We start from the raw sequence: 45519 nt of genomic DNA, 5'->3' as shown, positions 1-45519 counted from the left end.
ACGCCGGCGTGCGGTTTTTTTTCGGGCCCCCACTTGCTTCAATACCCCGTCCGGGCGCCCCCGCCCACCGGGGCGGGGGCCGAATCTCCTACAATACGCGGATAGCTTCCCCGCGGGATCGACTCCCGTCGGGAACACAGGGCCCCGGCCCGGTATCTTAGGATTGGGCTTTCCCAGCACACCCATCACGAATAACAGGGACTCATCACTCCATGGCCTGGATCAAGCGCACCTTTATCGCCCTGCTCGTCATCTTCCTGCTGCTCGCCGGCGCCGTCGCCTGGCTACTGGCCGGACTCGATGTCAATCAGTACAAGCCGCAGCTGGAACAGCTGGCCGCCAAGCAGGGCATAGCCCTGAAACTGGATGGCGATATCGGCTGGCAGCTGTGGCCGAATATCGCCCTGGAACTGCAGGGCGTACAGCTGGCGCCGCTGCCACAGCCGGAGCAGCCGCTGGTGCGCGCCGACAGGATCGCCGTCGGTGTGGCACTGATGCCGCTGCTGAAGAAGCGTATAGAGGCGCAGGAAATCCTGCTGATGGCCCCACAGATAGACCTGAGCGTCGACGAACAGGGCCGCGGCAACTGGGAGCTGCTCACCGATGCCATGGAGGCACAAAAGAAAGTGGAGGCCGAGCAGCCGCCGAAGCTGGAGGTGCCCGCTGACAAGGCCGGCCAGGATCTCGGTCTGGCCCTGGAAAAACTGCGCATCGAAGACGGCCGCCTGAACTACCGCGACGCCAGCAACGATACCGAGTACACGGTGGAGCAGCTGCGCGTGGCCGCCGACAACCTGGTGCCCGGCGGCGAGCCCGGCCAGGTGGAGGCCAGCGCCCGGATCAGCGGCAGCGCCCTCAAGCAACCTGTACAGCTGGCCCTGAACAGCACCCTGGCCCTGGACGAAGGGCTGAACGGCCTGCGCCTGCAGCCGCTGCAACTGGAACTCTCCAGCGGCGAGGCCGCGGCGAATATCCACCTGCGCGGCCACGTGCGCCGCAGCGCCGCCGAGCAGCCGTGGCAGATACAGATGAACGTCAACGCCGATGTCGAGCCGCTGCGCCCCTGGCTCGCCGTCACCGGTACTGAACTGGTCACCCAGAGCGGCGATGTGCTGCAGAAGCTGAGCCTGGAGACCAGCGTCGAGGGCACCGACAAGAAGCTCGACCTGACCCCGCTGCAGCTGCAGCTGGACGACACCGTCTTCGCCGGCAGCGCCCAGCTGCGCAACGCCGAAATGCCCGGCCTGGACCTGACCCTGCGTGGCGGCGCCCTGGTACTGGACGACTATCTGCCGCCCCCGGCACCCGAGGCAGAGCAAACAGCAGCGGAAGCCCCGGCCACACCGGCCGAGCCCGCGCCCCTGCCGCTGACCGCCATGCGCGGCTTCAACGCCAACCTGGACCTGTCCCTCGAGCAGGTTAAAGCCGTCGACCTGCAGGTGGACAGGCCACAGCTGCAGCTGACCGTCGACAACGGCCTCTACCAACTGCAGAAACTGACCGCCGACCTCTACGGCGGCGAACTCAGCAGCAACGGCCAGTTCAACGCCCGCGGCCAGTCCGCCGTGGCCGAACTGAGCGGCGGGCTCGCCAATGTGGAGATCTCCAAGGTGCAGCAGGCGCTCTTCCCCGGCGATAACCAGGGCAACAAAGTGCAGCTGTCCGGCAAGACCAGTATCAACTGGACCGCGCAGACCCGCGGCGCCGACACACTGCAGCTCCAGGAAAACCTGCGCGCCGCGGTGCAACTGTCCAGCGACCAGCTGGCCCTGGCGCCCTTCAACCTGGAAAAGGGCATGTGCCAACTGGTCAGCTACGCCGAGAAGACCGCGCTGCCTGAGCGGGACTGGCCCGCCAGCACCCGCCTGCAGGACCTGCGCGCCAATATTGCCGTCGAGGGCAACAAGGCAACCATCCAGGAAATCCTGGCCGGTATCGAGAACATCGCCATGACCGGCGACGGCGAGATAGACCTGGAGAAACAGGAATTCGACTTCGCCCTCGGCCTGGCCCTGGTCGGCAGCCGCACCTCCGCCGACGGCTGCACCGTCAAGAACGACCGCTGGCGCAACCGCCCGCTGCCGCTGCGCTGCAAGGACAGCTTCGCCGACGCCGGCGCCGGCAGCTGCAAACCCGACAGCCGCCGCCTCGACGACCTGCTGCGCGACGAACTCAAGCACAAGGCCGAGAAGAAATACGGCGGCAAGGTCAAAGAGAAGGTCGACGAGTTAAAGGACAAATTCACAGGCCTGTTCAAACGCGACTGCCCCGGGGAGCGCGGAGCTCTTTAACAACAGCTGAAGGCCCAAGCCCCGCAGGCGGCCGAAGGCCGCCCCTCCCCGGGAACGCCGAGTTCTTTAGCGAGCAGCTGAAGGTCCAGCTCGGCAGGGCGGCCAAAGGCCGCCATTCCACCAATCCAGCAGTAACACCATGACCCCAGAACAATTCCAACAAGCCGTCCTGAACTGGTTCGACCGACACGGCCGCAAGGACCTGCCCTGGCAACAGGACATCAATCCCTACCGCGTCTGGGTCTCGGAAATCATGCTGCAGCAGACCCAGGTCGCTGCGGTGATACCCTACTTCGAGCGCTTTATGGCCAGCTTCCCGGCCCTGGAGCACTTGGCAGCAGCGCCGCTGGACGACGTGCTCGCCCACTGGAGTGGCCTCGGTTACTACGCTCGCGCCCGTAACCTGCACAAGTGCGCACAGAAAGTAGTGAGTGATCACTGCGGCGAATTCCCCCGCGATATCGAGGCCCTGGCCGGGCTGCCCGGTATCGGCCGCTCCACCGCCGGCGCCATCGCCAGTATCAGCATGGGCCTCAAGGGGCCCATCCTGGACGGCAACGTCAAGCGGGTGCTGGCCCGCCTCCACGCCGTGGACGGCTGGCCCGGGCAGGCCGCCGTAGCGAAAAAACTCTGGCAACTGGCCGAGACCTACACCCCCCAAAGTTGCGATAAAAACGGGCGCGGCAACCACTACACCCAGGCGATGATGGACCTGGGCGCCACCCTCTGCACCAGGACCAGGCCGCGCTGCGACGAATGCCCCCTGGCAGACAGCTGCATTGCGCGCACCCAGGGCAACCCCCAGGATTACCCGGGCAGGAAACCGCGCAAAGAAAAGCCTGTGCGCACCACCACCATGCTGCTGCTCGAACACGACGGCGAAATCTTCCTGCAACAGCGCCCGCCCAGCGGCATCTGGGGCGGCCTCTGGTGCCCGCCGCAACTGGAAGAGGACGACGGCGGTGAAGCCAGCGCGCAGGAGTGGCTGGCCGTGCGTGACCTGTCTGCGCAACAGGTACAGGGGCTGCCACAACTGCGCCACACCTTCACCCACTTCCATTTGGATATTGCGCCGGTGTGGGTGCAGCTTGCAAAAATCCCGGCCCAGGTGGCAGAGAGCGGCGGCGGCTGGTATAAACTGCGCCAACTCAACCGCCCCCGCGCGGCACAGGAACTGGGACTGCCGGCACCCATCGCCAAGCTGGCCAAACAGTTGCTGGCGCTACAGGCGCCGCTGTTGGCCGAGTCCCCGGCGCCCTAGAGACGCTCCCCCGGGGCCGCGGAGCTCCAGCTCCGCATTTGCGGCCAACGGCCGCCCTACAGAGGATGTCGTCATTCCGGTGCAGGCCATCCAGGTGCCACCGAGCTGGATACCGCTACCGGATCAAGCCCTGCGCCGGCATGACGAACGAATTAACGATTGATTCGGAACAGAGCATCTACAGCAAGAATTGCCCGACTCGAAAACGGAGACCCCCATGTCCAGAACCGTATTCTGCCGCAAGTACCAACAGGAAATGGAAGGCCTGGATGCACCGCCCTTCCCCGGCCCCAAGGGCCAGGACATCTTCGACAATGTATCCAAGAAAGCCTGGCAGGAGTGGATGGCCCACCAGACGATGCTGATCAACGAAAAGCGCCTCAACATGATGGAACCCTCCAGCCGCGCCTACCTGGGCGAGCAGATGCAGAAATTCCTCAGCGGCGAGGCCTACGACGAGGCCGAGGGCTTCGTGCCCCAAGGCGACAGCAGCGAGGGTAAAGACGCCTAAAAAGTAAGCGCTCACTCACACGAAAACTATTTAGCAATCAAAGGCTTGACTCAGCCCCGGGGAGCGGGTTTAATACGCGCCTCGCGACGCCGGGAAGCCCGGAAACATCGCAAAGCCCAGATAGCTCAGTCGGTAGAGCAGGGGATTGAAAATCCCCGTGTCGGTGGTTCGATTCCGCCTCTGGGCACCATCTTCAAACCCGCGTCAGCACTAGCTTTCGCGGGTTTTTCGCTTTTGGGTATTATTCTTATTTGACGCAAAAATTAACTCGACCGTCCACAATCCGTCCACCTAATATTTTTTAACTGAACTTTCCTCACAACCCCGTCTCTCCTAGCGCTGAGCATTTTTCCGCGGTGATCCCTTCGTTTAGACCTCTTCTGGGTCTTTCAATTTGCTTGGTTGGATGCCGCAGCCTTAATGCACATCCGCGTGAGTTCCACCAAGTTAATCATTCGATGTCGACCAATCTTGATGGTTGGTAAGTACCCCCTATTTACCTGATTGCGAACAGCACTCAAAGTTAGACCCACATCTTTGGCGAACTCTTTCTGGGTCGACACCGGGACTTTTAGCAGTGTTATATCGATGTGCTGATCCATATTGCTTGGCCTCCATAGTTGTTACAAACGTGCTTCCTGAAAAGCCCGTCTTTACTCACTTTGACCAGTCTTAGCACCTGAAAGTTTTGTTCATTCTGCTTCACAGCCTTTCAATCTGTGAAAAGTGATAGGCTGTGAAACCCCGCGCGGCCCGGGCGACGGGGAGCAATTGCAATTTCACTGATCAATAAAGCGCCTAAAACCGGCAGGCGTGGGGAGGAGTGACCGCGGTCCCTTCACGCGTACAAAAAGTAATCAGAGAAGCGCCAAGCTAGTAGATCCTGGTAGTATTCACGCTGCAAACCAGCTTTGACTCTTCCTGGCAGGATGTGAACAGAGTTGAAAGGAAATCAGAAAGACCCAGGCCCCCACTATGGATGAGTATTTAGAGGAAATCAGGGATAAGCCCCATTTCAGGGATGCAGTTCTCCGAAGCGCGAAGCCAGAGGATGTTGAATTTGTGATGGCCTTGTTGATGAGGGGCGCAGCTCTAGGGCATTTCACTTCGGGCTTGTTATTCGGGCCTTACGAGCAGGGCCAGAGGGAGGCATTTCTCAATTTAACGCAGGGAATTGGGACTCCTGTTCAAACTGACAGAGGAGTAGAGCGAAAACAAACAGCTCTTTGGATCTATGGCAGTCCGCACCTCGGAAATATTGGATTTATAGAGATAGCCGAAAAACATGAGGGAAGCGGGAACCAGGAGTGGGAGATTCTGACCGCGGGGATATCTGAAGAGTATAGAGGCCGCGGTCATGGCCGGAATATGCTGAAGCTATTTATGTTCAACTTCCCTCCGGAACTCACATTGTATGCTCGATGCTATCCCGCCTCGAAGTCCATGTTTCGGCTATTGAAGAGCCTAGGTTTCAAGCTGCTAGGTATTATAGATTCTGGCATCCGAGAACTTGAGAAGCGCCCCGCAAAAAATAGGGCTCCGCAATCAAAATCCAAAAAAAGTAAGCCTGCGTTGGGTAAGCACACCACCACCACGCAGGATTCCGAAAAAATGCTGGATACGCCACCCGATAGCCAGCCAAAACAAACCAACGAGACAAGGCCGAGTAGTCTCTTAGGTAAGCTCAAGCGGTGGTGTAAAGGTCAGATCATTTAGGTCAACGGGCCGTTCCGCGTCCACTGCATCAAGACCGAGCAATAGCCCCGCATACTGAAATAGTCAGGCTGCAAAAAATTATACGGTCCACCATAGCTTCTTCTCCTCTGGCTTATTCAGTCATGTTGTCAAGCTTGCTTTTCAGTGACTCCACATCACCGCTAGCACCGGTATAGGTGCTGGCGGATTCCGGGGCCTGTGTTTTGCCGCTGCCGGGAGTGACGCCCAAGTGTTTGTGGGTGGCCAAGTCGTCGGCGATGGCTTTCACCGCACCCATCAGGTCGCTGAGCAGCTGCAGCACATTGTCCGAGTCATTGCCCAGCCACACGGTACCGCCGGCCTCCACCTTCACCACCTGTTTCAGCTTGGCAATGCGCTCGGCGATATTGCCCACCTGCTCGCGCAGATCATTGCCCACGCAGGTCTTCTGATCGCGCGCGGCCGTGCTGTTGATATCCGCCGCGGTGGTGAGGTTGAGATTATCCAGGGCTGACAGGTTGGCGCTGCCGCCGCTCAGCAGGCGCAGGGCGCCCAGGGCCTCGATGATCTTTACCCCGGCGATTTCCTCCACCGAGTGTTCGCCCACCTGGATGTGCTCGCTGCCGTACTCCGCCAGCAGCTCCGCCGCGGCCAGCACCCGGCGCCGGGAGCTTTCGCAGATATCGCCGTGGGTTTCACGCTGCCAGTGACCACCGGCATCCACCTTTTGCCGCACCGCCTCGCTCTGCTGCCACAGCGATTCCTCGCGATCGAGCGCCGGCACGCTGGCGCCGCGGGCCAGTACCGTGCGGATAAACGGCTGGTCCGGCAGCCCGTAGGCAAAGGCCAGCTCCACCACCGTGCCCGGTTCTGGAAATGCGAAGGTGCCGCGCTCGGCGCCGGCGTAGTGCAGTGGCAGCGGCACGCTGCGAAAAACCGGCAGGCCCTCGTCCACCTCGCCCCGCTCGGTCAGCAGCTGCACATCCGCGGCGTAACGCGGGCGGAAGTCCTCCGACAGCTCCGGCTTCCGCGGCGGGTCGCTGATGGCCACCACCCGCGCCAACAGCGGCAGGTGCAGGCGACTGGCCAGCTCCGGCCGCTTGCGGTCGATCAGGCGCGCGACAGCTTGGTCCATGGGTCCGCACTCCAGGTCAGTTCCATAAAGTTGCCACTGAGCCCCACCTTGGTCAGGTAGTTGCCATTCAGCAACACACCGGGCCTCAGGCGCGGAATGCAGGGAATCTTCGCGCGGCCGGCCACGCCGTGCTCCTTCTGCCAGCCCGCCGGCAGATCCAGCGGCCGGCCGCTCCAGAAGCTTTCCGTCCAGCTGCCCACGTAAACGCTGCCGTCTCCCTGTTGCTGCCAGATAAACTGCGGCACCTGGTAAACAGTGCCCAGGCTATCCAGCGCCCAGTAGCCGGTACCGGCACTGTAAAAAGCCGGGGCCTTGGCGGCGGTGTAGGCTTCACGGCCGGTGATAAAGGTCAACCCGGTCAGCGACGCCACCGCCTGCAGCACTTCCGGCAGGGTCACATAGCGCAACGCCAGCGGCAGGCGCCTGGCCAGGGCTGCAGTGAACTCGCGCGCGAAAATTTTGTAGCGGCCGGGGCCGGCAAGCTCGCAGCGCACCACATAGCCCAGGAAGAAGCGCTGCAGCGCGTCGAGCTGATAGCCCAGGTCCAGCTGCACCAGGCCGGTGACCGACACCGCGCTCTGCACGGTAAAGGCCGCGCGCCCGGGCGCGAAGAGGTCCAGGCGCACATCTTCATCCACCAATGGCAATGGCGTGCCGGCGACGCTCAAACGCTTATGCAGTCGCACCGGATTCCTCCGCGCTCGGCGCCAGGGCATCGTCGGCCCATTTCAGTACCTTTTCCACGCCGGTGTATTCCTGTGATTGGCTCTGCTCTTCGCCACTGTCGGCGTCCACCACCTGCTGGCCGTCCGCGCTTTGGGTTTCGGATTCCTGGGCCTGCGCGCGCTGCTCGATTTTTTCCGGTACCGACAAATATTCCTGCAGGGTGAAATTGATCCGCCAGGCACTCTGCCCCGGCATCTGGCGCACATTGAAATCGTCGGAGAACTGCACCTGGCGCACGCCCATAGCCTGGGCGGTATCGTCCAGGATGTCGTACACCACCAGCTTGCCATTGCCGTCCACCGCCTCCACCACGCGCACCAATTCGCGCAGGTGCTCGGCGGCATCGAACTTGATTACCAGGGAGACAACCAGCGCCTTGGGCTTGATGCCGTTGTTGGCGCGATCGCTGGCACTGGTGTTACCCCCCAGGCTTTCCGTCTCGATGCGCAGGCGGCCGTGCACCACCCGCTCGCTACCGCGCAAAATAAAATCGTTGAGTCTCATAGCCCGAACATCTCCTGCAGCGCGGTCAGCTCCCCCGGCGCGCCGACAAACAGCAGCGCGGTGGCAAACACATGGTCATGGCCATAGGGACCGGCCGCCTTGATCTGCTCGGCGACTTCCCGGGCACTGCCACTGGCAGACAGGCACCAGGTAGGCCCGCTGGCCGCGAACTGCGCCACCAGGTTCTCCGTCGCCGCGCGCACCGCATCCAGGTGGGTCTGTTTCTTTGCCGCCAGGTTCTGCAGCTCCGCCAGTGGATCGGTATTTTCCACTTCATAGCCGTAGGCACAGGCGATCTCCGCCCCGATACTGCCCGCCGACGCCCGCGCCGGCAGCAGCTGCTGCAGGTGCCGCGGCCGCCAGTGACCGCCCAGGGGCGCGCCCGGCAGTACCGACTTTTCCGCTTCCAGGCGCAGCAGGTGATCCGTGCGGCGCTCCGCCATGCGCAGCTCCGGTACCGGGAAGGCCTGGCCGATCGCCGCCAGGCGGGCCGCAAAGGCCTCCAGCGTCTGCTCTGCAAACAGCACCGCCACTGCCTCCAGAGTGCCGGCCGGCGTGTGGGTGTCCCAGGCATCGCCCAGCTTTTCCGCCAGTGCCAGCTGCGCATTGGGCGCGGACAGGTGGCGGCTGTAGCCGGTGCCCTGGCCGACGCCCTCCTGGTAGGGGTGCACCACCAGCAGGCGCAGGTCCACGCCGAACAACGCAACCAGGTTATTCTGCGCGGCGGCGCTGCCCTGGGCGGTGGCCGCCGTGGGGTTTTTCACAAACTGCGGGCTGACGTCGCCAAGGCGCGACAGCGCCGTGTCGATTTCACCGCGGCCCTGGGCCAGGGTGCTGTCGACACTATCGCTCAGCGCCTTGGCGCTGGGCGGAAACTGGATCGCCGCGCTCTGCCAGGCCATCGGTCGCTGTTACTCCTCGGCCGGGGGCTGTGGGTAGACCCCGACTGTCCCTGCGTCCGGCTCTGACAGCTCCTCGATCACCGCGGTCAGGTACTGTTGGGCCACCGGCACAAAAGCTGCGCGGGCGGAAGCCGGCAGGGTATTGCTGTAGTCAATCAGCGCCTGTTCAATAAATTCCATATTCTGTTGGCACTTCATAGTTGGTTGTTTTTGCATTTTTTTCTCCGTTGATTATCAGCCTACATTTTCGTAGCTGGCAGTCATGGTTACGTCATGGGTGATGGACAGCGAGGTGTCGTTTACATTGCGCAATGTGAATCTAACGGTAATTGAGACATCAGTCGTCGAGCCCGAGCTGTCCGTGATCCATATCTGTCGCAGACTGCCCAAGTTGTAATAGGAGTTTTCATTCAGCCCATTAACAACAGAGGATGAATCCCCGCTAACCCGGACCCACTTGACCTCATAATCCGCATTGCTCTCTCCGCTCGGCAACCATGTTCCGTCGGTGCCGCTCTCAAACAAGTCGATGCTCCCGGAGGTGTTGAACTTCACACCAGTGGTTGCCGCGGACGAAGGCTTATCTGTTCTCGCCCAATCACCAGCCGTCCAGATTGGCGCCTTGTGATAGCTAACCGATCCCTTGGCCGCAAATAGCTGCCCGATATCCGTGGAGCCGGCATAGATACCGGTGTTAGCCGCCGCGCTGCCATGGCTCACCGGCGCATACAGGTTGGAAATATCCGTGCTGCCGTTGTAGATACCCACATCGGCGCGCTTGGCAAAGCTGCCGCGCGGCTCGAAGATATTGTCCAGGTCGGTTGACCCCGCAAACAGATTACTCACTGGCAGCCTCCAACTGTTTAGCCAGCTGGTACACCGCCGCGTAGAGATCCGGTATCAGGTTGTCATAGTCCATCGAGGACGGGCGCCCGCGGCCGTCAAAAAGAATCACCTCGGGCGACACCTCGGCCACATCCTCCGCGATCAGCCAACGGCTGTTGGTATGCTTCTGGTCCGACTTGTAGTGGCCGACAGAAACCCCCTTCCTGCCGATCGCCAGCACCCGGCGCAGCGCTTCGGCCGGCGCGTCCACCCGTTCGATATGCTTGGCGCGGCGAGAGGAGCGCGCATAGAAGCGGGTTGCATTCAGGTAGCCGTCGTAGTTCAGGCGAGTACTGGACGACGGGTTTGTCGATCCGCCGTAGAGGCGCCCAGCGGAGCGGGTGGTGCCGTTGTAGTAGAGCGCGCCCTTAGTAGAGCTGCCTGCAGCAATATTGGTCAGCGAGAGTGTCCGGTTGGACGCCAGCGAGCCGCCACCGGAAAGCCCGGTGCTGGCGGAGATGGTGCGATCGACGGGCGGTGCGCCCACGTCCTCTGCGGAAAGGCTGTTCAGCGTGGCGAGGATTCCCAAGCCGAGATTGCTGCGCGCATCGGCCGCCGTGGCCGCACCGGTGCCGCCGCGGGTCAGCGGCAGAATGCCGGTAGCGATCTTGCTGGCGTCGAGATCCGGAATCCGGCCCTCGCCCAGAATTCCGGACGTGATCTTGCCGGCGCTCAGGTTGGGGATCAGCGTGGTGGACACCTGACCGGCATTCAGGTTGCTGGCGTTGCGGTAGAAGGCGCTGTCCTGGCCGCCGAGCGTGCCGGCGTTGTCGGCCTGTTTGACCTTGGATTCCCATACATAGGTGCCGGCGTTGCTATGCACCCGCTTGCCCCACTGGTAGCCATCAACGTCAACTGACAGAGCAATTTGTCTAGATGAACTATGCGAACCAATAATTGCTGCAGTAAGCGTAGGATTGCCGCTCGCACCTTGTGTCGTGCCCAATTCCGCTACGTACAGACCTTGAGCCAAATGACTAGGTCCAGTTGCATCCGGGTCGTGGGTACCCTTGATCAGGATAGGTGTATCAACGACTTGACCGCCGCCTGAGTGCAGCAGATCCACAGTTGCCGAGCCGTTCGAAAACTGAACTGGGACACTGCTTTGGATCGTGGTCGGGTCAGTCGTAGATCCGAATACAGCCTTGTCGGCACTGGAAACATGCGACAGCAGCAATGAACTGCCATTCTGCCGCTTGCCATAAAGTCGACTGGTATTGTTTTTACCTAACTCAATATCCCCGTCGGACACGATTGAACCGACGGCACTGATGGACCCGTCCAGCCAAAGTGTCTTATTCCAGATGTCCAGATTAAACACTTCCTGGGCGGATTTCTTGCCAACCAGGTTGGTAATGTTGTTGCCGTTGCGGTACATCTCAAAGAGACCACCACCTCCGCCGCCCGCATCATTGATCGCCTGGAAAACAAATCGCTCACTGCCAGCTTTTAAGTTCCATCTTTTGTTATTTTCGCTCGCGTCGGTTTCTTCAAATACAAGAATTGGCCCTGCATGTTCTATCTTCAAAAAATCGTAGAGTGTCTGCCCGCCCTTGCTGGTAATGACTTCATGCCAGCTGCCAAATTCCCCACCGGCCAGACCTCTAAGATACCAGGTGGGATTTTTATTATTGGAGCTGACCATATCCCAGCCATATCCACCGTAGCGGTGCTCTACATGCAACCCCCAGTGCCAACTGGAGCCATCATCCGGGCCATTGGGTCTGGAAGATCCTGCATCATAGAAGCCGGACTTACTCAGTGAATTCCACCCGTTTTCACTATCGATAATCGTTGTCGTGCCTGTGCCATTGACCCCGGACACAATCCGCTCGGACTCAATACCACCGACTTTCTCCGAATCCTTCGCCGTGGCGTCCTTACCCAGATACTGAGCATCGTGATTGTGCGCAGTCCCCGACTTAATCAGATCCAGCAGATATTTCGCCAGTCCGTTCGGCGCCTCAAACACCAGGCGTTGATCGATCACCACGCCGCCACTGTCGATATCGGCCACCTGCACCACGAAATGCTCCGCGCCGCTGCCATCGGTATAGTCCGCCGGTGTGCCGCGTACCGGCGTCACCTCCGCCACCACCTGGTCGCCGCTTTTCTGCAGGGACACGTCCAGGGAGATCGCCGTGGGCAGTGCGCCCGCCTCCACTTCCACGGGCGCCGTGCACACGATGCGCACCCCGCCCACATAGCCGATACCCGGCTGCAGCTCGTAGCTGCCGGCGTTGTTCAGCAGCTCCCAGCCGCCTTCAAAGAACGCACCCGCGCCGTAGATATCGCGATTGCTCAGGCGTTCACGCGCGTCCATCGCGTTGAGGTAAGCGGACAGGTCAATCTGCCAGGTCTCCGCCGGCACACTCACGCCGGTGGCCAGCTGCGCATCGGCAAACTGCATCAGGAAATTGCGCGTGATGTTGTTGCCCTGCACCCCGCCGCCGCTGGCCGTCTTGATGGTGTCGGGCAGGTAGGCCACCGCCACCAGGGTGCCGTCCGAGGCCTTCAGGCCCAGCCAGTTAAACGTGAAATCGCCGACGCTGGTATCCATCGCCAGCGAGTAAACCACCTTATCCGGCGACAGGTAGCCGCTCTGGCTGACAGGCGCCTGGTGCACGATATCCCCGGCATCCGGCAGGGTTTCCGCCAGGTTCACCGGCTGGGTGTGGTCCAGCCCGGCGATATAGGCCAGCACAAGATCGGTGATCTGCACCGGCTGGCTGGCGCCGGTCTTGGCGGCAATGTAGGCCGCGCCGCTGTCTACAATGGCTGGCATATCAAATCCCCTTACAGTGATGCGGCCAGGAAGCCGTTGTCGTGGCCGCAGTGGACGGTGCGGGTCTGCACCGCCAGTGCGGTCAGTACCTCAAACTCATAGCGCCGGCAGGTGCGCCCGTATTTGCGCAGCAGGATCATCAGCAGGTCCGGGTTATCCGCCAACTGCGCATCGCTCAGGCTGATGCGGATCACATCCCAGTCGCGATCCGGCAGCCGCTCCTGGATCTCCACATAGCCGATCTGCAACCGCTCGAAAATGCGCTTCATCCCCGCCACGGAGCCCGCATCTTTGGCATTGATAAATGCGTGCTGGACGCGCAGCCGGTACAGGCTCATGGGCTCGCCGGCAAAGCGGGAAACGCTGCGCTCCCACGCCAGCAGTTCCAGCACGCCGGGGGTGCAGGTCAGCGGGTCCAGCTGGCGCACCGGCCAGTAAAGCCACTCCTCCACCGTCCCCCAAAAGCGCTGCGCCGCGCGCTGCAGCTTCGACAGTTGCGGGCCAGACAGCCAGAACGGCAGTTTCAGATCGATCATGCGAGGGTCACCGTTAAACTGTTCAGGCGCGGCAGGGCCATTTGGCTGACGATATAGTCGATATTGAAATCCACCCCGTGCAGCAGCGGGAACTGCGTGTGCAGCTCACCGGAGAGGAAGGAAAAAGAAAAGCGGCTCCAGGGGCGCACCAACGTGGGCGCATAGTCCTGGTTCCCGCGGAAGGCAGCGCGAATAAAATCTTCCACGTCCGCTTTCAGCTGGTCCACGGTTGCGCCGCTCAGGTTTGCCAGCGGGTAGATGGTGGCCGTCACGTCATGCTGGGTTTCCGGCATCGCCAATACCTGCAGGTCGTCGCCGTGGCCATGGTTACCCTCGTCGGTGATCTTGCTCTGGATGCTGGCAATAAAGGCCGCGTCCGGCGTGCCGATTTCCAGCATTACATAGGCGTCGGCGCTACCGGGGCCGCGCGGCGCGTCGCTGTCGAAATACACATTGTCGGCCGCCACACCGTCGAAGCCGCTGATCAGCGCCCGGTACACCGCATCGGTATGCCACTGGTTGACCGCCAGGAACTGCGTGCGGATACGCGCGCGCAGGTCATCGTCCTTCTCCTCGTCCGCACCGGGTTGCAATAGCCAGTCGTCCAGGTTGGTCACCGCGGTAATCCCCGGCAGCAGCACCGGCAATACCGAGTAATAACCGGCCGCCAGGTTGTAGGCGCTGCCGCTCTCCTCCGCTTCGACCGGCGCCAGTGCCGTGGCCATGCCATCGCCGAAGGTGACCGTCTCCGTGGTGCGTAGGGTGTAGACGCGGCCATTGATATTGGCGCTCTGCACCGCGGTACCGGCGGGCACGTCCAGGGTGCCGGCGGTGGTGGCTCGGGTGAATTGCACCTGGCCCAGGGCCTTCGCGGCCAGCTTGCGCTTCAGGTTCACGCCCCAGGCCAGCAGATCGAGGAAGGCGCCCTTGGCGGTCTTCACAAACATCTGCGGCATAACAGCGGTGATCAGCGCCTGGATCAGCCACAGCACCGGTTTGGTGATCAGCGCAGTGACCATGCGCCACCAGGGCGAGACCTCGCTGTCATTGGTGAAAGCCACGTCCTCGGCATCCACCTCTTTTTCAAACTCGGCCTGCACCTCCGCCTCGGTGGTGGGCAGCCCGCCCTCCTTCACCAAGTCGGTAAACAGTTGCTGCTCGTTCATAGATTGAACTCCAGGTGCCCGTAGTCTTCCGTGCGCGCGCGCACCAGAAAGGTTTCGCTATCCTCGCGGGTAATGGATGCGGTACCCGGCACAATGCGCACATCCGTCTCCACCAGGTTTTCCAGCCGCTGCAGGTTGAGCGCTACCTTGGCGCCATCGCGCTCGCCCACTAGCTCCACCAGCAATCCGCTCTCGCGGATCATGTGCTTGATGTCCTGCGCGATCGAGGGGCGATCACTGATACCCAGGGGCACACCGATACCGTCCAGGGCGATATCGTTATTGATGATCAGCAGATCTTGGTACTTGGTATCAGCCATCAGCCAGCCGCCATTTCCAGTTCATCGCTAAAGCTGCTGCCGCTCACCGGCTGGTGCAGGTGCACATTCTCGATATGGTTGCCGCGCTGCTGGTTGTTATTGATCTGTTGGGAGATACCGCCCGACGGCACTGCACTGGGCTGTGACCGCGGCAGTCCGCCCAGCGGTGCACCGGACCTTTCCCGCTGCACGTTTTCCGGCAGTTCTACACCCACCACCCGGCGTTCAAGATTGGCGCCGGGGGTTTCCTTCGGCAGCAGCTTGCCGATACCCGGTATCAATCGCAGCTTGCTCAGAAGCCCGTCCGCCGCGCCGCCCAGGGCATCAAAAATATTCAGTTTGCCCAGCCAGTTTTTGAAGGTCTCGAACCACTGCGGGATCTTGTCCAGTTGCTGGAAAAGACTGCCCACCACATCGGCGCCGGCCAGCAGCGGTGCAAACAGTAGGCGCAGAAAGGCGTTGTCCTCGATCGCTGCGCGCAGCCCTCGCCACTTTTCCAGTAGCCAATCGAAAGCGCGGCCCGGCGCGCCAAACAGGTCCAGCCCGCCCAGCCAGGCCTTGAACTGGCCGAACCAGTCCGGCAGTTTCACCAATTGGCGCAGCAAAAAGGAAACGAGGTCCACGCCGGCCAGCAGCGGTGCAAAAACCAGGGAGAGAAAGGCGTTGCCCTCGATCGCCCCGCGCAATTGGCCCCACTTGTCCATCAGCCCCTGGATAAAGCCCAGGGAGGCCGCCTTTACCTTGTCCCAGTGCTTCACCAGCAGCACCAGGCCGGCTACCAGGGCCACAACGCCCGCCACTATCCAGGTAATGGGATTGGCCCACAGGGCCGCGCTGAACAGCAGTGTCGCCTTGCCGGCCACACGTAGTACCGTGCCGAGGAAGCGCACACTGGTAGCCGCGGCCTTGATGCCGATCGTCCAGGCGGCCAGCAGCTTTGGTTTGTAGGCGAGGTGATAGGCCAGTACGGCGGCGCGCCCCCATTTGAGGGAAGCGTTGTAGAGCCACTGCACGGCGGTGGCGGTTTTGGTGATTCCGATCCAGATAAGTTTGAATCCGGACAGTCCGGCGATAACGAGTTGCAGGCCTCCACCAACAACCGCTAACAGGGAGACCGCCCCGATAAGCCCGATAATGCCCAGCGTTGTATAAGCCACTACGCGGGTCACATTGGGGAACAAGTCCATCCAGCGCTGAGTGGTTACCGCGCTATCTGTCACCCATCCCAGCAGGGGCTTCAGCGCGTCGTTAATAAACGTCCCGAACACGGCGCGGCTATTGCGCACTGCATGGTGTGCCTTTTCCCAGGGATCTGCGATGGCAGAGGCCATCATCTCCAGATCGCGCAATCCTTGCTGTCGTCCAAGCTTTGTCAGCTCCTCGATATTTCCACTGAGCGTTCCGCTAGCATTGGACATCGCCAGCACCATGCTCATGCCGCGCTTGCCGAAGGCTTTCTGCAGCAGGTCCGTATTCCCTGCCGTGCCCAGATCGCCCAGCTTGGCTTTGATGCGATCGATAATCTCCAGTACCGGTAGCGCGCGCCCCTGGTCATTGGTCAGTGTGGTGCCCAATACATCCTCGGCTTTGGCAATACTCTGCAGGAAGGCCACATAGGAAGTACCGGCGCGGGAACCCATCTGCATGGTGTTCTGCAGGAAGCCGAGCACTGCTAACTGTTCCTCCAGCGGGATATTCGCTATCTCGGCAGTCTTGCCCAGATTCTTCAGTGCCTCCACCATTTGCACCCCGTCCGTGTTGAACAGGCGCACAGCGGCCGCGGTCTTGCCCACCACTTGTTCAGCAAAGGCCACCTTACCCATGGCCTTAGCCTGGTCCTCGAAGATATTGAAGGTCTGGCCAACAAAGGCAGAGACAATTTCAGATTCCGCCTTGGTACCCTTGGCAAGCATTGCGGTCAGATAGGCGATATCGCCGAGCTGGTTGCCCTCAATGCCCTGCACGGCGCTCTGGATACGGTAGCTGGACCTGACAATTTCGTCGGCCGCCTCGCCGTAGCGATTGGAGAAGGCGCGAGCGCGCTTCACCAGGTGGTCCATGGCCTCTTCCTTTACCCGCAGGCTGCGCACCTCACCAATAGCCCGGTCCATCTCGATCGCCGGCCCCAGCATCCCGCGCAGGGCATAGCCGGTCGTGAAAAGGCCCGCAGCGCCAGCGGCGATACCGGCCATTCCCTTGGCCGTCCTGACAGTCAGCTTCTGCATCTGCGCATCCAGCTTTCCCAGGGGGCCGCTGGCCTTATCGATCACACCGATGCGAAACAGCAGCTTTTCCAGTTTGGTGCTCATTCAGTTTTTCCAGGCTTTGCCAATGCCGTTAGCCACGGCTGTCTCTAAATTCCGCCAGTAGTCCTTCTCCAGGAACAGCGCCGCACCCAGGGTGTCATCGTCCTTTTCCATCCCAGGCAGCCACTTGTCCGCGTAGGCACACAACTGGCTGTAGGTGTTTTCCTCCAGCGCCTGGGCTAGGCGCTCCGCTTTTTTACTGCGATTTGCAGATCCGGGCTGTAGGCCTCCACAAGCTCGCCGCCGATACCCACTTCACTGCCGGGATAGTCGGCGAGGATTTCCAGCAGCGCCGGCTTGTTCTCGTCGCGCACTGTTTCCACCAGGAAGTTGTGCATGGGCGCGACCTTCTGGTTTGGCCCCAGCTTGTTGATCAGTTTGTTGTACTGATCGCGCGTGACCTCAAATGTGATTTCCTTGTCACCGATGGTGAGTTCGATGATTTGCGCGTTGTTGTTGGTTTTGGCAGGCATGATTGCAGCTCCTAGTTTTGGTTCCGTGCGGATGGTTACAGCAGCCCTTTCAGGCCGGATTTAATGCCCGCGAACAGAATGCCGCAGACGGTTGTTATGAAAATTCCCAGCAGGATGCGCCGCGTCCAGACGCCGATCTGATCAGATGCCTTGCGCTGCTGGCGCAGGTGGGCGAAGTCCTTCTGCACTTCCAGGAAGTCGGACGTATCCACGCCCAGCTTCTCCATCAGGTCTTCCATCGCCTCGCGCGCCGCCCTGCGCGCCAGCTCTTCGGCTTGCTGTTCGGTGAGGTTGGCCACTACTGCCCCCGCTTTCCTGGCATAACCTTGCCAGCCCAGTTCTCGACCGCAGTGCGCAACATACGTCTGAAGCCGAAGGTGTCGATATAGATAAGGGCCAGCGCCCACCAGTAATATTCTGGTGTTGCTTTCAGAGCGGTGAAGCCGGCCATTACCGCCCGCTGCAGGTCACCGACCCTGTATTGCTCTGCAACGGCCAGCTCATACAGCGGTGCAACAAATAAAAGCACCACCGGCAATGTGGTGATGATCAGCAGGAAATCGTCTTTCCATCCGCGCTGACCTACGCTCTCCCGGTCCATCGCCGCAGCGTGATCGTCGCCGCTTTGTGCGCGATCAATCCGCGCCTGGTTGCTGACCTTCCTTAGCTCCAGCTCTCCGCGCCGCTCCTCGGCCTTCAGTTCGCGCTTGTGCCGGAAGTAGTCCATCACCCCGCCGAACAGGAATTTTCCGGCGGCCACTATTGCGGTTGCACTCACAGGTCGCCCTCCTCGATAAGTGTGTAGGTAAAGCTGCGACCCCAGTTCTCCGCCGCACGCTCACACAGTGCCATCAGTAAGTCGAAATCCTTCGGGTGCGCCAGCACCTGGCAGCCGGCGGACCACTTATCCACCTGGTGGCTCTCTCGGTGCGCGTTGGCGCGGTGGCAGTTGATACCGAACAGGCCGGTATCGATGGGCGCGTCCTGGTCCAGTACCTGGTCGCAGTCGTTGTCGCGGTACACCTGCACCGGCCCGCGCTGCACCAGTGCCGCGTACTTGCCCTGGTGCAGGCCTTTCTGCCAGAGCCCCGGGTATTGGCCCGGCACCACAATGGCGGTGCCGTTGACGTTGGCCGGGCGTTTGCGCCAGTAGAGGCCGGGATCGGTAGTGGCCGCGAAGGTCAGGCAGTGAGGCACGCCGTCAAAGCGCCAGGCCACGGATAGGAAATCGTTGAACGTATTGGCCGTGTTGTCCGCGGTGCGGATGCCGACCAGGTTCAGGTTGTAGTCGCCCTCGTCAAAAAAGGCGTACCCTTTGCGGATCAGCGCGGTCTGCAGCTGGCCGTAGCGCGGTTGCTTGTCCATGGTCACAGCCCCTCGTCTTCCTCGATGGATTTCTGGCAGTGGTTCGGGTCTATGCGGTGCAGCAGGTCGCACAGGAAGCGGCACAGTACACAGCGCTCCTCGCGCACCGCCTTGCCCATGCGCGAGCTGATGGTCTCGTCCGGGTCGCCACCCAGCAGCGCGTTGGCGAGCTGGTCCAGGGCGATCAGCAGGTTCCACAGCCAGCGTTTGATAGCGCGCATCAGCGTCTCTCCTGTTGCTCCGCGAATGCCTGGCAGTCCACGCAGCGGGTCACACCGCCGGTTGCCCGTCGCGCCTCCGGTATGGCCTCGTCGCAGTCCTCGCACTCGGCCAGGCTGGGCCGGTCGAAGTTGCCGCGCCCGCGCTGGGCATCCAGCGCGCGCTGGCGTTGCGCCTCTTCCAGCGCCGCGGCGCGGTCAAAATCGTCCGGCATCTACCGCGCCCCTAGTTGAAATTTTCGGTTTCGGAGGCGTCCACGTAGGGCACACCGTTGATGCGCACAAAGTCGGAACCGGTGACGTCATAAGGCAGGGTGTGCATCAGTCGCTCGCTACCGGACTGGTTGGCGTTCAGCAGCTCGGACAGACGGAACTTGCAGTCGAATGCCTCGACGTTGATCTTCTCGTCGGTGGTTTCCGCGTTCATCACCACGTCGAAGGTCGGCAATTTACGGAAGCTGCCCGCCTCTTTGGCGGCATCACAAATCACCTGGAACTGGGAGGTGTTGAGTTTGACTTCTCCACTGGCGGAGACCTCGCCCGCAATAAACCCATCGGGTATTCCGCGGGTTTTGGTCGGGGCGGTGGCGTCGTCGATGGTGATACTGATCTCCTCGATATGCACCATGTAGGAGCCGATCATCACATCGACATCTTTACCGGTCAGTTTCTGGCCCATGGGCTGTGCTCCTCAGAAAGGTGCGCCAGGCGCACCGGGAAATTAACTTTCGCTGGAAAGATCCAGGGCAATATTTGCAGTGAGTTCCTTCGGCGAGTTGTAGGGCGTGGCGCGCAGGTAGATATCCACCTTGCTGTTGGTCTGCCACACAATTTCCACATCGCCATCCTTCGGCGGCTTGATCTCGCCGGGGAAGAAGGTACCGGCGATGGTGGCGCCCTTGGCCATCTCCCGCAGCGGACGCATGAAATAGGTTTTGTTGCTGGCGATAGAAATGGGCGTGCTGTTGAGCTGGCGGTTGGCGACGCGCGCGATCGCCAGCAAGCGAATGGCCCGGGCGGCCTTGTCGATCACCCGCAGGTGCTCGATCACCTGGTAGTCGCCGCCGTCGGCGTCCAGCAGGTTGCAGTCGCCCCAGTAGGTGCCGGGGTAGTCCGGGTAGGTCTGCGGCACCGACAGGCGCAGGGCGTCCAGGCTGGACAGTGTGGCCATATCCAGCGGCGCACCATTGATATCCACCGGTACCGCACCCAGGGACAGCAGCGGGCCGGTGGCCACGCGCATCGGGCTGTCGGCGATACTCACCGCGCGGTTGCACAGCCGGCCCGCCAAAATGCCCAGGTTGTTGCCGTGCAGCAGTGGCACCGCGGCCACCCGGTAGGCGCTGACCGAATTCACAATAGCGGACTGGACCGTGAGGTAGTCACCCCAGTTTTCCGTGGCCGGGTCAATACCGGGGGTGGCCATCAACGTGATCACGCGGCGCGCCTGGTTGGTGCGCACGCTTTCCGCCTTGGTCTGGGCCGCCTGCAGGCCTGCAGCATCGGTCACCGGTGTGCACACAGATACCAGCTCCGGCGACACGCTCTGCAGGGCCATATCCAGGGCATCTTCCCAGTCGGGACCGGCAGACATGGGCACGGCCCAGGCTTCCCAGTTCTCGCCGCCGTTGGCCTGTGCCGCGGCCACCTGTGTTTTCAGCTGCGAAGTATTGGCGCCCAGAACATCGTCCAGGTTGGATTGGCTGTTCAGCGCAACCACCGTGTCCAGGTTGGCGTCGCCGAGGCCGAGGAACAGCGCCTTGCGCTCCACCTCATCGAAGCTGCCCTGCCCCAGGTTCAGGTTGTTGACCGTGACTTTTCCCAGTGCCATAGCATTTGCCCTTTTTTCGCTAGAAGGTTATGCCCGCTTGATGCGGCGCAGTGTTTCGTCAAAAACGGTGTTGGCCAGTTCGTCAATTTCCCGCTGGTCCGCGCCGAGAAAGCTGCGATCCGTCAGGGGAATCACCCAGCTTTTCTTCGGTTCCTCGTCGCGCATCTGCCGCAGGATCAAACCGGCCTGGCCCAGCGTGAGGTTTTCCAGCATCCACTTCATGGTGGGCTTTTTCCTGCGCCCGCCGGCCATGCGCACCTTGTAGCCTTCCTGTTTCAATGCCCGCGCCTGGCGGCGGGTGCAGGGGGCGCTGTAGTCCGGTTTTCCGTAAACCTTTTCCGCCTTGCCGGCACTCCATTGCTCCGGTACGCCGTGCTGGTGCGCGTAGCCAATTTTTGCGGTGACGGCATCGCTAAACCCCACCTCGGCGCCGCGGCTGTCGCTGCGGGTGCGCATTCGTTTGCTCATGCCCCGCAACATCTTTTGCCGGCCGACCTTGCGCTTCTCCCAGGGCTGGCCCTGTAGATCCCTCTGTGCGCGTAGCCGCTTGCGGCTAAAGGTGCGCACCTTGCGCGCCATGATCCCGGCCATCCGGCGGCGCTCGGCCGGCTTCATCTTCAGCACCTGAAACTGTCGGCTCAGGGTCAGGTGCCCGCTGATATCAACTCTCGTGAACATAGGGCGCGTCTGTGGGCAGCTCTTTGTTATCGCCTACCGCCACCTGGTTGGGCTCATCCACCGGTACCGGCGCCACGGCCCATCGTTTGCCCAGGTAGCTGATCGGGCCGCTGTCTTCTTCCACTAGGTCGACGCTCTCGGAGAAGCGGATGGTGATTTCCACATCCGCCAGCTGGTCATCGATCACGTCGACATCGATGTTCGGTTCCGGCAACTGCAGATCGAGTCGTTCTTTGTCGTGTTCCATCAGCCAGGTGGTTACCAAGGCAAACAACAGCGCCGGATCTGCGCCGTAGCGCTCTATCTGGATCACGGCGTCGTAGGCCTGCCGGCATACGCGAATGCCGTTACCCAGGTTCTTACTGGCGGTTTCCAGGGTGCCGTTTTCCATCCAGCTGGCGAATTGCTCCGACGCCACCAGGTTGGCCGATTCCAGGTGCGCGCGAATGCCGGCCAGTTTTTCCAGCGCCATCAGATCAGCTCCACAGTGATGGTGGTGGCCTTGCCCAACAGGTAGCGCAGGGCGCGGTCCGCTTGGGCGCGGTACATCTGCGCGGTGCCGTCACTTTCCTTGGCCTGGTTCTCGCCGATCTCCCGGCGCGTGACGGTGGCGAACTCGCCGAACAGGTTGGCCGTCGCGCGGCAGAAGACGGCGCGCTGGTAGTGCTCCACCAGCACCTTCTTGCCGCCCAGGGATTCATCGCTCACCGCGGCCAAGGTGGCGTGCCCCTCGGCCTGCCAGCTGGCCTGCTGTTCGGCCAGATCGTCGTTGGTATCGAGCATGGCCAGGCGCAGGTGGTGTTCGACCTTTTCCTGCTGGTACTCCGCCGGTATGCGATACAGTTTCTGCAGGTCGCCCAGGGAGAGATCCGGGAAAAAACCGTTGTTCTCCAGGGTGACTGCCAGATAGCTGTCGGATTTGCCGGTAAAGCTCATGCCCAAACCTCAAATTAAAAACCCGGCGCCGAGTGGTTAGCCTGACCGCACGGGGCGACAGACGCCCCACTGGCCCGGGTGGGTGGGGGACTCTTTACAGTTTTGCGCGCAACTTATTCAGCCAGGTTTTAACCCCGGCCTTTTCCGGGTTCACCGCCTGCGCCTTTTCCAGCCACTGTGCCGCCGATTCCAGTTCGCTGTTGCGCTCTGCGTACAAGGCTGCAAGGCGGTACAGTTTGGTGCGCACAATCACGTTCGTAACCAGCCAGCGTTCGCTCTCTACCGCTTCCAGCACCTGCTCGAAGTAGGGGCTGGCGCTCTGGTTGGCCTTGTACTGGCGCTCTGCCCAGTCGTGCACCGTCTCTGCTACCCAGGTGGGCAGATCGCGCTTGAAGCGCTCCGGCAGGTGCTGTTGCTGCTCGATCGCAAAGTCCGCGAGTTCTAGTGCCGGCTCGATGTCTTCCACATCCAGGAGCCAGATAACGCAGTACACCAGCAGCTCGTTCGGGTAGTGCTCGCCCGCCTCACGATAGGTCTTCACGTGTGGCAGGTACTTCGGCAGCAGCCGGCGCTTCAGCTCGATTTTTTCTTTTACGTCGGAGCGCTCTGATAGCAATTGCAGATCCGCTTCCAGGGCTGTTTCGATCACGGCGCGATCCGGAGTTCGAGCCATGTCTATACCGGCAAAAACAGGGCGAGGGGCGGCCTTCGCCATGTCTAGCTCCTTTGCCTGCTGTTTTGCGCGGGCGCGTTCTTGGTGTTGCAGGGTAATCAGCGGCATGGCTGTCATCCTTTATCGTTGTGGGTTCAAAAAGCCCCCGGCGCTCTCTGCGGGAGATAGACCGGGGGAAGGTCCGCGCTGCCCGTTAGGCCCAGCCGCCGGCGCCGTCCGGCAGTTTCACGTTGGCGAACTCCACGCCCGCGGCCTTTTCCTCGTCCTCGATCACGTAGCCTTCGTTGACCGAGTTGTAATCCTCCACGCGGGAACGCTTTGGATTGTCGGACACCTGGCGGCGCCAGCTGTCGGTCTGGTAGTAGATGGAGAGGTTGTCCAGGCTGGTGATCAGGATGCCGCGCGCCGGGAAAAACGGCACATCGGTTTTGAGCGGCAGGCCGGCATAGACCTTGCTGACCACCTCGTTCTCTATGCGCTCTTTCTCGGTGGGCTTCTGCCCCAGCGCCTTGTAGAGCGCTGCCTTTTCTTCGGCCACCAGGTCTTCGCCGACGATGGCCACCAGATCCCCGGCGCCGCGGTGCAGATGGTTGATCATCTGCTTGACCGCATGCACGGCGGAATCCAGGTTCTCGAAATCGCCGCCCGCGCCTATGCGGATCTCGTTGGCCATCTGGGTACCGGTGGAGCCGTCAAACCACTGGGCGCCGCCGTTGTATTCGCGCAGCAGCTGCAGCCAGCCCTTGTTCACATCCTCGCCGTTGGGGTTTGCCACCGGGTTGGTCACGGCGGCGGCACTGGTGCCGACCCAGCCGACGCGGATGCGCGCCAGCGCGATCGCCTTGCGCACCCACTTGCCGTAGCGCTCCTGGAAATCGGGGAACTTGGCCCAGGCGTCGATGGTGGCCCACTTGATATGGGTGTCGAACTCGGTGGGGAACAGCTCGTAACCCTTGCTGCCCAGAGAGAGCACATCGCTCGTCTGGCGGTCGTTGTTGTCGGTGTCCGTGCGCTTTGGCACCAGACCAGCGGCGGAGCCGATGACCTTCTCGCCCTTGATCTCATCCACCGGCACCACATTGACTGCCTGCAGGAAGGCATCGCTCTCGACGATCTTATCCTGCAGCTCTTGGGCGATGGTCGGCATCACATTGAAGTTTTCGGAGACCGCCTCAACGCCATAGCTCGCTGCCATGGCGACCAGCATTGCGCTAAACAGTTTTTTGGTTTTCGGTTGCATAGTTGCTTTCCCGTAAATAGGTGAATCGTCGAGTTGTTGGTTACCGCGGCGAATTGCGGATCAGAGCACCCGCGCGGTGCCTCCGTCTCCCTCGCCTTCCGGCACCTTGGTGCCGGGCTTGCCGGTGTCCAGTGCCTTGTTGAATTTCTCGGTCAGCTCTTCGAGCTGTTTTGACAGGTTGGCAAGCGCGACCTGGTTGTCGTCGTCGCCTTCGCCATCGCTGCCGTCGCCACCCTCGCTGAACCTCTGGCCCAGGGCGTCCACCTTGTCCATCAGCGCCTGGAATTCCTTCTTGCTCACCGGGGCGGATTCATCCGCGCCGCCGTCGCCGCCTTCGGCGCCATCGCCGCCGTTTCCGTTGCTGGCGAACTTGTTTTCCATTTCGCCGATTTTGCTTTGCAGGCCTTCCAGAATTTCTTTCAGGCTGTTGAACTGTTTGTTGTCCATGGGTGTTTCACCTTTCGGTTTTGGTTCGTGGGAATCAGCGATCTTGCCGAATTGCTCCAGCAATCGACCCAGCAGCCCAGCGCCCTGTTCGAGTTCCAGGTCTCCAAGCTCTACCGGTTCGGCAAAGAAGTTTCCGGGCTGTTGCAGACGGCTGCTGAATTGCAGTTCTGTGGTACCGAGGCTGGCGGGGGAATCAGTCACGGCGAGGCCGGCGAGGTAGGCTTTGCCAGTATCGGCAAACTCCGGCTGTATTTCGATGCTGGTAAACAGCTTCTGACCGCGGTTGTTCATGTAGATCAAGTCATCGGTGGGCGCCAGCTTGGCGAACAGGCACATACGGCCCTTGCTGTCTTTCTCCGACTTCAGCTCCACCACCTTGCCCAGGTTACCGAATACGCGGATGTGCTCGTACCAGATGTTGGCCGTGTACTCATCCGGGGCGTAGCTCTCCGCCATGTCGGAAATATCCTGTGCGGAAATATTGCGGCCGTCGATGGTGGGGCCACTGGTGGCCACCTTGACCCAATCGGTGTAGAGCTTTCGCGCCATGCTGTTTGTCCCGGTCCGTTTTCTGGTTTCTGTAGCTGCTGTGAATTTTCGGTGGCCAGCTTTTGCCACCTCGACATCCGGCAGACTAAGTGCCGACACCGGGGGAGACAAACGCTTTAATTCCTGAAAATTCCTATTTTTCGGATCTAGGAATTTCTAGGAAAAACACCGCATAGAGACCGGCGCCGCCTTGCGTACACTGCGGCGCATGAGTGAAGACAAACAGAAAAAATCTGTCTATCCGGATGAAGTAAAAACGGCGGCCAAGCTGATGTGGCTGCGCCGGGTATCGGCGCGCGAAATCGCCGAGCAGCTGAACCTGAACAGTGTGCGGGTGGTGTACCAGTGGGCCGAGAAGGGCAACTGGGAAGAGATGCTGCAGCATGAAACGGTGGAGCAGGCCACAGCCCGCAAGCTGATTGCGCTAGTCGAAAAGGAAAACAAGACCGACGCCGACTACAAAGAGATAGACAAACTCAGCAATCTGCTGGACAAGCTGGCCGGTATCGACCTGAAGAAGGCGCGCGCGGCCAAGGAAAAGGCAGCGGCCAGCCGCGGCGAGCGCGGCGACGGCAAGAGTCGCAAGCGTAAGCCGAAAAACGATGTTAGCAATATCACGCCGGAGCGGCTGGAAGAGGTCCGCAAGGAACTGTTTTTCGACTACCAGCACCGCTGGTTTGAAAATCTATGTCAGCGAATCCGCTTTATCCTCAAGTCACGCCAGATCGGCGCGACCTACTACTTCGCCTGGGAGGCATTCGAGAATGCGGTAAACACCGGCGAGAACCAGATATTCCTGTCCGCCAGCCGTGCGCAGGCGGAGATATTCAAGGCCTATATCATCAAGTTCGCCCGCGAGTACTTCGACGTGGAGTTGAAGGGCGGCGAGTGCATTGAGCTTTCCAACGGCGCAGAACTGCGTTTCGTGTCCACCAACGGCCGCACCGCCCAGGGCTACCACGGCCACCTGTACGTGGATGAGGTGTTCTGGATCCCGGATTTCGAGCGCCTGAACAAGCTGGCCAGCGGCATGGCCTCGCAGAAGAAGTGGCGCAAGACCTACATTTCCACCCCGTCGGTCAAGAGCCACGGCGCCTACACCATGTGGAGCGGCGAGCGCTACAACGACAAGCGCAAGAACAAAGTGGAATTCGACCTGAGCCACGCCGCCCTGAAAGAGGGACAACTGGGGGCGGACCGCATCTGGCGCAATATCGTCACGGTGGTGGATGCCCAGGAACAGGGCTGCGATCTGTTCGATATCGACGAGCTGCGCGACGAGTACAGCGAAGCCGAATTCAACAACCTGTTTATGTGTGCGTTCCTGGAGGCGGGCCTGTCCGTCTTCAAGCTGGACGACCTGTTGGCGGCGGCGGTGGATTCCGATGTGGTGTGGGTGGATTTCAAGACGCGGCAGCAGCGTCCCTACGGCAACCACCCGGTGTGGATCGGCTACGACCCGTCGCGCACCGGCGACGGCGCCGCCATTGTTGTCATAGCGCCACCGCTGAAAGACGGCCAGCCGTTCCGCGTGCTGGAAAAAATCGTGATCCGCAACCGCGCCTGGCAGTGGCAGGCGAACCGCATCCGGGAATTGACCGAAAAATACAATGCTCAGTTTATCGGTATCGATTGCACCGGGCCCGGCAGCGGCGTGTTCGAGATGGTGCAGGACTTCTTCCCGCGCGTTACGCCGATCCACTACGGGCTGAATACGAAAACCAACCTGGTGCTGAAGGCGCAGGACGTGATCGAGAGCAAACGCATCGAGTGGGACGCGGAGCACACCGATATCCCGCAGGCGTTTTTGCAGATCCACCAGACCACCACCGGGAACGACCAGATCACCTACGCGGCCAACCGCACCAGCACCACCGGCCACGCGGACGTGGCCTGGGCGGTGATGCACGCGCTCAGCAACGAACCCCTGAACCGCAACCGGCGCGGGTCCACCTGGGCTTTCGCCGCTTAACGAGACTATCCGATGGGCAGACGCAAACGCAGACAAAAATTCCACGCGCAGCCGGCACAAACAGCACAGGCGGCGGCACCTACCGGCAGCAACAGCCCGTTGATGTTCAGATTCGGCGATCCGGATCCGGTGCTGGGCAACGACCTGTCCGACTACCTGGGCACCTTCCTGGAGCCGCACGGCGATTACTATGTGCCGCCCATCTCGCAGACCGGGCTTGTGAACCTGCTGGGGGCCAACGCACACCACGGCACCATCCCCTATTTCAAACGCAATATGCTGCGCAAGTGGTATCTGCCCAATGATGCGTTGAAGCCCGACGACCTGGCCAACGCCGGCTTCGATCACTCGGTTCTGGGGCACTGCTACTTCCAGGTGGTCTACAACCATTTCGGCCAGGTGCTGCGCCTGCAACACCTGCCGGCGCTGAATATGCGCAGAATGAAAGAAGCCGACCGCTACTGCATGTTGCGCCCCAACGGCAACAGCCCGGTGGAATTCGAGCCCGGCGAGGTGATCCAGCTGAAGGAGTACGACCCGAAACAGCAAATTTACGGCCGCCCCCAGTACCTGGGCGGCGTGCAATCGGTGCTTTTGAACGAAGACAGCACCCTGTTCCGCCGCCGCTACTACCGGAACGGCGCGCACATGGGCTACATCTTCTATACGGCGGATCCGAGCCTGAACCCGGAAGACGAAAAGCTGATCAAGGAAAAGGTGCAGCAGAGCAAGGGCGTGGGTAACTTCCGTTCGATGTATATCAATATCCCCAACGGCAAGGAAAAGTCCGTGCAGATCATCCCGGTGGGAGACATTGCCACCAAGGATGAATTCGAGCGGGTCAAAAATTTATCGCGCAATGACGTACTGGCGATGTGGCGAATTCAGCCGGCGCTGGCGGGGGTGATGCCGGAGAACAGCGGTGGGTTTGGTGATATCGAGAAGATCTCACGCGTCTACTACGAAAACGAGGTAATACCGATGCAGGACGTGTTCGCACCACTGAACGAGTATTTGCCGGCGGGGCGGAAGATCAAATTTATGCAGCCGCAGGACTTGACAGATGGATAACTATTACCCCTCAAGGCATACAAAAGTGATACAATTCCCCCTGGGACGCGGGGAGGAATCACAGATGCGCATCAAGTGCACCGAGTGTCACAGTAAGGCCATCATCAGCAGCCGCAACGAACTGGATCCGAAGGTTGCGGACCTGTACTGCATGTGTGCCAATCCCGAATGCGGCGCCAGCTTTGTGATGAAGCTGAGCTACAGCCACACACTGTCACCATCGAGAAGCCAGGCGCACAGTATGGCCGTCGAATTGTTGCGGGGCCTGCCGGCGGCGGAACAGCTGGACTTGCTGCAACAGGCGCGGGCGGCCGGGTAATCCGATCCAATAAACAAAAAGAAATGGGCGCACATGGCGCCCATTTTTATTGAGACACTACCCCTTGCACGGCATCCCGAATTTGATCCAGGACTAGAGAGCAACCAGCTTGCACCTCATGATTCAACTCTGTGACATCCCGTCCGGTCAGGGTAAATTGAATAAGCGCCGCCAGTTTGTCGGCTTCAGCCAGACGTTCCCTCTGTTCCAACGGCAGAGATTGCCGATCCCGTTTTGCCGCAGCTCCAGTAACCTCTACAAGCGGAGCATCAACGCCGCCCCTTTCTCTATTAGGCATACTTCCTGAACTCCTTCGCCAAATTAGATTTTTATTTCACAGAGCCCGATACCACGCCCGTAATTGTGTGACAAAGTTCCGGAATTTGGCCAGACCTAATTTGGGCGGAAATTGAGAAAATCTCAATTTTGACGGTAGGGAAAACTGCTCATTTCTCAATTTTTTGCAATTGATCATCTTTTGCCCTATTTTTCCTCGCCCTTGCCTGAGTTGAGCCGGTTTGCGAAGAGGTAACCGCACACACCGGGCAGGCTTGCGTGAAGCCATCGGGACGCGGCTACGAGAGGGGCGCCGGGACAGGAGCATCAAAGCCAAGGACCTGGCCGCCACGATGGGTGTCAGCCCTGAGGCTCTGTCGAGAATGGAACGGGGTCGCCAGACGATACCTGCTGAGCTGCTGGCGGACTGGTGCCGCCATCTGGATGTGCACCTGACGTTCAGCGCCGCCGGTATTGAGGAAACCCCAGAATCCCTGCCGCCCGACCACGCCCGCCTGTTCAACGACCTAGACCCAAAGCACCGGAAACTGGTTCTAGAACATCTGGAGCTGGTGGCTAGCTTGATTGGGGAGGGCAGCCCTGACCCTGACAAGGAATAACTTCCTAAAAATTAAGACTATTGCGCAACATAGTGTGCACGCCAGGACAGGACGTTAGGCGTCCTGTTCTCCGTCGACACACGCTCTTAGCATCACCGGGTTCATCAGGAACCCGATCTATGGATGATTTTAGAGTGCGCTTCGGCAGGCATGTGGCCGAACTCAGAAGAACAAGAAAACTGACCCAGGAGCAACTGGCCACCCGCACCGGGGTGGCCGAGCGCACCATTCGTCGTATTGAATTGGGGGAGAACGCACCTGGCTTTGACCTGCTGCCAAAGCTGGCAATGGCGCTGCGAGTGTCAGTGCGGGAGCTGTTTGATTTCTAGTAAGTCAACCGCGCCAGATATCGTCATCCTGTCGAAATTCGACCAGGGGGCGACCATTTGCGAGCCTTGCAACCACGTTATTCACCAGCGCCGCCGAGAATACCACTCCAACAGCGACCGCCATCCACAGCGGGTATTCGCCAGCAAGGTGTTTCCACAGACTGCCAACCAAAACAATGCCCAAAAGAACAGGTCCTGTAACCTGAACCGGAATCTCTCTCATAGTGCATTCTCCTCCGAATTTTGCCATTCACTATGCCTATGAGGCATATGCCTTGAACAAACAGACAACACCTAATGTGAACACAGCCAACGATACTGCCTTGGCAAGAAACTCTACAAATCTAGATTTCCAGAGCGCACTATAACTTTCAAATTGTTGCACTCCCCCTCCGCTTGTCCGGTAGAACTTTCTTTTCTCCAACCAAATGAAAACACCCAAAGATGCTGCTATTAAAACTATCCCCAGAACCATCACAGGCTTCTTCCTTTTCCTAATTTTCAATCAGATACTGTTAAAACAATACCGATAAATCATCAATGTCCGGCACCTCCAAAGCACTACAAATACTCATCCGATGTAGTCCATCCGGATTCACCCCACAGATTATCCGCCTTTTCTTTCAAAGATCGGATAACCAGATTTATTTCCACTAAATCATTCCCTGCATCTGCGATTTCATCTTCATCGCTTGACTCATGCTGAATCTTATTCAGCTTCTCTTTGCGATCTTCGCAGGCCTTGAAAATATTTATGAAATCATCCTTTGAAAGTGTGATTTCCATTGAGTCATTTCTAGGGATCATGCGGTTTTCTTCCATACCTTTTCGGCTTTCATACCCATTTGCTCCAACAACCCTTTGTATAGATCAACAGGCATATTTGATACGGGCGCGACACAAAAATGTCCTGGTTTGTCATTTACGAGTTTCAATCCCTGGGGAATCTGTGTCTGCGCTTTAAACTTCCAGATCCACCCTGTGAGCGTGGTGGCGTTCAACTCATCTTGTGTATAAAGACTCACTCCACGACCATTTGCGATGATAACCTTTACTCCATTCACTTCGGTTACATCAACCTCGCTGGGTCTAACCATGTGCATTCTCGGCCCGCTTCCGTTTCCAACACGAAAAACCTCTTCAGGCACAATATAGAATTCCTTATTTACCAGCATAAAGATTCCCTCTTTATTCAACGTTTTTATATCCGCGAACAGAACAGTCGCTAAGCGCAAAAGTTACACCAATCCGCAGTAGAAATCCCACGCCAAAGGTGACTCAAAGCACAGTTCTTTCAGGCCGCCTCAATCGTTATCCAAATCTTTTTGCCTAGTGTTTGCAGCGCATTTTCAACCTGCTCAATCTTAGAGCTGTGCAGGAAGTCCACCAACCGGTCTACCTGCGGCGGCTTTACGCCTAGCTTGCGCGCCAGGTCCGCCTTGCGCATACCCCGTTCCTGCATGGCGTTCCACAGCGCCACCTTTGCCACCACCAGCGCCGGCAGGTGTACCAGGTACTGGCCCTCGGTCGGTTCTGACGGCAGGGGGATCGGGCGGCGCTGGTCAACATATATAGATAGTGCGGTGATAATGCCGTCCCCGGCCTCGCGCAACGCCTCTTCAACGGTGTCGCCGACACTGTGCATTTCGGGCAGATCCGGGCAAAACACCAGGTGCGCGCCATCTGCCTCCACTACTGTTACCGGATAGTCGTACATACTTATGATCTCCTTTGGGCGGTACTCGATACAGCCACAACCAGGGCTCAGTCCTTGAGCCCCAGCTGCTTGATGATGGCCTTTCGCAGAGGTTCCGGCATTTCCTTGCTGCCGTGGTCTGGAAAGATGGTGGTCGTCCCGTTCAGCGTCACCTTGAAATGGCTGCCCTTGCCGGGCTCGAAGGTGGCGCCTTGGCGCTTCAACCACCGCCGAAACTCGCTGTATTTCATGCCCTCCCCTTGTTTCTTGATGTTGATTTAAGCTTACTCGGCAATTTGTTTTTTTGCAACATTTTTGTTGCTTTATTTGGGTTGAGTTGCCTACAGGTAAGCGAGGGGACTATCCTGCCTGCGCATACCTCGCCAATAGCCAATAAGAAGACACAGGGAGTACTCAATGGCACTGATCGACCGACTGCGCGAAGCCGTAGACACAGGGGAAGTAATAGAAGTGATCTACCATGGCGGTTCCAACCCCGGGACCAAACGCCGGATATCCCCCCGCAAGATCAATTGGGAAGCCGAAAAAGTGCAGGCCTACTGCCTGGAAACTGAAGCGGTAAAAACTTTTGCGCTAGCGAAAATGCAGCTGGCAACGGGGGCGGAGGCCGGTGTGGGACCGACGGACGAGGTGGTGCTGGAGCGGCACCTGGCGGAAGCTGCCGATATCCCGGATGCCATGGCGCCGTTTATGGACTGGTTCGAAGAACTCGGTTGGCATATCGAGCTGTATGAAGATGCTATTTCTCTGCACCGGCAGTTCAAGAACGGCAAGCCGCGCAAGAGCCAGGATGTAATGCTGTTGCGCTCCCCGGACAATACCCACCGCCCTTGGTATACCAATAGCATACAGATGCCAATGGCCAGCGCCCGCAAGCGGCTTGCAGACGCGGCGCTGATATTCCTCGAACAGGCGCAGCTCTGCGCTCCCAATCCAGTTCCGCTACCGGAATAACAAGAGGTAGCTGCAGCCGCCCTCTCTACACGCTCAGTGCTGCTGCGGCGCCACCAGCCATAATGCGGTCCAAGTCGGACAATAACCCTCGAAGATCCGGGCAAACTTGCTCCTCAGGCTGATCGTGCGGGGCAGAATCCATGGCCTCGTCGATCACCTCCTGGATAGCTTGTGCCGCTTGCCCAGCCCAGGCTTCCAGTGCGTCTGTATCAATCATCGGAGGTCTCCGGCTGTGCAGCTGCGAAGGAGAGCCCTGCAACCTCCAGCGCTTCACGATCCGCGGTAACGCGATAATCCAGTCCTTGAGCCAAAGGGGCAAAACCGTTAAAGGTGCCATCGGGTTTGGCTTTGATTCGGTCCCACTCGCCTTCACTATCCCGGTAAATAATCAACTTCGGCAGCGCACCCACCGATCTCACGATCTGGGCCAGCACCAATTCCACTCCATTGGTGACGGTCATGGTCGGATTTCCAGATTGATAGAGGTCGCGGATGCAAAGTACCGGCATGCCGTTGAACAAACAGATATCGAAGTCATAAACCGGGTTCCTATCTCTAAACATATCTTCCTGTCCTCCCCATTTTGAAAAGCAGATTGGCCCCATTTCCCTTGCCATGGAACGTGGGTCTTTCAATTCGTGGTGGCATTTAAGACAACGTGTCATATCGGCAGCGCCTCACAGTTCGCTAAGCATTTTCTGGTCGACCCAGTTGCGCAGCCGGTGCTGCGCATACTCAACGCCGTTATTCACGCCAGCCGCGTACCAGGGTTCCGCCGCCTGGATAAACTCCAGCGCGTCTTCCTCGCTGCGGACAAAGCCCGGCATTTTGTACTGCAGGGCGTAGCCGCGCGGGAACCAATACCAGGCGCCGTCTATCTTGATGGCGTAGCCGGCGCGCCACTTTTCCGGCCCGCCGCTGGATTCGATCAGTGTGGCCTTGCGATCGCTGATCTGGTTCAGCGCGTAGTCGATCTGGTCCAGGGTCAGGGCGTGGTCGATCTGGCGATACAGCGGTGTGAAATGGTCTGTGGTTTTCATGGTCTTTTTCCTTTTCGATATCGATTTACACCAAGCGAATATCGCCTCATCTCGTCTAAAGCGTTTAGGGCCTACACTCGGGCATGGCCCGGGAAATGAATTCACGCAGGCGACGTAGATGAGATCTGAGTGAACAGGATCAACCCTTAACTCAACGTCTCGATCGCAAACGTCGCAACCGGGAATCTCCACAATTACACCAAGGGGAATTTGATTTTCTTCCTTCACTGACTTGTCTCCATTGTTGCTAATGCGAATCCCCGACCATCGCGGACCAAGACGCCGGACCGCTGGAGATATTCGAAAACGGGCTTCACTACCTGGTTACCGCCGCGCACTTCCCGGTTGATCCGGCGCAGCACCGGGCGGCTGCCGAAGTCGCCCTGGCGGATGCGTTCGGCCAGTGCCCACTGCTCGGTATTGAGCGCGACGCTCTGAGCCAGCGTTTTGACCGGGTCAACGGCAGCGGCGGACTGTTCAGCGGCGGGCGCCGGCCGTTCAACGATCGGCTGACGCGTTTTAACGGTGGGCGCGGCCGTTGAAACGCTACTGAACGCCAGTAGGGCCACCAGACCCACCACATCGGCGACAACGGCGAGCGCCAGAAAGCCCCTGTGCTGTATCTCGGCGGCGTCGGCGTGGGTCAGGGTGGCCAAGCTGGCGAAAGTGGCCCCTGCACTGTCTGAGGCGGCCACGCGCACGGTTTTGAGCTGGGCCAGTACTGCACTGCGCTGTTGCTCCAGCTTCTCCAGCTGTTCAATCGTTTCGATGGCCCGTTTCCGGTAGCCGTTTGCGGCGTCGGTGGCGATGACGCTGTTCAGCGTGTCGATCTGCTGTTGCACGCTGGCAAGCTGCTGTTGCAGCGTGCGGTACTCCAGGCTGCCACGGGCGTTCAGCTCCCGCTGCTGCGTTGTGCGGCTCTCCAGGAAACCGACGGTAGCGGCAATGCTGATCACGACGAGCAGGGGCCACAGCGCCAGCAGCGCGTAGCCCACCGCCCTGCCCTGGGCGCGCAGCCACAGCCCGAAGGGTGCAAAGCTGAACTTGCATAGCTCCAGGGCGGTGGCGGTGAGCCCCGCTACCAGTTGGCCACCGACGCCGCCGGGAATGGAGATCCACAGGCCGACGGTAAAGACCAGGCTGGTGCCGCAGAAAATCAGTGCGGCGAGGCCGGTTACATAGCGCCAGAATTTCACCGGTCTTCCTCCTCGCTCTTATCCTGCTCTCGAAGAACTTCCAGTTCAGCCGGCGACGTGATCTCACTGGGAACAATGGCAATTCCTAATTCCCTGGGAAATTGGGTGGCCTCGAAATACATTTTCCTGCCGATAAAAACTTTATCGATTTCAGTCGCTCGAGAGAGTATCTGCAGCAGATTCTCAGCATCTTTCATGCTGTCCAGTTTGTATTCTGTATGATTGATGGTGGCGATAATCATCGTTTGTCTCCCAAAGAAATTGATAACGGCTAGTTGTTTATCGGGCGGTAGGTCTGCCCGGCTTTTACAAATAGATAAACATCATCGAGGCGGTAATCATCCCCATTGCCGAGGACGCGGTAGGCGTCCGTGGTGTTGGTAATGGTGACCGGAAACGGCAACTGCGGCGGATTCTGGTAGAAGTATTTGGAGTCTTCGCGGATGGCCGCGTACAGTTGAGTACTCACGATTCCTTTTCCTCCGCTGCTTTTTCAGGTCTTTGGCTCACGCCGCAAAACGGGCAGTAGTTGTGCGTCATCGGTATCAACGGCTTTTTCTTCTGGCCCTCCAGCTCAACCTCCAGGTTTGTGACCGTCCTGGTGGTGAAGGTCGATCCGCTAAGAACAAAGCCCAGTTCCTTCATGCGCGCGCCCTTTACCGGCTTTTTGAAATCGCCAGATTCCTTAATCTTTTGGGTTACGCGTTGTTCAATTTCGCTAATACAGTCGCAGTTCATCATGTCCCCTCTCGTTCCTAGTGAATTGTCCACGGGGTTTCGGTATTTCTTCTTTCCCCCTGTTGGGCCAGCGCCATGTGAAAAACGCTTTCGCCAAACCTTGAGAGCAGCAGATCCAATTCAGCAATTTCGTTTAGCGTCTCTCGGGATGTGTCGCCAGCCCTAACCCGACACAGAAGGTCCCTTTTTCGAGAGATGGCCTTGCTCAGCCGTTTTTCTAGATTCGGTGATATGGCGATCGCTGCGCTAAGCATTGGCGGCGCCCTCCAGTTCGCTGTTTAGTGCCCGCAGCTGCGTCGCGCGCTCTTCGTGTGCCAGGAAGATTTCCTGCGCGGCGCGCAGCTCGCGCACTGCCTCTTCCTTGTCAACCGTGGTGGTCGCCGGGCAGGCGATACGCTCGCGGCACAGGGCCAGTGCCAGGCGGATTTGCCGGGCCTGGGCTACATCCAATACAAAAACGTCTTTACGCATCTGGTGTCCCTCCAGTGGTGAAAATTCCCGTGGGCGTTGCCCGCGGTTGGTGTAGGCGGCCTCGCGGGCGAGACAGCCGAAAATCAGTTCGTCGCGCACTACGCCGTCCCAGCTGCTGGCCGCACTCACGGCCGCGTTGTTGAGCCAGGCGTGGTAGACCTGGGCCTCGGTGACGGTGTAGAAGAGCCGCAGCGCGCGCTGGTTCATGCCCCGGCAACCTCCCGGCGCATCTCGTTGACCTGCTCTCGCAGTTGGTTCAGCCGGCCGCGCATGTCGGTGCGGGTGTGGTCGTGTTGCTTGCCCAACCACTCCAGCACCTCGCCGCGGGTGCGGTTGGTGATCAGGTACCAAGCCAGGCAGTTGCGGCGGTGGTCTTCGCTGCTGCTGTCCGCTGGCTCCGCGATCAGCGTCGGCAGGCGGTCTATGCCCAGGCTGGCGAGTGCTGCACTGGTCATCGCGCGGTCTCCTCGCAGGGTGAAAAATGCTTTTCGGGGGTGGACTGTTCGAAAACCCGTGACAGCCGTGACAAGGCGCCGAAAGAAATGCCGACCCCAGCGTTTATGCGGGCTGCGGCGGTGTTGGGTTGTCTTATTTTTTTTGTGACAACCTGTGACAGGGAATTGGCGGGAGTCTCTGAAAGCCACGTGACCGCTAGCTTTCCGGCAATTTCCGCCTGTCTTATTTTTCGTGACAAGCCTGTGACTTTGCACAAGGTGGTTGTCACGGGTTGTCTTGCTCTTGTCTTGGATTTGTCACTACTGTTCATGTGCTTTAACTCTTTGTTTTAATTGCTTTTTATTAGTTAATTTATGCTTGTCACTCTCTGTCACGTGTTTTGTGTGGGTACCACCCCTGCAGGGTTTCCCCTGCTTTCAGGCCAAAAAAACACCGATTCGAGCTTCAACGCTCAGCCCCGCCGTGTTTACGAAAGGTCCAGCACCAGAGCCTGCCGCCCTGCTCGCGCTTCGACCGGACCTGCTTGTATTCCACGAACGGGTACCGCTGGCTGGTGGGCAGCAGCTGCTTCAGCTCCGACGCAGGCACCAGCTCCTGACCGCGCTTACGGCAGTGCTCCATGTATTCGTTGAGGTTGATGGCGATGAGAGCCGGGTCGATGCTGTGGTTCAGACGCTCGGTGTTGACGTTGCGCTCGCCGTCTTCGTCGTCGATGTACAGCACCTGATCGTTGATGAAGTGGTAGGTATCCCAGAACTGCTCCACGATCGGGTGATCGCTGTTCAGGCGGCGCTGGCGGTCGCGAGCGCGCTCTACCAGGTGCGCCTGCACCTGCTGCAGCAGTTCTCCGCCGAAGTCCGGCAGCAGCACCTGCAGGGCGTCCACCGCGGCCATCAGCTGGGCGTGGAAGTCGATCACGCGGCCCTGGGTGATGTTGTCCTCGGCGCTGAGGGTTTCACGATGGCGGTCATAGGCGGTGAAGAAGCGGGCCAGCCATTCGCTCTCGCAGGTGAGCGCACGGTGCAGATAGCCGGCCAACTTCTCTACCGGCTCGCGCTTCAGGCGGTCGGCCAGCGGGCGGTTTTCCGGGCGCTTGTGGGCGGTGGTGCAGTGCAGGTGCACGATCCGCGAGAGCATGGCGGGCGAGGCCTGGACGGTGGCGTTCTGGCTGATTACCAGGGTGCCGCGGAAGATGCGATCGTGGGTTTTGTTGTCGTTGGTCTTGACCCCGCGCGAGTCGATCACGCCGTCCAGGTCGGTGACCTTTTTGAAGATGTCCCACTCGAAAGATTTGCCCGGGCGGCCGCCGGTACCGCCGTTGGTATCGCGGTCGCTCTCGATCACCACCACGGGTAGGTTGCTGACCTTGCCCAGCTGGCGGCCATAGCTGGCCACAGAGGTGCTGAGTAGATCCACGCCTTCATAGTTGTCGCGGCCCAGCAGCTTCCACACAAAGCGGATCAGTGTGGACTTGCCGGCGTCCGGATCGCCGGTGACCTCCAGGAAGTGGAACGCTTGGTGCCGTTCTTTAATCTGCCGCGCGAACAGGCTGGCGGTGAAGTAGGCCAGCGTGGCGATGCCATTGAGGTGGAACACCTTGGTGAAGTCCGGCCACCAGCTGCTGTCGAACTTTTCGCTGTGATGCACCGGCATATCCTCGAGCGTGGTCTTGATGGCGGTGTCACCCACCTGCAGGAAGCCATGTTCGTTGGAGGTCAGCAGCTTGCCCTGGGAGTAGCCAAAGCCCGGAAAGATGTACGCGCGAGATTGTTCGTCGTAGCCCATGTGCGGCAGCGTGGTGACTCGCGTAACTTCCGCATCCAACCAGCGTGCCTTGAGCAGTTTCAAATCCCCGGCACCACCTTCGAAGCTGCCGCCATCGGTATGGGTGAGAAGGGCTAGGCCGAAGGCACGGGGATCGGAAAGGGCGTTGGGGGAGAAGGCACCCAGGTAGCCGCGGCTACTGCCAGCCTTTTTGATATTGAAGAAGTAACGGCGCTCGCCGGTGAGACGGTCGATCTCTGTGTACTGGAAGCTCGGCACACAGTTGGAGATCTCCTCCACTTTGGCGGCCTGGTTGAAGGCATCCCAGCAGAAACCCCATTTGAACGGTTCGTGGTCGTTGGCCTTGTTGAATTCTTCCAGGGAGAACTTGGCCGAGTAGAGCCGGTCGCCGTGCTCGATGACCGACTTGCCGAATGGCTTGCGGCCGTAGATGGCATAGGCTTTCTTCTTCGCCGTCTCGGCAATAAAGATCCGCCCGCGCCAGACGCACTGCTCTATGGTTTTGTCATTCAGCTGCCCGTCGCGGTAGAGGTCGTCCCAGTCCCGGCTGCTGCCGGTGAGGGCGATTTCTACCGTCTCGCCCAGTTTCTTCAGTTCCTTGAAATACTTTTCCACGTGCTTGCGCGCGCCGGGCTCGTCGTCGTAGGCCAGGTGCCAGATGATGCCCTGCCCCTTGTTGGCCTCGATGAGTTCGCGCGGGAGATTCGAGCAAGTGAAGGCGCTCACGGCTTTGTAGCCGGCCAGGTGCTTGGCGATGCAGTGGAAAATGCCTTCAACGATGAAGACCTTTTCCATCGGCTTGATTTCCTGCCCGGGTGGCTCCCAGTGCTTGCCGGCGTATCCACCCTTGAAGTTCGCCTTCTGCCCAGCCTTCTCGACGTGCGCCTTGTCGATGATGCGTTCCCAGTGGTTCTTGCCGGTGCCAAACAGCGGGAAGCGCACGGTCTCAGCCCAGGTGCCATCCGGCAGCTTGAAAAATCCCTGCTCGAACCAGTCTTCGATATCCGCCGTGGGGAATCCGCGCTGCACGGATAGGTAGGCCCTGGCGGTGGCCTTGGGGTCATCGTTGGTGGATGGGAACCGCTTGGACAGGCTTTCAAAGGCTTCCGGGTAGCGGTCTCTGATCCGCTCCTGGTAGCCACACTTGGTTTCGCGGTTGCAGCGCAACACCACCGGCTTTTCCGCGCTGATCCATGCGGTTTTCTGCTCGCAATCCGGGCAGTGTCCGCGGTAGACGTTGGTTTGGGTGTTGAGTTCGAGCCCCAGAGTCCTGTCCCCCTCCAGGGCCTCGATCACCGCTTTGTTGATCTGGGTGTAATCCATGGAGGCTCCGGTCTACAGGACGACGACGTTGTTTGCTTGTGATATGCAGCGCTGCACCAGTTCGGAGACATCCACCAAGGAGAGGCGGCCAATGGTCTTTCCCGGCAGGTTCCCACGTTCGATCTGGACCTTTACCTGCCGCTCCCGCAGTCCGGATGCCTTGGCAAAGGCGTCTTTGGTCATTACCGGGCAGGGCGCCAGCTCCAATTCCCGCCAGGTCAGAAGGGCTACGTTCACTAGGGAGAGTCGGCCAATGCTGAATACCGGCAGGTGCCCGCGCTCGATCTGGCCACGGACCTGGCCTTCGCGCAGGCCGGACACCTCGGCAAATCGCTCGCGGGTCATAACTGGGCTGGGGAGGAGTACCGGAGGAACCTGCCGGATAGCAGTTGCGGCGCTCTGACTAGGTGGCTGGGTCATTGTTGTTTTGCTCCGTGTTGATAGTGGTCTAAGCGTGGAATGAATAATATTTATCTATTGATGAACACGTCAATATATTTTTAGCCTTCCGAAGATATTTATTGTTCATTGATGGGCTTATATGGCCATTTTTTATCCATTTAGGGGCAACTTTTATCTGTCAGAGTTGCTATTGTTATGCCCTCGCGTGTATAAACGCGGGCGAACGTGCGGTGGGCGCAGGGTCGCGCCCAAGCTGATTAAAAAAGGAACAAAAAAGAGAATGAAGCTAAGAGCTGGACAGCGCATGAAGGCCGTGCGCGAACTGATGGGGCTGACCAGGAACGAGTTCGGCGAGCTGGTGGGAATCGATTGGGTGCGGTTGCGAAACGTCGAGCAGCTGAACGCCAAAATGGGCGAGGATGAGTTCGCCAAGATCGGCCAGATGTTCCCCGAGCTGATGCCCTGGCTGACATATGAGGGCGATATCGTCATGGAAGATCTGAAAAGCAGCCAAGAGAAGCTATGCCGATTGATAGCCGCGAAGATCGAGGCCGGTCAGATCCCGCCGGGGTTTTACCTGGAAGAAAAGCTGAAGTAGTCGGTCGCCTGCGAGGGAATGTGAATGGCTATCAGGAAAGTAAAGTCCGGATGGGAAGCAGATGTCAGGCCCGAAGGCGTTGGCGGCCCGCGCCTGAGGCGAATTTTCCGCAAAAAGCGGGAGGCTGAACAGTTTGAGATCGACCAGAAAGCGCTGGGCAACCAGGGCGACTGGAAACCTCCGGTAAAGGACAAGCGCAGGCTGGAGGACCTGGTTGAGGATTGGTACAACCTCCATGGTCACACCCTCAAAGACGGAAAAAAGAGGAAAGGCAAGCTGGAGGCCATTTGCAAACGGCTGGGCAATCCAGTGGCCCGTACCTTCACCGGTGAAGATTTTCTGCGTTATCGTAATCAGAGGTTGGAAGAAAAACAGGAAAAGCGGGATAAGCTGATTTCACCCAACAACGTCAACCACGAACACGCTTACCTGTCAGCCGTATTTGGCACCCTGATAAAGCTCCGGAACTGGAAGCTGGACAATCCCCTGAAGAACGTGCCGAAGATCCGCCTGGATGAGCAGGAACTGGTGTATCTGGAGCTGTCGGAGATGCGCGCGCTGCTGGAAGAGCTGGAGAGGTCTCGCAATCCTGATGTATTGCTGATCGCCCGTCTTTGCCTAGCCACCGGCGCTCGCTGGGGTGAGGCGGAGAACTTGCGGGCCGAGCAAGTCCGCCAGGGGAAAGTGCACTACATTAAAACGAAGAACAGCAAGGCGCGGGCGGTCCCAATTAGTTCTGAGCTGGAAGAAGACCTGCGCCGGGGGCGCCCCCGAATCGGGCGCCTCTTCCAGGGCACTAGCCACCAGGCCTTCAGGGGAGCAATAGAGCGGCTGGGCATTCACCTACCCGACGGCCAGATGACCCACGTACTTCGCCACACATTCGCCAGCCACTATGTGATGGATGACGGCAATATCCTGAAGCTCAAAGACATCCTGGGGCACAAGACCTTGGCCATGACCATCCGGTACGCCAAACTGGCTCCCAAGCACTTGGCAGACGCGACCACTAAGAATCCGCTGGCCCAACTGGACCGTCCACAATCCGTCCATCAAAACGAGCAGAAAGAGGGCGAAACGTGCGCAAGGAAGGCCGTAAGCCATTGATTTGTGGTCAAAAAGGTCTTAACGTGTCGCTTTCTGAGGGATTGAAAATCCCCGTGTCGGTGGTTCGATTCCGCCTCTGGGCACCATATTCTGAAAGCCCCGGCACTGCCGGGGTTTTTTATTTCTTCCGAAATCCCACCTGCAGTCCTGAGAAGCGGTCAAACTGATTCAGCCTCGGACTCTCTCCGCACATCTGCAAAACTGACACAGTCTTTGAGAATTGCCCGATAGCAATCAAGTGACCAGTTAAAGTTATCGACGACTGCCGCCTGTTCTTCCGCAGAGAATGATTGGAGCAGCTGGGCAGCGCTCTCTACGTGATCGATATCTTCTTCTATGTGAATTTTCAAAAAGTTTGCGCAGCGATCTCCGTGTGCAGCAGATACCTCTTCAAAAATCCCGGGACCGTAATCTCTCGCCAGAAGCTCTAGCATCAGAACGTACCCCAAAAATGGCCTGTCACCTTGATGACGAATAATTTCATACTGCTGCCAATAAAACTTCCGGGTACTGAGATGCTCACCATGTAGAGCAATATCACCGCCAAGGCGCTTAAGGTCTGAAAGCGCAATGCGCTCATGCCCATGCTCCTCTTCTCTATGCTCCCGGTATCTTTCGGCGGCACCTTTATCTTTCGTATAGAATCCGCAAAATTCCAGCAATCTGGTGGAGTGACTCGTGTAATAATATGTCTGTGCCAACCAGGCCTCATAAAAATTCGAGCTCTCCCAGGGCAACCCACTTAGGAATTCCTCTAGGACATTAAGCGATAGCTTCTTCATTGTCTCCATAGGATACTTTTTCCTCTCCGATCAATATTCTTGCTTCTTTAACTTGATTGAGTATTGATGATGGAGCCCGCAATATAGCGGACCTGACAGCATCTGGTGAAAATTTGAAAAATGTTGCGCCCACATTGTAAACAGGTATGTATTTCCTGACTTCCACTCCATCAACTGCACGACATAATTTGTCGACTCCCCTACTGTCATTGGTGAGACTAAGCATTCTGTCAAAACCAATTCGTAACGCCATTGCGCTTCCTGCAATTATCAACGCGTAGAGCAAATCCCCCCCACGATAAGGGAAATCCACCGTGGCATTATTTATGATAAATCCGCGGCGCGGTTTATCTGCCAAGGCATCTAGCAGGGATTCCTCGGGGATAAATTGGAACCAGCTATCCTTGAAGCTGGATGGGGAAGCCAAATTGATTGAGCGGAATGCAAGCAGCGCCGCACAGTGTCCAGATTCGAATGCCCCCACCCAGAAACTCTGGCGAGTAAAATCGTCTGAGTACACAACCTTATTCGGCAGATCGAATTGATTCCTAAAAGCATCTGTCCATACGCGGTGCCATGTATCAAATGCCGACTCATGATATTCAAGTGCCCCTGTTTCAACGCAACTACCTGAAAAACTACAAATTCCATACTTTTATATTCTTAACGACTTACCCGGTAAGCGTTAACCGCCACTTACCTGACGCCAATTGATAATATTGAGCTCCAATGAATAAGAGCCGCAAGCGAAATGTACTCGAATCAATACCAAGAATGCCTCTCCGGCAACTAGCGGAATACGTTATTGTTGTTGCGTCATTACCTCTGAAAATACCAAAGCTATCTATTTTCTCAGCGATCAAACCTGACTTTTTCGCCTCTGCATCCTTTCTGCTCAACCTCGATAACCAAACCGTAGGAATGCTGAAGCAAACCTAACAAACGGAAATAATCAGGTAGTTGCTAAGAGTAATCTGCTTGTAGTACAAATAAAACGATATGTGACACATATCACAAAACTGGCGCAAGTCAGATCCTTTCCGATTTTCGCTCAAAGTCACCAAACGGCAAAAAATCTATGCGGCCGAATACCCAATTACTCAAAGCTGTATGGGAAGATAACCGGCAGAACCTCAGTGCAAGTAGGGTGGAACTAAACCGGCTTGAAATTGACAAGCTGATTTCTTCCGTATTCAGCAACGGGCCCTGTTACTTTTACGTTCTCGACACTAGCGGCGCGCGAATGAAACTGGACCTGGTTAGCCCGAGCATCAGGGAAATCCACGGGCTGGATCCCTATACGGTTACATTCCCCGATATTCTCGACCAGGTACACCCGGACGACATGGACTTTGTGTCGAAAGCCGAAGCCAAGGCTTTCGAGTTATTGATGGGTCAGGTGGCACCGGATAACCGAAAAAAGTATAAGGTTTCATACTGTTTCCGCTTCAAGACAGCCGATGGCTCCTATCAACTGTTCAATCATCAGGCGATCATGCTTACGACGAATAAAGAGGGTCTCCAATCTAAAGCCTTGAATATCCACACCAATATTAGCCACCTGACAGACAAGAACAACTACCGGCTTTCCATCATTGGTATGCTCGGAGAACCTTCTTTCCTGAATATCAGTGTCATGGATGAGAACCGACTTCCCCCGGCAACCAAGCCAATGTTCAGCAAACGGGAAATGGATGTGGTCAGATTGATGTCGCAGGGTCTTACCAGTGCAGAAATTGCCGACCAGCTGTGCATTGCTATCAATACTGTCAAGAACCACCGCAAAAGCATTCTGCAAAAATCAGACTGCAAAAATAGCGGGCAGCTGGTCGCAAAATGTATTACCGAGGGATTGCTGTAAGATTCATGCGGATCTTCCGACAGAATAGCCCCTTGGGGCTATTGCCCGCGGGGCAAAACAGAGGCATTTTTATCGGGAGTCTTCGAATCCCCGAAACAATTCGAAGCTCAGCGGAACAGGGAAGTCCCGCTTACTAACCTGTCTGTGGGAATTGGCGTTTGGCGAATGATTCGCCATAACGGGATAGGTAGATTTTTGTGGCTGTCTATCGGGGAAACCCCACCGACATCGGCTCCGCAATGGACCTGGCCACCGCCTCCCCATACAGGCAATTGGCGAGCTGCAATGCAAAGTCCATCGCAGTACCCGGTGCCTGGCTGGTGACCAGCTTGCGATCGATCACCACCCTATCGTCACTTGCCTCCCTGACCTGGCCGCCCAGCTCCTCGCGGAAACCGCCGTGGCAGGTAGCGCGATAAGCTGATATCAGTCCACGCCGGCCCAATACCACCGCCGGCGACGCACAGATGGCGCCCAGCCAGCGGCCGGAATCCAGTTGACTGGTAATCAGCTTGATCAGTAGCTCGCAGTCATGCAGGTGCTCTGCCCCTGGCATGCCGCCGGGCAGGGCGATAAGATCCCACGGAACATCGGCGCACTCCTCGAGCAGGCAATCAGCCTCAATGACCAGGCCGCGGGAGGCGGTGATACGCGGGCTCGGCATCACCGAGGCCAGGGTGACCTCGGCCTTTGCGCGGCGCAGCACATCGACGATGGTAACGGCTTCGATTTCCTCGGAACCGTCGGCTATCGGAACCAGTACTCTCGCCATCGGCATCTCCTCGCAGAAATCCGTTATCCGTTCTTTTTAGCCTAGAGCCACACGGACCAGAAGAGGCGTATCACATTGGCGCCGAAGCTGTAGCTCGGCTCCTCACCCGGGTTGATATCGGTATCATCTCCGTGCACCGTTACATCGCGGAAGTTGTCGTAGTCGAAGAGTATATGGTCCCAGTAGAGGTTGACCGTGTTCTTGCGGTCGAACAGGGACCAGCGGTCCGGCAGCACATAGGAGACGCCGACACCGAAGGCGACGCTGCTGAAATCGCTCAGTTCCTTGTCCCGCGCG

60 protein-coding genes and 1 tRNA gene (1 of these 61 cut by a window edge) are annotated in these 45519 nt (G+C 58.8%); 14 read left to right on the top strand and 47 right to left on the bottom strand.

The genetic code is table 11. From position 1 onward, the window contains the following. Window positions 1–212: 212 nt before the first annotated feature. From IG627_RS13585 to IG627_RS13565, 5 genes are all read left to right on the top strand, one after another. Window positions 213–2291 (top strand): AsmA family protein, encoded by a 2079-nt coding sequence (locus IG627_RS13585; RefSeq protein ID WP_193192908.1) that lies wholly within the window; start codon window positions 213–215, stop codon window positions 2289–2291. 139 nt (window positions 2292–2430) lie between these two features. Further along, window positions 2431–3552, top strand: a complete 1122-nt coding sequence (gene mutY / locus IG627_RS13580; protein ID WP_193192907.1) for an A/G-specific adenine glycosylase — start codon at window positions 2431–2433, stop codon at window positions 3550–3552. Between the two features lie 217 nt (window positions 3553–3769). After that, window positions 3770–4063: an oxidative damage protection protein gene (locus IG627_RS13575; protein WP_193192906.1), complete on the top strand. Its 294-nt coding sequence runs from the start codon at window positions 3770–3772 to the stop codon at window positions 4061–4063. A gap of 114 nt (window positions 4064–4177) precedes the next feature. Continuing rightward, window positions 4178–4253 (top strand) — tRNA-Phe (locus tag IG627_RS13570). Between the two features lie 785 nt (window positions 4254–5038). Next, window positions 5039–5779: a GNAT family N-acetyltransferase gene (locus tag IG627_RS13565; protein ID WP_193192905.1), complete on the top strand. Its 741-nt coding sequence runs from the start codon at window positions 5039–5041 to the stop codon at window positions 5777–5779. 112 nt (window positions 5780–5891) lie between these two features. On the opposite strand, the gene IG627_RS13560 is transcribed toward IG627_RS13565, so the two are convergent. From IG627_RS13560 to IG627_RS13440, 26 genes are all read right to left on the bottom strand, one after another. Next, window positions 5892–6893 carry a hypothetical protein gene (locus tag IG627_RS13560; RefSeq protein ID WP_193192904.1) on the bottom strand — a complete coding sequence of 334 codons (1002 nt, stop codon included), beginning with the start codon at window positions 6891–6893 and terminating at the stop codon, window positions 5892–5894. Next, entirely contained in the window at window positions 6869–7579 is a 711-nt protein-coding gene (locus IG627_RS13555; protein WP_193192903.1) for a hypothetical protein, read from the bottom strand. Before IG627_RS13555 ends, IG627_RS13560 begins: the two co-directional genes overlap by 25 nt. Continuing rightward, window positions 7566–8123 (bottom strand): baseplate complex protein, encoded by a 558-nt coding sequence (locus IG627_RS13550; protein ID WP_193192902.1) that lies wholly within the window; start codon window positions 8121–8123, stop codon window positions 7566–7568. Before IG627_RS13550 ends, IG627_RS13555 begins: the two co-directional genes overlap by 14 nt. Beyond that, a complete protein-coding gene (locus IG627_RS13545) occupies window positions 8120–9025 on the bottom strand; it encodes a hypothetical protein (RefSeq protein WP_193192901.1) in 906 nt (301 codons plus the stop codon). Before IG627_RS13545 ends, IG627_RS13550 begins: the two co-directional genes overlap by 4 nt. Window positions 9026–9034: 9 nt before the next feature. After that, the gene (locus IG627_RS13540) at window positions 9035–9223 is read right to left on the bottom strand and encodes a hypothetical protein (protein ID WP_193192900.1); all 189 of its coding nucleotides are present in this window, start codon (window positions 9221–9223) and stop codon (window positions 9035–9037) included. Between the two features lie 36 nt (window positions 9224–9259). After that, window positions 9260–9871, bottom strand: a complete 612-nt coding sequence (locus IG627_RS13535) for a hypothetical protein (protein ID WP_193192899.1) — start codon at window positions 9869–9871, stop codon at window positions 9260–9262. Further along, window positions 9864–12695, bottom strand: coding sequence for a phage tail-collar fiber domain-containing protein (locus IG627_RS13530; RefSeq protein ID WP_193192898.1), 2832 nt, complete (start codon window positions 12693–12695; stop codon window positions 9864–9866). Before IG627_RS13530 ends, IG627_RS13535 begins: the two co-directional genes overlap by 8 nt. An 11-nt stretch (window positions 12696–12706) precedes the next feature. Further along, a complete protein-coding gene (locus IG627_RS13525; protein WP_193192897.1) occupies window positions 12707–13231 on the bottom strand; it encodes a phage tail protein in 525 nt (174 codons plus the stop codon). Next, window positions 13228–14397, bottom strand: coding sequence for a baseplate J/gp47 family protein (locus tag IG627_RS13520; RefSeq protein ID WP_193192896.1), 1170 nt, complete (start codon window positions 14395–14397; stop codon window positions 13228–13230). Before IG627_RS13520 ends, IG627_RS13525 begins: the two co-directional genes overlap by 4 nt. Then, complete coding sequence (locus IG627_RS13515; protein WP_193192895.1) at window positions 14394–14717, bottom strand: DUF2590 family protein; 324 nt, start codon at window positions 14715–14717, stop codon at window positions 14394–14396. The genes IG627_RS13520 and IG627_RS13515 overlap by 4 nt, the downstream gene beginning before the upstream one ends. Next, a complete protein-coding gene (locus tag IG627_RS13510) occupies window positions 14717–17026 on the bottom strand; it encodes a phage tail tape measure protein (RefSeq protein WP_193192894.1) in 2310 nt (769 codons plus the stop codon). Before IG627_RS13510 ends, IG627_RS13515 begins: the two co-directional genes overlap by 1 nt. Then, a complete protein-coding gene (locus IG627_RS21300; protein ID WP_377483954.1) occupies window positions 17027–17170 on the bottom strand; it encodes a DUF6890 family protein in 144 nt (47 codons plus the stop codon). A gap of 32 nt (window positions 17171–17202) precedes the next feature. Further along, window positions 17203–17496, bottom strand: coding sequence for a putative phage tail assembly chaperone (locus tag IG627_RS13505; RefSeq protein WP_193192893.1), 294 nt, complete (start codon window positions 17494–17496; stop codon window positions 17203–17205). A gap of 35 nt (window positions 17497–17531) precedes the next feature. Beyond that, complete coding sequence (locus IG627_RS13500) at window positions 17532–17795, bottom strand: hypothetical protein (protein ID WP_193192892.1); 264 nt, start codon at window positions 17793–17795, stop codon at window positions 17532–17534. After that, entirely contained in the window at window positions 17795–18274 is a 480-nt protein-coding gene (locus tag IG627_RS13495; RefSeq protein WP_226865105.1) for a hypothetical protein, read from the bottom strand. Before IG627_RS13495 ends, IG627_RS13500 begins: the two co-directional genes overlap by 1 nt. Beyond that, window positions 18271–18861 carry a hypothetical protein gene (locus IG627_RS13490; protein WP_193192891.1) on the bottom strand — a complete coding sequence of 197 codons (591 nt, stop codon included), beginning with the start codon at window positions 18859–18861 and terminating at the stop codon, window positions 18271–18273. The genes IG627_RS13495 and IG627_RS13490 overlap by 4 nt, the downstream gene beginning before the upstream one ends. A gap of 2 nt (window positions 18862–18863) precedes the next feature. Continuing rightward, window positions 18864–19082, bottom strand: a complete 219-nt coding sequence (locus IG627_RS13485; RefSeq protein WP_226865103.1) for a hypothetical protein — start codon at window positions 19080–19082, stop codon at window positions 18864–18866. Next, window positions 19082–19294: a TraR/DksA C4-type zinc finger protein gene (locus IG627_RS13480; RefSeq protein ID WP_193192890.1), complete on the bottom strand. Its 213-nt coding sequence runs from the start codon at window positions 19292–19294 to the stop codon at window positions 19082–19084. The genes IG627_RS13485 and IG627_RS13480 overlap by 1 nt, the downstream gene beginning before the upstream one ends. Window positions 19295–19305: 11 nt before the next feature. After that, window positions 19306–19758: a phage protein gene (locus IG627_RS13475; RefSeq protein ID WP_193192889.1), complete on the bottom strand. Its 453-nt coding sequence runs from the start codon at window positions 19756–19758 to the stop codon at window positions 19306–19308. A gap of 42 nt (window positions 19759–19800) precedes the next feature. After that, on the bottom strand, window positions 19801–20910 hold the full coding sequence (locus IG627_RS13470) for a DUF2586 domain-containing protein (protein WP_193192888.1): 1110 nt from the start codon (window positions 20908–20910) through the stop codon (window positions 19801–19803). A 27-nt stretch (window positions 20911–20937) separates the two neighbouring features. Continuing rightward, window positions 20938–21588 (bottom strand): phage virion morphogenesis protein, encoded by a 651-nt coding sequence (locus IG627_RS13465; RefSeq protein ID WP_193192887.1) that lies wholly within the window; start codon window positions 21586–21588, stop codon window positions 20938–20940. Further along, the gene (locus IG627_RS13460; RefSeq protein WP_193192886.1) at window positions 21572–22060 is read right to left on the bottom strand and encodes a phage tail protein; all 489 of its coding nucleotides are present in this window, start codon (window positions 22058–22060) and stop codon (window positions 21572–21574) included. The genes IG627_RS13465 and IG627_RS13460 overlap by 17 nt, the downstream gene beginning before the upstream one ends. Further along, a complete protein-coding gene (locus IG627_RS13455; RefSeq protein ID WP_193192885.1) occupies window positions 22060–22524 on the bottom strand; it encodes a head completion/stabilization protein in 465 nt (154 codons plus the stop codon). The genes IG627_RS13460 and IG627_RS13455 overlap by 1 nt, the downstream gene beginning before the upstream one ends. A gap of 94 nt (window positions 22525–22618) precedes the next feature. After that, window positions 22619–23239 (bottom strand): phage terminase small subunit, encoded by a 621-nt coding sequence (gene gpM / locus IG627_RS13450; protein ID WP_193192884.1) that lies wholly within the window; start codon window positions 23237–23239, stop codon window positions 22619–22621. A 151-nt stretch (window positions 23240–23390) separates the two neighbouring features. Continuing rightward, window positions 23391–24437, bottom strand: a complete 1047-nt coding sequence (locus tag IG627_RS13445; RefSeq protein ID WP_193192883.1) for a phage major capsid protein, P2 family — start codon at window positions 24435–24437, stop codon at window positions 23391–23393. A 60-nt stretch (window positions 24438–24497) separates the two neighbouring features. Further along, window positions 24498–25433, bottom strand: coding sequence for a GPO family capsid scaffolding protein (locus tag IG627_RS13440; RefSeq protein ID WP_193192882.1), 936 nt, complete (start codon window positions 25431–25433; stop codon window positions 24498–24500). 208 nt (window positions 25434–25641) lie between these two features. Here IG627_RS13440 and IG627_RS13435 point away from each other — a divergent pair, with 208 nt between their 5' ends. From IG627_RS13435 to IG627_RS13425, 3 genes are all read left to right on the top strand, one after another. Beyond that, window positions 25642–27405, top strand: coding sequence for a terminase large subunit domain-containing protein (locus IG627_RS13435; protein WP_193192881.1), 1764 nt, complete (start codon window positions 25642–25644; stop codon window positions 27403–27405). Between the two features lie 12 nt (window positions 27406–27417). Continuing rightward, window positions 27418–28476 carry a phage portal protein gene (locus IG627_RS13430; protein ID WP_193192880.1) on the top strand — a complete coding sequence of 353 codons (1059 nt, stop codon included), beginning with the start codon at window positions 27418–27420 and terminating at the stop codon, window positions 28474–28476. A 64-nt stretch (window positions 28477–28540) separates the two neighbouring features. Next, complete coding sequence (locus tag IG627_RS13425) at window positions 28541–28795, top strand: ogr/Delta-like zinc finger family protein (protein WP_193192879.1); 255 nt, start codon at window positions 28541–28543, stop codon at window positions 28793–28795. Between the two features lie 46 nt (window positions 28796–28841). Here IG627_RS13425 and IG627_RS13420 read toward each other — a convergent pair whose 3' ends face one another. Next, the gene (locus IG627_RS13420; RefSeq protein ID WP_193192878.1) at window positions 28842–29093 is read right to left on the bottom strand and encodes a hypothetical protein; all 252 of its coding nucleotides are present in this window, start codon (window positions 29091–29093) and stop codon (window positions 28842–28844) included. 253 nt (window positions 29094–29346) lie between these two features. On the opposite strand from IG627_RS13420, the gene IG627_RS13415 reads away from it, so the two are divergent. Together IG627_RS13415 and IG627_RS13410 are read left to right on the top strand one after the other, a co-directional pair. Next, entirely contained in the window at window positions 29347–29691 is a 345-nt protein-coding gene (locus tag IG627_RS13415) for a helix-turn-helix domain-containing protein (RefSeq protein ID WP_193192877.1), read from the top strand. A 119-nt stretch (window positions 29692–29810) separates the two neighbouring features. Continuing rightward, complete coding sequence (locus tag IG627_RS13410) at window positions 29811–30020, top strand: helix-turn-helix domain-containing protein (protein WP_193192876.1); 210 nt, start codon at window positions 29811–29813, stop codon at window positions 30018–30020. A gap of 4 nt (window positions 30021–30024) precedes the next feature. On the opposite strand, the gene IG627_RS13405 is transcribed toward IG627_RS13410, so the two are convergent. The 5 genes from IG627_RS13405 to IG627_RS13385 form a co-directional block, all read right to left on the bottom strand. Beyond that, window positions 30025–30243: a hypothetical protein gene (locus IG627_RS13405; protein WP_193192875.1), complete on the bottom strand. Its 219-nt coding sequence runs from the start codon at window positions 30241–30243 to the stop codon at window positions 30025–30027. 338 nt (window positions 30244–30581) lie between these two features. Further along, the gene (locus IG627_RS13400; protein WP_193192874.1) at window positions 30582–30842 is read right to left on the bottom strand and encodes a hypothetical protein; all 261 of its coding nucleotides are present in this window, start codon (window positions 30840–30842) and stop codon (window positions 30582–30584) included. After that, on the bottom strand, window positions 30824–31195 hold the full coding sequence (locus IG627_RS13395) for a Tse2 family ADP-ribosyltransferase toxin (RefSeq protein WP_226865101.1): 372 nt from the start codon (window positions 31193–31195) through the stop codon (window positions 30824–30826). Before IG627_RS13395 ends, IG627_RS13400 begins: the two co-directional genes overlap by 19 nt. Window positions 31196–31314: 119 nt before the next feature. Beyond that, on the bottom strand, window positions 31315–31737 hold the full coding sequence (locus IG627_RS13390) for a type II toxin-antitoxin system HicB family antitoxin (RefSeq protein WP_193192873.1): 423 nt from the start codon (window positions 31735–31737) through the stop codon (window positions 31315–31317). Between the two features lie 47 nt (window positions 31738–31784). After that, window positions 31785–31967 (bottom strand): type II toxin-antitoxin system HicA family toxin, encoded by a 183-nt coding sequence (locus tag IG627_RS13385; protein ID WP_193192872.1) that lies wholly within the window; start codon window positions 31965–31967, stop codon window positions 31785–31787. A gap of 166 nt (window positions 31968–32133) precedes the next feature. On the opposite strand from IG627_RS13385, the gene IG627_RS13380 reads away from it, so the two are divergent. Then, window positions 32134–32691, top strand: coding sequence for a WYL domain-containing protein (locus tag IG627_RS13380; RefSeq protein WP_193192871.1), 558 nt, complete (start codon window positions 32134–32136; stop codon window positions 32689–32691). A 25-nt stretch (window positions 32692–32716) separates the two neighbouring features. Here the strand turns inward: IG627_RS13380 and IG627_RS13375 are convergent, their stop codons facing one another. From IG627_RS13375 to IG627_RS20900, 11 genes are all read right to left on the bottom strand, one after another. Beyond that, window positions 32717–32908 carry a hypothetical protein gene (locus IG627_RS13375; RefSeq protein ID WP_193192870.1) on the bottom strand — a complete coding sequence of 64 codons (192 nt, stop codon included), beginning with the start codon at window positions 32906–32908 and terminating at the stop codon, window positions 32717–32719. Beyond that, complete coding sequence (locus IG627_RS13370) at window positions 32901–33356, bottom strand: DUF6011 domain-containing protein (RefSeq protein WP_226865099.1); 456 nt, start codon at window positions 33354–33356, stop codon at window positions 32901–32903. The genes IG627_RS13375 and IG627_RS13370 overlap by 8 nt, the downstream gene beginning before the upstream one ends. Before the next feature lie 12 nt (window positions 33357–33368). Further along, complete coding sequence (locus tag IG627_RS13365) at window positions 33369–33731, bottom strand: hypothetical protein (protein ID WP_193192868.1); 363 nt, start codon at window positions 33729–33731, stop codon at window positions 33369–33371. A 224-nt stretch (window positions 33732–33955) separates the two neighbouring features. Further along, window positions 33956–34927 (bottom strand): hypothetical protein, encoded by a 972-nt coding sequence (locus tag IG627_RS13360; protein ID WP_193192867.1) that lies wholly within the window; start codon window positions 34925–34927, stop codon window positions 33956–33958. After that, window positions 34924–35169, bottom strand: coding sequence for a hypothetical protein (locus IG627_RS13355; protein ID WP_193192866.1), 246 nt, complete (start codon window positions 35167–35169; stop codon window positions 34924–34926). Before IG627_RS13355 ends, IG627_RS13360 begins: the two co-directional genes overlap by 4 nt. 29 nt (window positions 35170–35198) lie before the next feature. Continuing rightward, entirely contained in the window at window positions 35199–35396 is a 198-nt protein-coding gene (locus IG627_RS13350; protein ID WP_193192865.1) for a hypothetical protein, read from the bottom strand. Next, complete coding sequence (locus IG627_RS13345) at window positions 35393–35665, bottom strand: hypothetical protein (protein WP_226865097.1); 273 nt, start codon at window positions 35663–35665, stop codon at window positions 35393–35395. The genes IG627_RS13350 and IG627_RS13345 overlap by 4 nt, the downstream gene beginning before the upstream one ends. 246 nt (window positions 35666–35911) lie before the next feature. Further along, entirely contained in the window at window positions 35912–36343 is a 432-nt protein-coding gene (locus IG627_RS13340) for a hypothetical protein (protein WP_193192863.1), read from the bottom strand. Continuing rightward, the gene (locus tag IG627_RS13335; RefSeq protein WP_193192862.1) at window positions 36340–36591 is read right to left on the bottom strand and encodes a hypothetical protein; all 252 of its coding nucleotides are present in this window, start codon (window positions 36589–36591) and stop codon (window positions 36340–36342) included. The genes IG627_RS13340 and IG627_RS13335 overlap by 4 nt, the downstream gene beginning before the upstream one ends. A 445-nt stretch (window positions 36592–37036) precedes the next feature. Continuing rightward, window positions 37037–39700: a toprim domain-containing protein gene (locus IG627_RS13330; protein ID WP_193192861.1), complete on the bottom strand. Its 2664-nt coding sequence runs from the start codon at window positions 39698–39700 to the stop codon at window positions 37037–37039. A 12-nt stretch (window positions 39701–39712) separates the two neighbouring features. Continuing rightward, window positions 39713–40045: a hypothetical protein gene (locus IG627_RS20900; RefSeq protein ID WP_226865095.1), complete on the bottom strand. Its 333-nt coding sequence runs from the start codon at window positions 40043–40045 to the stop codon at window positions 39713–39715. A 337-nt stretch (window positions 40046–40382) separates the two neighbouring features. Between IG627_RS20900 and IG627_RS13320 the strand changes: the two genes are divergently transcribed. Further along, window positions 40383–40700, top strand: a complete 318-nt coding sequence (locus IG627_RS13320; protein ID WP_193192860.1) for a helix-turn-helix domain-containing protein — start codon at window positions 40383–40385, stop codon at window positions 40698–40700. 24 nt (window positions 40701–40724) lie between these two features. Then, entirely contained in the window at window positions 40725–41807 is a 1083-nt protein-coding gene (locus tag IG627_RS13315; protein ID WP_193192859.1) for a phage integrase, read from the top strand. A gap of 158 nt (window positions 41808–41965) precedes the next feature. On the opposite strand, the gene IG627_RS13310 is transcribed toward IG627_RS13315, so the two are convergent. Both IG627_RS13310 and IG627_RS13305 read right to left on the bottom strand, forming a co-directional pair. Next, window positions 41966–42598, bottom strand: coding sequence for an iron-containing redox enzyme family protein (locus IG627_RS13310; protein WP_226865093.1), 633 nt, complete (start codon window positions 42596–42598; stop codon window positions 41966–41968). After that, the gene (locus IG627_RS13305) at window positions 42570–43109 is read right to left on the bottom strand and encodes a hypothetical protein (protein WP_193192857.1); all 540 of its coding nucleotides are present in this window, start codon (window positions 43107–43109) and stop codon (window positions 42570–42572) included. Before IG627_RS13305 ends, IG627_RS13310 begins: the two co-directional genes overlap by 29 nt. Window positions 43110–43832: 723 nt before the next feature. On the opposite strand from IG627_RS13305, the gene IG627_RS13300 reads away from it, so the two are divergent. Continuing rightward, entirely contained in the window at window positions 43833–44450 is a 618-nt protein-coding gene (locus IG627_RS13300) for a LuxR C-terminal-related transcriptional regulator (RefSeq protein WP_193192856.1), read from the top strand. 205 nt (window positions 44451–44655) lie between these two features. Here the strand turns inward: IG627_RS13300 and IG627_RS13295 are convergent, their stop codons facing one another. Together IG627_RS13295 and IG627_RS13290 are read right to left on the bottom strand one after the other, a co-directional pair. After that, window positions 44656–45222 carry a DJ-1 family glyoxalase III gene (locus IG627_RS13295; protein ID WP_193192855.1) on the bottom strand — a complete coding sequence of 189 codons (567 nt, stop codon included), beginning with the start codon at window positions 45220–45222 and terminating at the stop codon, window positions 44656–44658. A 41-nt stretch (window positions 45223–45263) separates the two neighbouring features. Next, window positions 45264–45519: the final stretch of a DUF3570 domain-containing protein gene (locus IG627_RS13290; RefSeq protein WP_319024571.1), read on the bottom strand. Its footprint extends 908 nt past the window's final position; the window shows 256 of its 1164 coding nt (coding positions 909–1164); its start codon lies beyond the right edge, outside the window; it ends in the stop codon at window positions 45264–45266.

The organism is Microbulbifer taiwanensis, from assembly GCF_014904815.1.
Taxonomy (GTDB): domain Bacteria; phylum Pseudomonadota; class Gammaproteobacteria; order Pseudomonadales; family Cellvibrionaceae; genus Microbulbifer; species Microbulbifer taiwanensis.
This window is presented reverse-complemented; position numbering and strand designations above follow the sequence as displayed.

Bases quoted from the DNA above. Each gene is read 5' to 3' on its own strand.
- IG627_RS13375 (WP_193192870.1), bottom strand. From the start codon at position 32,908: ATGATTGATACAGACGCACTGGAAGCCTGGGCTGGGCAAGCGGCACAA.
- mutY (WP_193192907.1), top strand. From the start codon at position 2,431: ATGACCCCAGAACAATTCCAACAAGCCGTCCTGAACTGGTTCGACCGA.
- gpM (WP_193192884.1), bottom strand. From the start codon at position 23,239: ATGGCGAAGGCCGCCCCTCGCCCTGTTTTTGCCGGTATAGACATGGCT.
- IG627_RS13380 (WP_193192871.1), top strand. From the start codon at position 32,134: ATGGCACTGATCGACCGACTGCGCGAAGCCGTAGACACAGGGGAAGTA.
- IG627_RS13485 (WP_226865103.1), bottom strand. From the start codon at position 19,082: ATGCGCGCTATCAAACGCTGGCTGTGGAACCTGCTGATCGCCCTGGAC.
- IG627_RS13405 (WP_193192875.1), bottom strand. From the start codon at position 30,243: ATGAGAGAGATTCCGGTTCAGGTTACAGGACCTGTTCTTTTGGGCATT.
- IG627_RS13465 (WP_193192887.1), bottom strand. From the start codon at position 21,588: ATGTTCACGAGAGTTGATATCAGCGGGCACCTGACCCTGAGCCGACAG.
- IG627_RS13340 (WP_193192863.1), bottom strand. From the start codon at position 36,343: ATGAACCAGCGCGCGCTGCGGCTCTTCTACACCGTCACCGAGGCCCAG.
- IG627_RS13400 (WP_193192874.1), bottom strand. From the start codon at position 30,842: ATGGAAGAAAACCGCATGATCCCTAGAAATGACTCAATGGAAATCACA.
- IG627_RS13295 (WP_193192855.1), bottom strand. From the start codon at position 45,222: ATGGCGAGAGTACTGGTTCCGATAGCCGACGGTTCCGAGGAAATCGAA.
- IG627_RS13575 (WP_193192906.1), top strand. From the start codon at position 3,770: ATGTCCAGAACCGTATTCTGCCGCAAGTACCAACAGGAAATGGAAGGC.
- IG627_RS13370 (WP_226865099.1), bottom strand. From the start codon at position 33,356: ATGACACGTTGTCTTAAATGCCACCACGAATTGAAAGACCCACGTTCC.
- IG627_RS13330 (WP_193192861.1), bottom strand. From the start codon at position 39,700: ATGGATTACACCCAGATCAACAAAGCGGTGATCGAGGCCCTGGAGGGG.
- IG627_RS13505 (WP_193192893.1), bottom strand. From the start codon at position 17,496: ATGCCTGCCAAAACCAACAACAACGCGCAAATCATCGAACTCACCATC.
- IG627_RS13335 (WP_193192862.1), bottom strand. From the start codon at position 36,591: ATGACCAGTGCAGCACTCGCCAGCCTGGGCATAGACCGCCTGCCGACG.
- IG627_RS13565 (WP_193192905.1), top strand. From the start codon at position 5,039: ATGGATGAGTATTTAGAGGAAATCAGGGATAAGCCCCATTTCAGGGAT.
- IG627_RS13310 (WP_226865093.1), bottom strand. From the start codon at position 42,598: ATGGAGACAATGAAGAAGCTATCGCTTAATGTCCTAGAGGAATTCCTA.
- IG627_RS13300 (WP_193192856.1), top strand. From the start codon at position 43,833: ATGAAACTGGACCTGGTTAGCCCGAGCATCAGGGAAATCCACGGGCTG.
- IG627_RS13585 (WP_193192908.1), top strand. From the start codon at position 213: ATGGCCTGGATCAAGCGCACCTTTATCGCCCTGCTCGTCATCTTCCTG.
- IG627_RS13480 (WP_193192890.1), bottom strand. From the start codon at position 19,294: ATGCCGGACGATTTTGACCGCGCCGCGGCGCTGGAAGAGGCGCAACGC.
- IG627_RS13395 (WP_226865101.1), bottom strand. From the start codon at position 31,195: ATGCTGGTAAATAAGGAATTCTATATTGTGCCTGAAGAGGTTTTTCGT.
- IG627_RS13460 (WP_193192886.1), bottom strand. From the start codon at position 22,060: ATGGCGCTGGAAAAACTGGCCGGCATTCGCGCGCACCTGGAATCGGCC.
- IG627_RS13315 (WP_193192859.1), top strand. From the start codon at position 40,725: ATGGCTATCAGGAAAGTAAAGTCCGGATGGGAAGCAGATGTCAGGCCC.
- IG627_RS13430 (WP_193192880.1), top strand. From the start codon at position 27,418: ATGGGCAGACGCAAACGCAGACAAAAATTCCACGCGCAGCCGGCACAA.
- IG627_RS13355 (WP_193192866.1), bottom strand. From the start codon at position 35,169: ATGATTATCGCCACCATCAATCATACAGAATACAAACTGGACAGCATG.
- IG627_RS13515 (WP_193192895.1), bottom strand. From the start codon at position 14,717: ATGGCTGATACCAAGTACCAAGATCTGCTGATCATCAATAACGATATC.
- IG627_RS13385 (WP_193192872.1), bottom strand. From the start codon at position 31,967: ATGAAATACAGCGAGTTTCGGCGGTGGTTGAAGCGCCAAGGCGCCACC.
- IG627_RS13525 (WP_193192897.1), bottom strand. From the start codon at position 13,231: ATGATCGATCTGAAACTGCCGTTCTGGCTGTCTGGCCCGCAACTGTCG.
- IG627_RS13425 (WP_193192879.1), top strand. From the start codon at position 28,541: ATGCGCATCAAGTGCACCGAGTGTCACAGTAAGGCCATCATCAGCAGC.
- IG627_RS20900 (WP_226865095.1), bottom strand. From the start codon at position 40,045: ATGACCCGCGAGCGATTTGCCGAGGTGTCCGGCCTGCGCGAAGGCCAG.
- IG627_RS13365 (WP_193192868.1), bottom strand. From the start codon at position 33,731: ATGAAAACCACAGACCATTTCACACCGCTGTATCGCCAGATCGACCAC.
- IG627_RS13445 (WP_193192883.1), bottom strand. From the start codon at position 24,437: ATGCAACCGAAAACCAAAAAACTGTTTAGCGCAATGCTGGTCGCCATG.
- IG627_RS13475 (WP_193192889.1), bottom strand. From the start codon at position 19,758: ATGGGCCAGAAACTGACCGGTAAAGATGTCGATGTGATGATCGGCTCC.
- IG627_RS13560 (WP_193192904.1), bottom strand. From the start codon at position 6,893: ATGGACCAAGCTGTCGCGCGCCTGATCGACCGCAAGCGGCCGGAGCTG.
- IG627_RS13545 (WP_193192901.1), bottom strand. From the start codon at position 9,025: ATGGCCTGGCAGAGCGCGGCGATCCAGTTTCCGCCCAGCGCCAAGGCG.
- IG627_RS13470 (WP_193192888.1), bottom strand. From the start codon at position 20,910: ATGGCACTGGGAAAAGTCACGGTCAACAACCTGAACCTGGGGCAGGGC.
- IG627_RS13510 (WP_193192894.1), bottom strand. From the start codon at position 17,026: ATGAGCACCAAACTGGAAAAGCTGCTGTTTCGCATCGGTGTGATCGAT.
- IG627_RS13530 (WP_193192898.1), bottom strand. From the start codon at position 12,695: ATGCCAGCCATTGTAGACAGCGGCGCGGCCTACATTGCCGCCAAGACC.
- IG627_RS13435 (WP_193192881.1), top strand. From the start codon at position 25,642: ATGAGTGAAGACAAACAGAAAAAATCTGTCTATCCGGATGAAGTAAAA.
- IG627_RS13410 (WP_193192876.1), top strand. From the start codon at position 29,811: ATGGATGATTTTAGAGTGCGCTTCGGCAGGCATGTGGCCGAACTCAGA.
- IG627_RS13440 (WP_193192882.1), bottom strand. From the start codon at position 25,433: ATGGCGCGAAAGCTCTACACCGATTGGGTCAAGGTGGCCACCAGTGGC.
- IG627_RS13420 (WP_193192878.1), bottom strand. From the start codon at position 29,093: ATGCCTAATAGAGAAAGGGGCGGCGTTGATGCTCCGCTTGTAGAGGTT.
- IG627_RS13490 (WP_193192891.1), bottom strand. From the start codon at position 18,861: ATGGACAAGCAACCGCGCTACGGCCAGCTGCAGACCGCGCTGATCCGC.
- IG627_RS13520 (WP_193192896.1), bottom strand. From the start codon at position 14,397: ATGAACGAGCAGCAACTGTTTACCGACTTGGTGAAGGAGGGCGGGCTG.
- IG627_RS13345 (WP_226865097.1), bottom strand. From the start codon at position 35,665: ATGAACTGCGACTGTATTAGCGAAATTGAACAACGCGTAACCCAAAAG.
- IG627_RS13390 (WP_193192873.1), bottom strand. From the start codon at position 31,737: ATGTACGACTATCCGGTAACAGTAGTGGAGGCAGATGGCGCGCACCTG.
- IG627_RS13455 (WP_193192885.1), bottom strand. From the start codon at position 22,524: ATGAGCTTTACCGGCAAATCCGACAGCTATCTGGCAGTCACCCTGGAG.
- IG627_RS13540 (WP_193192900.1), bottom strand. From the start codon at position 9,223: ATGAAGTGCCAACAGAATATGGAATTTATTGAACAGGCGCTGATTGAC.
- IG627_RS13550 (WP_193192902.1), bottom strand. From the start codon at position 8,123: ATGAGACTCAACGATTTTATTTTGCGCGGTAGCGAGCGGGTGGTGCAC.
- IG627_RS13320 (WP_193192860.1), top strand. From the start codon at position 40,383: ATGAAGCTAAGAGCTGGACAGCGCATGAAGGCCGTGCGCGAACTGATG.